Source organism: Allohahella marinimesophila (assembly GCF_039538005.1).
Classification (GTDB): Bacteria; Pseudomonadota; Gammaproteobacteria; order Pseudomonadales; family Oleiphilaceae; genus Allohahella; species Allohahella marinimesophila.
In genome coordinates this window covers 1-57,671 of record NZ_BAABBO010000022.1, presented here as the reverse complement: position 1 = coordinate 57,671, position 57,671 = coordinate 1, and the positions used below count along the sequence as shown (strand labels likewise).

52 protein-coding genes and 1 tRNA gene (1 of these 53 running past the window's edge) are annotated in these 57,671 nt (G+C 52.3%); 32 read left to right on the top strand and 21 right to left on the bottom strand.

The window, feature by feature from the left end; translation table 11 throughout:
* Nucleotides 1–1,259 carry the 5' portion of a 7TMR-DISM family protein gene (locus ABD735_RS19180; RefSeq protein ID WP_344809529.1) on the bottom strand. The gene continues 61 nt to the left of window position 1, outside the view, so 1,259 of the gene's 1,320 nt are visible here — the first part of the coding sequence; it begins with the start codon at nt 1,257–1,259; its stop codon lies off the left edge, out of view.
* 257 nt (nt 1,260–1,516) lie between these two features.
* Here ABD735_RS19180 and ABD735_RS19175 point away from each other — a divergent pair, with 257 nt between their 5' ends.
* From ABD735_RS19175 to prpD, 4 genes are read left to right on the top strand one after another with little or no spacing between them, the layout of a single operon-like run.
* Nucleotides 1,517–2,236 carry a GntR family transcriptional regulator gene (locus tag ABD735_RS19175; RefSeq protein WP_344809527.1) on the top strand — a complete coding sequence of 240 codons (720 nt, stop codon included), beginning with the start codon at nt 1,517–1,519 and terminating at the stop codon, nt 2,234–2,236.
* Nucleotides 2,233–3,129 (top strand): methylisocitrate lyase, encoded by an 897-nt coding sequence (prpB, locus tag ABD735_RS19170; protein WP_344809525.1) that lies wholly within the window; start codon nt 2,233–2,235, stop codon nt 3,127–3,129. The genes ABD735_RS19175 and prpB overlap by 4 nt, the downstream gene beginning before the upstream one ends.
* Before the next feature lie 2 nt (nt 3,130–3,131).
* Nucleotides 3,132–4,271: a bifunctional 2-methylcitrate synthase/citrate synthase gene (gene prpC / locus ABD735_RS19165; protein WP_344809523.1), complete on the top strand. Its 1,140-nt coding sequence runs from the start codon at nt 3,132–3,134 to the stop codon at nt 4,269–4,271.
* A 19-nt stretch (nt 4,272–4,290) separates the two neighbouring features.
* The gene (gene prpD, locus ABD735_RS19160) at nt 4,291–5,775 is read left to right on the top strand and encodes a 2-methylcitrate dehydratase (RefSeq protein ID WP_344809521.1); all 1,485 of its coding nucleotides are present in this window, start codon (nt 4,291–4,293) and stop codon (nt 5,773–5,775) included.
* A 62-nt stretch (nt 5,776–5,837) separates the two neighbouring features.
* Here prpD and tviB read toward each other — a convergent pair whose 3' ends face one another.
* Complete coding sequence (gene tviB / locus ABD735_RS19155; protein WP_344809519.1) at nt 5,838–7,109, bottom strand: Vi polysaccharide biosynthesis UDP-N-acetylglucosamine C-6 dehydrogenase TviB; 1,272 nt, start codon at nt 7,107–7,109, stop codon at nt 5,838–5,840.
* Between the two features lie 131 nt (nt 7,110–7,240).
* A complete protein-coding gene (xrt, locus tag ABD735_RS19150; RefSeq protein WP_344809517.1) occupies nt 7,241–8,857 on the bottom strand; it encodes an exosortase in 1,617 nt (538 codons plus the stop codon).
* Between the two features lie 245 nt (nt 8,858–9,102).
* Here xrt and ABD735_RS19145 point away from each other — a divergent pair, with 245 nt between their 5' ends.
* The 12 genes from ABD735_RS19145 to ABD735_RS19090 all read left to right on the top strand — a co-directional run bounded on the left by ABD735_RS19145 (nt 9,103) and on the right by ABD735_RS19090 (nt 22,691).
* Entirely contained in the window at nt 9,103–10,512 is a 1,410-nt protein-coding gene (locus tag ABD735_RS19145) for a TIGR03013 family XrtA/PEP-CTERM system glycosyltransferase (RefSeq protein WP_344809515.1), read from the top strand.
* 56 nt (nt 10,513–10,568) lie between these two features.
* Entirely contained in the window at nt 10,569–11,243 is a 675-nt protein-coding gene (locus ABD735_RS19140; RefSeq protein WP_344809513.1) for an XrtA/PEP-CTERM system exopolysaccharide export protein, read from the top strand.
* 87 nt (nt 11,244–11,330) lie between these two features.
* On the top strand, nt 11,331–12,833 hold the full coding sequence (locus ABD735_RS19135; RefSeq protein WP_344809511.1) for an XrtA system polysaccharide chain length determinant: 1,503 nt from the start codon (nt 11,331–11,333) through the stop codon (nt 12,831–12,833).
* Entirely contained in the window at nt 12,833–13,681 is an 849-nt protein-coding gene (locus ABD735_RS19130) for a P-loop NTPase family protein (RefSeq protein ID WP_344809509.1), read from the top strand. Before ABD735_RS19135 ends, ABD735_RS19130 begins: the two co-directional genes overlap by 1 nt.
* 8 nt (nt 13,682–13,689) lie before the next feature.
* Nucleotides 13,690–15,033, top strand: coding sequence for a porin family protein (locus ABD735_RS19125; RefSeq protein ID WP_344809507.1), 1,344 nt, complete (start codon nt 13,690–13,692; stop codon nt 15,031–15,033).
* 2 nt (nt 15,034–15,035) lie between these two features.
* Nucleotides 15,036–15,902 (top strand): XrtA system polysaccharide deacetylase, encoded by an 867-nt coding sequence (locus ABD735_RS19120; protein ID WP_344809505.1) that lies wholly within the window; start codon nt 15,036–15,038, stop codon nt 15,900–15,902.
* A gap of 5 nt (nt 15,903–15,907) precedes the next feature.
* On the top strand, nt 15,908–17,329 hold the full coding sequence (locus ABD735_RS19115; protein ID WP_344809503.1) for a FemAB family XrtA/PEP-CTERM system-associated protein: 1,422 nt from the start codon (nt 15,908–15,910) through the stop codon (nt 17,327–17,329).
* 17 nt (nt 17,330–17,346) lie between these two features.
* Nucleotides 17,347–18,429, top strand: coding sequence for a polysaccharide deacetylase family protein (locus ABD735_RS19110; RefSeq protein WP_344809501.1), 1,083 nt, complete (start codon nt 17,347–17,349; stop codon nt 18,427–18,429).
* A 4-nt stretch (nt 18,430–18,433) separates the two neighbouring features.
* Nucleotides 18,434–19,528 (top strand): glycosyltransferase, encoded by a 1,095-nt coding sequence (locus ABD735_RS19105; protein WP_344809499.1) that lies wholly within the window; start codon nt 18,434–18,436, stop codon nt 19,526–19,528.
* Nucleotides 19,529–19,894: 366 nt separating this feature from the next.
* Nucleotides 19,895–20,599, top strand: coding sequence for a PEP-CTERM sorting domain-containing protein (locus tag ABD735_RS19100; protein WP_344809497.1), 705 nt, complete (start codon nt 19,895–19,897; stop codon nt 20,597–20,599).
* 398 nt (nt 20,600–20,997) lie between these two features.
* Nucleotides 20,998–21,705 (top strand): PEP-CTERM sorting domain-containing protein, encoded by a 708-nt coding sequence (locus ABD735_RS19095; protein ID WP_344809495.1) that lies wholly within the window; start codon nt 20,998–21,000, stop codon nt 21,703–21,705.
* Between the two features lie 269 nt (nt 21,706–21,974).
* Nucleotides 21,975–22,691: a hypothetical protein gene (locus ABD735_RS19090; protein WP_344809493.1), complete on the top strand. Its 717-nt coding sequence runs from the start codon at nt 21,975–21,977 to the stop codon at nt 22,689–22,691.
* Between the two features lie 117 nt (nt 22,692–22,808).
* Here ABD735_RS19090 and ABD735_RS19085 read toward each other — a convergent pair whose 3' ends face one another.
* From ABD735_RS19085 to ABD735_RS19075, 3 genes are all read right to left on the bottom strand, one after another.
* Entirely contained in the window at nt 22,809–23,987 is a 1,179-nt protein-coding gene (locus ABD735_RS19085; protein ID WP_344809491.1) for an RICIN domain-containing protein, read from the bottom strand.
* 170 nt (nt 23,988–24,157) lie between these two features.
* Nucleotides 24,158–25,093, bottom strand: coding sequence for a hypothetical protein (locus ABD735_RS19080; protein WP_344809489.1), 936 nt, complete (start codon nt 25,091–25,093; stop codon nt 24,158–24,160).
* Nucleotides 25,094–25,274: 181 nt separating this feature from the next.
* On the bottom strand, nt 25,275–26,441 hold the full coding sequence (locus tag ABD735_RS19075; protein ID WP_344809487.1) for a carboxylate--amine ligase: 1,167 nt from the start codon (nt 26,439–26,441) through the stop codon (nt 25,275–25,277).
* Nucleotides 26,442–26,489: 48 nt separating this feature from the next.
* On the opposite strand from ABD735_RS19075, the gene ABD735_RS19070 reads away from it, so the two are divergent.
* The 6 genes from ABD735_RS19070 (at nt 26,490) to ABD735_RS19045 (ending at nt 34,075) form a co-directional block, all read left to right on the top strand.
* Nucleotides 26,490–27,947: an O-antigen ligase family protein gene (locus ABD735_RS19070; protein ID WP_344809485.1), complete on the top strand. Its 1,458-nt coding sequence runs from the start codon at nt 26,490–26,492 to the stop codon at nt 27,945–27,947.
* The gene (locus ABD735_RS19065; RefSeq protein ID WP_344809483.1) at nt 27,947–29,419 is read left to right on the top strand and encodes an arsenate reductase/protein-tyrosine-phosphatase family protein; all 1,473 of its coding nucleotides are present in this window, start codon (nt 27,947–27,949) and stop codon (nt 29,417–29,419) included. The genes ABD735_RS19070 and ABD735_RS19065 overlap by 1 nt, the downstream gene beginning before the upstream one ends.
* Before the next feature lie 4 nt (nt 29,420–29,423).
* Complete coding sequence (locus ABD735_RS19060; protein WP_344809481.1) at nt 29,424–30,584, top strand: glycosyltransferase; 1,161 nt, start codon at nt 29,424–29,426, stop codon at nt 30,582–30,584.
* 3 nt (nt 30,585–30,587) lie between these two features.
* Nucleotides 30,588–31,691, top strand: coding sequence for an acyltransferase family protein (locus ABD735_RS19055; protein ID WP_344809479.1), 1,104 nt, complete (start codon nt 30,588–30,590; stop codon nt 31,689–31,691).
* A gap of 29 nt (nt 31,692–31,720) precedes the next feature.
* Complete coding sequence (locus ABD735_RS19050) at nt 31,721–32,968, top strand: glycosyltransferase family 4 protein (protein ID WP_344809477.1); 1,248 nt, start codon at nt 31,721–31,723, stop codon at nt 32,966–32,968.
* Nucleotides 32,969–33,529: 561 nt separating this feature from the next.
* Nucleotides 33,530–34,075 carry an MYXO-CTERM sorting domain-containing protein gene (locus tag ABD735_RS19045; protein WP_344809475.1) on the top strand — a complete coding sequence of 182 codons (546 nt, stop codon included), beginning with the start codon at nt 33,530–33,532 and terminating at the stop codon, nt 34,073–34,075.
* Between the two features lie 67 nt (nt 34,076–34,142).
* Here the strand turns inward: ABD735_RS19045 and ABD735_RS19040 are convergent, their stop codons facing one another.
* Nucleotides 34,143–34,298: a hypothetical protein gene (locus ABD735_RS19040; protein ID WP_344809473.1), complete on the bottom strand. Its 156-nt coding sequence runs from the start codon at nt 34,296–34,298 to the stop codon at nt 34,143–34,145.
* A gap of 190 nt (nt 34,299–34,488) precedes the next feature.
* Between ABD735_RS19040 and ABD735_RS19035 the strand changes: the two genes are divergently transcribed.
* On the top strand, nt 34,489–35,421 hold the full coding sequence (locus tag ABD735_RS19035) for a hypothetical protein (RefSeq protein WP_344809471.1): 933 nt from the start codon (nt 34,489–34,491) through the stop codon (nt 35,419–35,421).
* Between the two features lie 104 nt (nt 35,422–35,525).
* On the opposite strand, the gene ABD735_RS19030 is transcribed toward ABD735_RS19035, so the two are convergent.
* The gene (locus ABD735_RS19030; protein ID WP_344809469.1) at nt 35,526–36,203 is read right to left on the bottom strand and encodes an FkbM family methyltransferase; all 678 of its coding nucleotides are present in this window, start codon (nt 36,201–36,203) and stop codon (nt 35,526–35,528) included.
* Nucleotides 36,204–36,640: 437 nt separating this feature from the next.
* Complete coding sequence (locus ABD735_RS19025; protein WP_344809467.1) at nt 36,641–37,315, bottom strand: GDSL-type esterase/lipase family protein; 675 nt, start codon at nt 37,313–37,315, stop codon at nt 36,641–36,643.
* A gap of 238 nt (nt 37,316–37,553) precedes the next feature.
* Between ABD735_RS19025 and ABD735_RS19020 the strand changes: the two genes are divergently transcribed.
* The 3 genes from ABD735_RS19020 to ABD735_RS19010 are packed head-to-tail and all read left to right on the top strand — an operon-like array spanning nt 37,554 to nt 41,529.
* Nucleotides 37,554–38,663, top strand: a complete 1,110-nt coding sequence (locus ABD735_RS19020) for an acyltransferase family protein (protein WP_344809465.1) — start codon at nt 37,554–37,556, stop codon at nt 38,661–38,663.
* Between the two features lie 16 nt (nt 38,664–38,679).
* Nucleotides 38,680–40,185, top strand: a complete 1,506-nt coding sequence (locus ABD735_RS19015) for a right-handed parallel beta-helix repeat-containing protein (protein ID WP_344809463.1) — start codon at nt 38,680–38,682, stop codon at nt 40,183–40,185.
* A 15-nt stretch (nt 40,186–40,200) separates the two neighbouring features.
* A complete protein-coding gene (locus tag ABD735_RS19010; protein WP_344809461.1) occupies nt 40,201–41,529 on the top strand; it encodes a glycosyltransferase in 1,329 nt (442 codons plus the stop codon).
* Here ABD735_RS19010 and ABD735_RS19005 read toward each other — a convergent pair.
* From ABD735_RS19005 to ABD735_RS18980, 6 genes are all read right to left on the bottom strand, one after another.
* Entirely contained in the window at nt 41,513–42,862 is a 1,350-nt protein-coding gene (locus tag ABD735_RS19005) for a phenylacetate--CoA ligase family protein (RefSeq protein ID WP_344809459.1), read from the bottom strand. The genes ABD735_RS19010 and ABD735_RS19005 overlap by 17 nt on opposite strands.
* 33 nt (nt 42,863–42,895) lie before the next feature.
* A complete protein-coding gene (locus ABD735_RS19000; RefSeq protein WP_344809457.1) occupies nt 42,896–43,723 on the bottom strand; it encodes a polysaccharide deacetylase family protein in 828 nt (275 codons plus the stop codon).
* Nucleotides 43,724–43,869: 146 nt separating this feature from the next.
* Nucleotides 43,870–45,330 (bottom strand): lipopolysaccharide biosynthesis protein, encoded by a 1,461-nt coding sequence (locus ABD735_RS18995; protein WP_344809455.1) that lies wholly within the window; start codon nt 45,328–45,330, stop codon nt 43,870–43,872.
* Between the two features lie 249 nt (nt 45,331–45,579).
* Entirely contained in the window at nt 45,580–46,770 is a 1,191-nt protein-coding gene (locus ABD735_RS18990) for a DegT/DnrJ/EryC1/StrS family aminotransferase (protein ID WP_344809453.1), read from the bottom strand.
* A 10-nt stretch (nt 46,771–46,780) separates the two neighbouring features.
* Nucleotides 46,781–47,935 carry a glycosyltransferase gene (locus ABD735_RS18985; RefSeq protein WP_344809451.1) on the bottom strand — a complete coding sequence of 385 codons (1,155 nt, stop codon included), beginning with the start codon at nt 47,933–47,935 and terminating at the stop codon, nt 46,781–46,783.
* A gap of 122 nt (nt 47,936–48,057) precedes the next feature.
* Nucleotides 48,058–48,525: an EF-hand domain-containing protein gene (locus ABD735_RS18980; protein ID WP_344809449.1), complete on the bottom strand. Its 468-nt coding sequence runs from the start codon at nt 48,523–48,525 to the stop codon at nt 48,058–48,060.
* 279 nt (nt 48,526–48,804) lie between these two features.
* Here ABD735_RS18980 and ABD735_RS18975 point away from each other — a divergent pair, with 279 nt between their 5' ends.
* On the top strand, nt 48,805–50,007 hold the full coding sequence (locus ABD735_RS18975; RefSeq protein WP_344809447.1) for a glycosyltransferase family 4 protein: 1,203 nt from the start codon (nt 48,805–48,807) through the stop codon (nt 50,005–50,007).
* Complete coding sequence (locus tag ABD735_RS18970; RefSeq protein WP_344809445.1) at nt 50,001–51,107, top strand: glycosyltransferase family 2 protein; 1,107 nt, start codon at nt 50,001–50,003, stop codon at nt 51,105–51,107. The genes ABD735_RS18975 and ABD735_RS18970 overlap by 7 nt, the downstream gene beginning before the upstream one ends.
* 68 nt (nt 51,108–51,175) lie before the next feature.
* Here ABD735_RS18970 and ABD735_RS18965 read toward each other — a convergent pair whose 3' ends face one another.
* Entirely contained in the window at nt 51,176–51,550 is a 375-nt protein-coding gene (locus ABD735_RS18965; protein WP_344809443.1) for a SirB2 family protein, read from the bottom strand.
* Nucleotides 51,551–51,643: 93 nt separating this feature from the next.
* On the opposite strand from ABD735_RS18965, the gene ABD735_RS18960 reads away from it, so the two are divergent.
* Together ABD735_RS18960 and ABD735_RS18955 are read left to right on the top strand one after the other, a co-directional pair.
* Entirely contained in the window at nt 51,644–52,783 is a 1,140-nt protein-coding gene (locus ABD735_RS18960; protein WP_344809441.1) for an NnrS family protein, read from the top strand.
* A 258-nt stretch (nt 52,784–53,041) separates the two neighbouring features.
* Nucleotides 53,042–53,752, top strand: coding sequence for a PEP-CTERM sorting domain-containing protein (locus ABD735_RS18955; RefSeq protein WP_344809439.1), 711 nt, complete (start codon nt 53,042–53,044; stop codon nt 53,750–53,752).
* A gap of 266 nt (nt 53,753–54,018) precedes the next feature.
* On the opposite strand, the gene ABD735_RS18950 is transcribed toward ABD735_RS18955, so the two are convergent.
* Together ABD735_RS18950 and ABD735_RS18945 are read right to left on the bottom strand one after the other, a co-directional pair.
* Nucleotides 54,019–54,094 (bottom strand) — tRNA-Arg (locus ABD735_RS18950).
* 35 nt (nt 54,095–54,129) lie between these two features.
* Nucleotides 54,130–54,699 (bottom strand): DNA-binding protein, encoded by a 570-nt coding sequence (locus ABD735_RS18945; RefSeq protein ID WP_344809437.1) that lies wholly within the window; start codon nt 54,697–54,699, stop codon nt 54,130–54,132.
* Nucleotides 54,700–54,986: 287 nt separating this feature from the next.
* Between ABD735_RS18945 and ABD735_RS18940 the strand changes: the two genes are divergently transcribed.
* The gene (locus ABD735_RS18940; protein WP_344809435.1) at nt 54,987–55,346 is read left to right on the top strand and encodes an HVO_A0114 family putative DNA-binding protein; all 360 of its coding nucleotides are present in this window, start codon (nt 54,987–54,989) and stop codon (nt 55,344–55,346) included.
* Nucleotides 55,347–55,353: 7 nt separating this feature from the next.
* Here ABD735_RS18940 and ABD735_RS18935 read toward each other — a convergent pair whose 3' ends face one another.
* Nucleotides 55,354–55,902 (bottom strand): hypothetical protein, encoded by a 549-nt coding sequence (locus ABD735_RS18935; protein WP_344809433.1) that lies wholly within the window; start codon nt 55,900–55,902, stop codon nt 55,354–55,356.
* A 29-nt stretch (nt 55,903–55,931) separates the two neighbouring features.
* Complete coding sequence (locus tag ABD735_RS18930; protein ID WP_344809431.1) at nt 55,932–56,348, bottom strand: MbcA/ParS/Xre antitoxin family protein; 417 nt, start codon at nt 56,346–56,348, stop codon at nt 55,932–55,934.
* An 868-nt stretch (nt 56,349–57,216) separates the two neighbouring features.
* Here ABD735_RS18930 and ABD735_RS18925 point away from each other — a divergent pair.
* The gene (locus tag ABD735_RS18925; protein WP_344809429.1) at nt 57,217–57,489 is read left to right on the top strand and encodes a type II toxin-antitoxin system antitoxin, RelB/DinJ family; all 273 of its coding nucleotides are present in this window, start codon (nt 57,217–57,219) and stop codon (nt 57,487–57,489) included.
* On the opposite strand, the gene ABD735_RS18920 is transcribed toward ABD735_RS18925, so the two are convergent.
* A partial coding sequence (locus tag ABD735_RS18920) for a hypothetical protein (protein WP_344809427.1) occupies nt 57,486–57,671 on the bottom strand: 186 nt, incomplete at its 5' end. The two genes, ABD735_RS18925 and ABD735_RS18920, sit on opposite strands and share 4 nt — an antisense overlap.

Below are 57,671 nucleotides of genomic sequence, written 5' to 3'. Positions count from 1 at the left end.
CCCGAGATCAGGGCGGACCAGCCCGCCACGTAGAACATGGCCTCAAAATAGCCCTTGCGCATCTGCACCACCGCTGCGACGAATAACATGGTTCCGCCGGGTGGAAGTATGATGCCCGCCAGTAACAGCGCAGAGCTGTAATCGCCGAACAGACAGTAAATTCCGAGCAGTACCCAGAGCCAGGCCAACACGCGTAACGCAACATCGAACCTTGGCAGATGCTCAGGTAGACGCAGGAAGGCGCGGGTAAACATGACGCTGATGCCGGCGCCAAGTATCAGCACGAGCACGAAAACACGCTGATTCCACTCGGGACTATCGGGCCAGATAAACTGGTAGGCATAGCCTTTGGCGATGAACAGGAACATGCCGGTGGAAAATACGAAGATGCTATAGTAGATGTAGGCCCGATCCTTGATAGCGCCAAAGACGGCAATACTGGTGACGATCATGATCGCCATCAGGCCGTAAAAGCTGCCCTGAATAAGGTTGGTGCTGGCAACGTCGGCAACATAGAGATTTTCTGAGCTTAGCCGCATCGGTATCCGCATGCTTTGACGGCTCTGCACCCGCATCACCAGCCAGTCGGTAGCGCCTTGTTCGGGCAGTAACACAAAGCTGAAGTTATTGTCCCTCACCATCCGCAAATCGAAAGGCAGGCTCGCACCCACGGTGTACTGACGTATCTGTAGTGCCTCGGGCTGCTGGAGCAGGGCGCTGGCCTGGGAGAGGTCCCATCGTAGTTGCGGTGCTGGCTCCGACTCGACCTTGGAGAAAGCGAAGCGGGTGGCGGTGCCGTGCGAACCGCTCAATATGGCTGCGGTCTGGTTGCCGCCATCAACGCTGTGCTGCGCGTTCACCGCTTCATCGTCGAGCCATTCCGAAGCAGGACCTTCGCCATTCTGATGAATTCGGAAGAGATCGATACGATCCAGCATGGGCGCCTGAATCTGCAGTAGCCAGCGCCTGACCGCAGCGCCTGCTGGCCAATCGAGCCCAAAGGCCAGCCAGACGTGATCAGTGGTGAGGCCCAGGTTCGGAATGTCTTCGATCGGCTGCCACTGCTGCAGAAGCTCCGGCGCCAGAACCTCCTCGAGCTGCAGACTTGCACTGGCGTCCCGAAGCATCATCAACCCTGGAATGAGATCAAGCTCATTGACGACTACGGACGGCTGAACATCGCTGTTGTCGGCTGACACCTGGGCACTCGCGAACGCCAGGCTGGTCAGGATGAGAAGCCACAGTGGCAGGCTGCACAAGTCCTTCCGGCAGCAGGAACGCAATGGGCCAAAGCCTTGGGACGCTATCAAAGGCAAGAGGGAATCTTCGGCATGGTCAGTGTCATGACATCAAGTCTAGACGAGGTCAGGCGTTTAGACCTGCCGAGGGAGAGAAAATCTGATATATAAAATGTCCCCGTGGCGCTACCATCACGACTTCGAATTGTATACAATCCATGTCCGTTTCGTGAAGAAGTCACCGATAAACGCCTTATTATAGCGTTTGTGGAGGAATCTTGTATTCAATTCAGCCATCAGAGCCGTTGCAGACGAGTGGTCAGTCTACCCTGGGCGAACAGGCTTTTGATCTTCTGCAGACCGCAATTATTCGTGGCGATATTGAAACAGGCGCCCGGGTGAGCGAGGCAGACCTCATGACTCGCTTCGCCCTCGGTCGCGCGCCGGTTCGAGAAGCCATGCAGCGTCTGCAGGCCAGAGGTCTGATCGTGCGTCGGCCACATGCCGGTGCCAGAATCATCTCACTCTCCGCCCAGCAGCTGGACGAGCTCTACCTGGTGCGTGAGGCGCTCGAAGGCATGGCCTGCCGTCTGGCGGCCATTGCAATGACCGATGAAGAGCTTCGCAGCCTGCGTGAACTGCTCGAACAACATGCTGATGACATCAGGCGCGAAGGTGGTCTGGAGTATTATCAGCGTGAAGGCGATTTCGATTTTCACTACCGCATTATTGCCGGCTGCAAGAACGAGCAGCTTGCGCGACAGCTGACAGGTGATCTGTACCATCTGCTGCGGCTCTACCGCTACCGGCTCAGCACCCTTCGCGGCCGGCCCGAGCGGGCGCTGAAGGAGCATATGCGGGTGCTGGACGCGCTGGACGAACGCGATCCAGATCTTGCCGAGTTGCTGATGCGCCGGCATATCTCCGCTGCCAGAAACAATCTGCTGACCAGGCTCAGCGCCACCACGCTGCTACAGAACAGGAGTTCAGATCGATGAACGAGAACACTCACAGAAATAGCCCGGGCCACCGCTTCAGCGAGGCCATCGCTTCCGAGTCACCATTGCAGGTCGTTGGCACCGTGAACGCTTACTGCGCCATGCTGGCCGAACGGGTCGGCCACAAGGCCATCTATCTGTCCGGGGCCGGTGTAGCCAATGCCTCCTATGGACTGCCCGACCTCGGCATGACCAGCCTCAACGACGTCACCGAAGATGTTCGTCGCATAACAGCAGCCTCGTCACTGCCGCTGCTGGTCGATATCGATACCGGCTGGGGCGGCGCTTTCAACATCGCCAGAAGCATTCGGGAGATGGAACGGGCTGGCGCTGCGGCTATCCACATCGAAGATCAGGTAGCGCAAAAGCGCTGTGGACATCGCCCCAACAAGGCCATCGTCACTACCGCAGAAATGTGCGACCGCATCAAGGCAGCCGTCGATGCGAGAATCGATCCGGATTTTTTCATCATGGCGCGAACGGATTCGTTCGCCAGCGAGGGCCTGCAGGCGGCCATCGACCGTTCCCACGCTTTTGTCGAAGCGGGCGCAGACGGTATCTTTGCCGAAGCCGTCAATGCACTTGACGATTACAGTGCATTTACCTCCGCACTCGATGTGCCGGTACTGGCCAACATTACCGAGTTTGGCCAGACGCCGCTGTTCAACAAGGCTGAACTGGCCGAAGTTGGGGTCGCCATCGTCCTGTACCCGCTCAGCGCGTTCAGGGCGATGAACAAGGCCGCTCTGAATGTCTATGAGCATCTGCTCGAGGACGGTGATCAGAAAGCCGTCGTGGACAGTATGCAGACACGAATGGAACTCTATGATTACCTGAATTATCACGCCTTCGAGCAGAAGCTCGATGCGCTGTTCAATAAAACCGGGGAATGAAGATGGCTGAAAAAAAGACCGAGAAGAAGCTGGGCGGCGCTGGCCTGCGTGGCCAGGTAGCAGGGCAGACAGCACTCTCCACAGTGGGCCAGGCTGGTCATGGGCTGACTTACAGGGGCTTCGATATCGAGACCCTGGCCGAAAAGGCCTGCTTTGAGGAGGTGGCATATCTGCTGTTGCGTGGTCACCTGCCGAACAGAACCCAGCTCAGTAGCTACCGAACCAGACTCAAGGGCATGCGCAAGCTTCCCGAAGCCCTCAAGACCGTGCTCGAGCAGATCCCGGCCGAATCGCATCCAATGGACGTCATGCGCACTGGTTGCTCGATGCTGGGTAATCTCGAGACCGAGCAAAGCTTCGACGAGCAGGACGAGCGAATCGATCGCATGCTGGCCTTGCTGCCGAGCATCATCTGCTACTGGTACCGCTTCAGCCATGACGGCATTCGTATCGATCCAGCCGCCAGTTCGGCAGATTCCATTGCTGGACACTTCCTCACGCTTCTGCATGACAAGGCGCCGTCGGCATTGTTCGAGCGCGTACTCGATGCCTCGCTGATTCTCTACGCGGAGCATGAATTCAATGCGTCGACCTTCACCGCGCGGGTGTGTGCATCGACCCTGTCGGATATCCATTCCTGTGTCACCGGTGCTATCGGCACACTGAGGGGCCCTCTTCACGGTGGTGCGAACGAAGCGGCCATGGAGCTCATCGAAAGCTTCCAGACGCCGGACCAGGCCGAAGAAGGCCTGATGCAGATGCTCGCCCGCAAGGACAAGATCATGGGCTTTGGCCATGCCGTCTACAGCGACTGCGATCCACGTAACGCCATTATCAAGCGCTGGTCTGAAAAGCTTGCGAAAGATGCTGGCGACGAACGGCTCTACGACATCTCGGTTCGCTGTGAAGAAGTCATGTGGCGCGAGAAAAAACTGTTCTGCAACGCCGACTTCTTCCACGCCAGCGCCTATCACTTCATGGGCATCCCGACCAAGCTGTTCACGCCAATCTTCGTCATGTCGCGAGTCAGCGGCTGGACTGCTCACGTGAAAGAGCAGCGTGCAAACAACCGCATCATCCGTCCATCGGCGGATTATACAGGCCCGGAATCTGCCGAATGGGTCGACCTGGACAACCGCTAATACCAACAGGAGCTATGTCATGAGTGCAAATGTCGATCTCAACGATCGCCCGGATTACGACGACGCCATACAGGCCATTGCCGACTATGTGCTGGATTTCGATATCACCTCCAGCGAAGCCTGGGATACTGCCCGCAACTGCCTGATCGATACCCTCGGGTGTGGCCTGCTGGCGTTGCGTTTCCCGGAGTGCACCAAGCACCTCGGGCCTATTGTCGAAGGTACCGTCGTGCCCCATGGTGCGCGAGTGCCGGGCACCCAGTTCCGCCTGGACCCGGTGAAGGCCGCCTGGGATATTGGCTGTATCATTCGCTGGCTGGATTACAACGATACCTGGCTGGCTGCCGAGTGGGGACATCCCTCCGATAACCTCGGCGGTATTCTCGCAGTAGCCGATCACCTGTCACAGAAGCGTATTGCCGATGGCAAGTCGCCACTGACGATGAAGTCAGTGCTCGAAGCGATGATCATGGCGCACGAAATCCAGGGCGTTCTCGCGCTGGATAACAGCTTCAACCGCGTCGGCCTCGACCATGTGCTGCTCGTCCGTGTGGCTTCTACGGCGGTCGTGGCCAAGCTCATGGGTGGCAACCGCGAGCGCATCATGGCAGCGGTGTCTCAGGCCTGGGTCGATGGCTCTGCGCTGCGGACCTATCGCCATGCGCCGAATGCCGGTTCGCGCAAGTCCTGGGCTGCCGGCGATGCCACCTCACGTGCCGTTCGCCTGGCCGATATCACCATGCGTGGCGAGATGGGCATACCAGGTGTGCTGACTGCCAAGCAGTGGGGCTTCTACGATGTATCGTTCAGCAAGACCAATGCTGATCAGAAACTGAAGGATGCCGACAAGCGCCAATTCAGCTTCCAGCGCGACTACGGCAGCTACGTCATGGAGCACGTGCTGTTCAAGATCAGTTTCCCTGCAGAGTTCCATGCGCAGACCGCTGCCGAAGCCGCTGTCACGCTGTATCCAGAAGTGAAGGAACGCCTGCACGAGATCGAGCGTATCGAGCTCACCACTCACGAGTCCGCCATCCGCATCATTTCAAAGGTTGGTGCACTGGCGAACGCCGCTGATCGTGACCACTGCCTGCAGTACATGACAGCGGTGCCACTGGCATTCGGCAACCTGGTAGCCGAGCACTACGAAGACAGCTTCCACAAGAACAACCCGATCATCGATGAGCTGAGGGAAAAGATGGTGGTTGTGGAAGACAAGCGGTATAGCGCTGAGTATCACGAGCCGGAAAAGCGTTCGATTGCTAACGCGATTCAGGTGTTCTTCAAGGATGGCACTTCAACCGAGAAGGTCGAAGTTGAATACCCAATCGGGCATCGTCGTCGGAGAGAGCAGGGCATTCCGCTGCTGGAAGACAAGTTCCGCAACAACCTGGCAACCCGTTTCCCGGCCTTCCGCTGCGAGCAGATCTTTGACTTGTGCAAGGATCAGAGCGCGCTGGAAAATACTCCGGTCAACGAGTTCATGGACCTCTTCGTAATCTGATACTGCTGTAGTCTGTTCTGGCCGTCGCCTGATTCGCATGCGGCGGCCAGTCACAAGTCAGCTTAGAGCCGGCCGTCCACTTCTGAACGCGGCAGCACATACTTCACATCAAACAGAACGTGATCTGACTTGCCGTAGGCGTGAATGCGCTCGCCGCCAAGCTCGACAAACTGTCTGTGCCCTACAGCCAGCACAATGGCATCATAATCACCAGCCTTTGGCTCGTGCACCAGCTGTATGCCATATTCGTGTTCGGCTTCCGCCGGGCTCGCCCATGGATCAAATACATCAACCGTTGCGTTGTAATCCTTGAACGATGAAATCAGGTCGATGACCTTGGTGTTGCGGATATCGGGGCAGTTTTCCTTGAAGGTCAGTCCCATGATCAACACTTTCGAGCCGCCGATATGAATGCGTTTTTGTGTCATCAGCCGTACCACGCGCTCGACCACACCACGACCCATACCGTCGTTGATGCGACGTCCGGAGAGAATCATCTCGGGATGATGGCCTACTGCCTGTGACTTGTAGGTCAGATAATACGGGTCAACGCCAATGCAGTGTCCACCGACGAGGCCTGGCCTGAAAGGCAGAAAGTTCCACTTCGTTCCGGCAGCCTCGAGCACTTCGAGCGTATCGATGCCAAGCTTCTCGAAAATCTGCGACAGTTCATTGATCAACGCGATATTGACGTCACGTTGCGTGTTCTCGATCACCTTGGCCGCTTCAGCGACCTTGATGCTGCTAGCCTTATGAGTGCCCGCCACGATGATCGACGCATAGAGTGCATCGACCTTATCCGCAATCTCAGGCGTACTGCCCGAAGTCACTTTCAGGATGTTGGTAACACGGTGTTCCTTGTCGCCAGGGTTGATCCGCTCAGGGCTATAACCGGCATAAAAATCCGTATTGAACACGAGACCGGAAACTTCTTCGAGAATCGGAATGCACACTTCTTCCGTTGCACCAGGGTAGACAGTGGACTCGTAAATGACGATGTCGCCCTGCTTCAGGACGCTGCCGATCATGCGGCTTGCGCTGCGCAGAGGGCTGAGATCGGGTGTCTTGAACGCGTCGATTGGCGTGGGCACGGTCACGATAAAGATGTTGCAACGCTTGAGGTCACTGATCTCGGCGCTGTAATCGAGCTTGTCGGCAGCTGCCAGCAGTTCTGGTTCAACTTCCAGGGTGTGATCTTCGCCAGCGCGAAGTTCCTGAATCCGGCGCTTATTGATGTCGAAGCCAAGTGTGGGGTACTTCTTGCCAAACTCTACCGCGAGAGGCAGGCCGACGTAACCCAGCCCCACGATGGCGATATGAACATTATCCTGCACTGTAGATCCTTCCTCCGAATGCTCGAGATGCGCTCGAGCTTATAAAAGTCAGCCAGTCCCTGCTGGAGTGTATCTGCGGACTGCCAAGTCTGAACTGAGTATAGCTTCCCCAGCAGCCTGTCAAAGTGAAATCAGTGCGAATCGCTATAGGCTTTGAAAATAGCTGACTCGATATCGCTCAGCTGGGTCTGCATCAGGCCAAGCAGCGTCTGCCTCGCAGCCGCGCAGTCCGCCTCGGCACAGGGTGCTGAGCTGTAGAGCAGGGCAGCATCGCTGCGTCCCTTGAGGAACAGACTCTCGAGCTGTCCGATCTTCGCCGACACGCCGCCGGTATAGAACGATCCACCTATCACGTAACTATACAGAACAGCCGATCGCTCTCCGGATCCCCTGTGCTCCAGTTCCAGCCATTGGAAACCTGGCAGCTCAGCAGCATACGTATCCAGTGGCCGCCAGAGACGACCGTCGAACAGTGAATTATTGTACTGAATCAACTCGGCCCTGTGCTCCTCGCGGGAGTACAGGTAGATATCGATCGTCATCTGCTGCTTTGATTCCAGGGCAACATAGCTGCCTTCGTACTTTTGCGTGAAACCTTTCATTTCGGCACGTGGCGCGTCGGGGAAGCGGAAGGCAATGCGGGTCCATGGCTCCCCGCCAGCATTGGTGCTCAGCTCACCCGGCATGACGATCGGCGCAAACTCATTCGCCTTGGCGGTCATCCCATGCATGAGCTGGGTGCCTGCAGGTATACACAAAATGACCGCGGCCACAGCTATCCAGAGCCAGCGCCTGACAGGCGTTTCTGTTTCGGTACTGACAGCATCTGGAGAAGCGGCAGCCCCAGTAGCGCTAGCCGGATCCGATTCGAGACGGCGTGCATACCAGAACCAGGGGATCATGGCGCCAGCATAGAGATACCAACCAAAATTATCGTGGTCCTGAATCAGCGGTGACTGCATGTCGGTGTAGTAGCCAATGGCAATAATGGCCGCCACCCGAACCCAGTTGGTGATGAGCGAGACGAGAATCGCTGAAAGAATCAGTTTGACGATCTGTTGGCGCTTATCGAGGTAGAGATGTGCGTACAGGATGCCCAGCAGCAAGCTGACCAGCAGGTATCGCAGACCCGAGCAGCCGCCAGCCACTTCAAAGGTGCCCTGCGGAATCTTGACGAAGAAGCCATAGATATCGGCTTCAATATTGATGGCCCACAATGCAAACTCGCTAGCCTTCGTCGTGAGCCATTGCAGGGGATAATTCAGGTAGTCCCACACCGGCATGGCAAAATACAGAATGCCCACAGGGACTGACATGCGGTAGAGTGCGCCGGCACCGAGAATAAGCACGAGTCCGCCATAGATGATCGCCGGTACTAGCAGTTGCTGGACGAACTCGACGCCGGTCAGCCAGGCCAGTGTCCACAGGGCAGCTGCCCCTGCAGTGGCAAAGGCCAGAGCCGGGGTCATCAGTGGCAGCGCCGCCAGACCACGGCCTGGTCCGACTGGTAAGGCGCGAATAATAAGCCAGAGCGTCAGGGCGAGCACCAGAAAGCCGTGACCGTAGGACTGGTCTAGCTCGACCCATTTGCCGAACAGCGACAGCCAGGTTGGCGCAAAAACGATGCCACAGAGGGCAAGCCAGATGGCCACGGGCCAAGCCTGCGCCGGCAAGGTTCTGTCCTGCAAGGGCGTTGAATCTACTACATGTGCCGACTCGGTATCGGGCGCGGGGTCGTGACTACTCATGCTGTCCTGTCTGCACCATAGAGGTCGTTTGGCCTGAAATCTGTCATGGAGCGGCGCAGATTGCCAGCTATACTCAGTTTTTACCAGTTTCAGATGCGTAATTGTCAACAATTGTAAAGGATGCGTTCGCCGGATAGAAAAGCAAGGGTCGCTCTGGTAGAGTATCGCCGTTTTTTCAGTCACTTGTATTGTGGTACCGCTGCGTGATTCGCACGTATGCGTAAGGATTCTTCAGGGGCGTTTCGTTGGCACGAGTCAGGATATTCCGGCATTACTTTTACATGCCGTACATGGTGCTAGGCCTACTCGATGCGGCCTTCATCTTCGCTGCCTGTTATCTGGCAATCTATTTCGAATTCTTCCAGATGACCGATTATTTCAACGCCTATGCGCTTGAAGTGGTCAGTGCGCCGATACTGTTTACAGTCGTCAACTTCACCGCAATCGCTGCGCTGGGGGTCTATCCGGCCAAGCTGACGGAAGGCATGACCGGGATGATGCTGAGAACCATCATCAGTATCCTGGCTGCGACCCTGTTCATCGGTTTTATCGTATATGTGTTCTCGCCGGTCTTCTGGGCGTTGGAGCGTGGCGTGCTCGAACTCGCCTCGCTGTTGTCCATCTTCATTCTCGGCCTGTGGCGGCTCATATTCTTCTTCTTCGTGCGTGAGCAGTACTTCAAGCGTCAGGTGCTGGTGCTTGGCGCTGGCAGGCGCGCAGCCGACCTCATTCGTGAACTGGCAGAACCCAGTAGCCGACAGGGCGTCAGTCTGATTGGCTTTGTGACCTCTAACGGTGACGAGGTTCACATCGGCGAGGAGAATCACATCTTCACGCCCGCCAGCCTTAGCGAATACTGCAAGACGCATCCGGTCGACGAGATCGTGATTGCCCTGGACGACCGTCGCAAGAAGCTGCCGCTCGAAGAGCTGCTCGAGTGCAAGATGTTTGGTGTCAATGTTATCGATGCAGCGAGTTTCATCGAACGTGAAGTTCGCAAGGTGGCGCTCGATCTCATTCAGCCAAGCTGGATGATCTACTCGGACGGCTTCGGTGGCGTATCCGCCACGCAGTTCGTGAAGCGAATCTTCGATATCGCCGCGAGTCTGGTGCTGCTGCTGGTGTCCTGGCCAATTATGCTGCTCACCGCGCTGGCTATCAAGATAGAAGATGGCATCAGGGCGCCGGTCTTCTATCTGCAGGAACGGGTAGGGCTGAATGGCAAGCCGTTCAACGTCATCAAGTTCCGCAGTATGGGGACCGACGCCGAGAAGAGTGGTGCGGTCTTTGCGCAGAAAAATGACGTACGTGTAACGAAAGTAGGGGCATTTGTTCGTAAAGTGCGAATTGACGAACTCCCCCAGATCGTTAATGTACTCAAGGGCGACATGGCCTTCGTCGGGCCACGTCCGGAGCGACCAGTATTCGTAAAACAACTCGCGAAGAACATCAGCTACTACAATGAAAGACACCGGGTGAAACCCGGCATTACAGGCTGGGCTCAGCTCTGTTTTGCATACGCAGACAATGAAGAAGACACGAAGGAAAAGCTTCGCTACGACCTGTACTACATCAAGAACCAGAGCTTGTTGCTGGATCTGATCGTGCTGGTGCAGACGGCCGAAGTCATTCTGTTCAAGAAAGGCTCACGTTAGCAGGACCCTCTTCGGGGCAGCTGTAATCATTTGATAGGCTATGAAAGGGAAACTTAATGTCGAAATTACCGGGTAAACTGCTGCGATCGATGCAGTGGCTACGTCGTGCTACAGCCTTAGTGTTAGTGGTCTCTGTCACGGCGGTTCTGGGGGCCTGCGAAACTGTCTCATACTCAGATTCCGATCTGATTGACGCGGCGCTCAAGGCCAAGCCGCAGTCGCTGGAAACCTACGTGCTGGGCCCGGGAGACGCAGTGAGTGTATCCGTATGGCGAAACCCCGATCTGTCCACAGAGACCACCATTCGGCCGGACGGCAAACTGTCCAGCCCTCTCGTTGGCGATCTGCTCGCTGCCGGCCTTTCACCAGAACAGCTGGCCACCGCCATTGAAGACAGGCTCTCGGTATATCTCAAGGAGCCGAAAGTCAGCGTCATCGTTCGCAACTCCAACAGCTATGAGTTCACAAATCGGGTCAGAATTACCGGTGCAGTCAACAATCCACAGTCCATTCCATACAAGGAAGGCGTTACAATACTCGACCTCGTGTTGTCCGCTGGTGGCATGACCGACTTTGCGAAAGGCGGTAGCGCTATCCTTTACAGGCAGTTCCAGCAACAGACAGTCGTGATTCCGGTAGATCTCGAAGCCATCATGAATGGCGGCGATATCAGGGCAAATTACCGCCTGCTACCAGGTGACGTCATCACAGTGCCAGAGAAAATTCTCTAGACAGGGACGCACTGCGGGCAGCCTCAAGCCCACGGCATAGTATTGAACACCCGGATTGAAAACCCGATTTGAAACCAGAGTAAGCTTATGGCAGTTGCAATCAGCGATCTTCCCAGTGAAGTCGTCAAGGTGCTCAGGGCGCGCAAATGGACTTGGTTCTTCCTTTTCCTGCTTGTTGCGTCCTTTGTACTTCTCGTTGGCGTCGTTTTTCCGAAGAAATATATCTCTCATGCGGTGATCAAGGTCGACGACCCCAACCTGATCAATCCGCTCATGAACGACAAGGCGCCAGCCGCCCATCAACGGCCGGACCGCGCAGCGGCCATTCTCGATGTGCTGAATAGCAGGGAAATCCTGCTTCAGTTGGCCGATATGGAAGAGATTTTCGGAGAAGTGAAGACGCCGGCCGATGAAGAGCGGGTGGTTCAGCAGATGCGGCTGAATATCTCTGTCGAAAAGCAGGGCAAGGAGTATATCAAGATTGGCTATTCCTCACCCGAGCCTGAACATTCCTTCGTGATTGCACAGAAACTGACCCAGCTTCTGATCGACATTACCAGCTCCAACAAGCGTGAAGATGTGCGGGCCGCTTACGAGTTCATCGACAAGCAGGTCAGGGCGTATCAGAGCCAGATCGAAGCCAGTGAAAGGCGCCTGAAGGAATTTCTGGCGTCCAAGTCAGTAGGTAGCGAAGCGCAGGTGTCGAACAAGGTCATAGACCTCGAGCGTCAGATCGAAGAGACCCGATTGGCCAAACAGGAAGCTGAAACCCAGGCCAGAGTGTTGCGGTCAAAAGTGGGCGGTGGTTCGGACAGTCAACAGGACCAGGGTCAGTATGCTCGTTACGAAGAGCGGATCATGGCGCTGCAGCAGCAGCTCGATACGCTCCGACTGTCCTATCAGGACAGCTATCCAGACATCGTCAGTCTCAAGCAGCAGATCACTGAGCTCGAACGCCTGCGCGATCAGTTGAGAGCCAGTAACCCAAGCGCCGTTACGCCTTCTGGTCCCGGTTTCCGCGATTTGCAGACCGAGCTGCTGGCCACCGAAACCCGAATTGAGACCCTCGGCACCCGCCTGAATTCTCTCGGTCAACTCCTCACCCTGGAGCAGGGCCGTATGGAGCGCGTGCAGGATACCCGCGCCAAGGTGTCAGAGCTGACACGCGACTATGAAGTGAACAAGGAAATCTACGATGATCTGCTGCAGCGTCGAGAGCGCGCTCGGGTCTCACTCCGGATCGATGTTGAGGGTTATGGTGTCAATTACGTGCTGCATGAAAGCGCGCGCCTGCCAAGAGAGCCTGCCGGTCTGGCTTTCTACCACTTCGCCTTCGCTGGACTGCCGCTTGGGCTACTGGCGCCTTTCGGTATCGCGATAGCCTTCTGCATGGTCGACCCACGGGTCCGTTCTGCTGCGCTGCTGCATGAGAACACCGGTGTGCCTGTACTCTCTCACATTCAGTATCTGGTGACCCCTTACGAAGAGCGCAAGAACAGATCCAAAACGCGCACCATCATCATACTTTCCATTTTCGCAGCCGTTGCCTATATCGTCGTTGCGTGGTTCATATATGCCGGAGGCGTGTAATGGCTGACGAATTCAAGAAGCCGAAGTCCCTTGATAATCAGGGTGGTGACAAGCGTGGCCAGCGTGGCGATGTCGTCACCAACGACAATGGCAGTGGTGCTGCCAAGGACTCCGTACTGGTGCCCAGTTCCTGGGAAGTCCAGGAAGGTGGTCTCGAGCGCTATGTCGTCAGCAAGCAGATCGTTCGCATGCGCGAGCCCGGGCTGCTATCGCCGGATGACCTCTGCGAAAAGCGCATCATCTTTCCCGAGAGCCCCTATCGAAAGTCTGTAGAGCGCTTCCGGGAGTTGCGTACCAAGTTACTGGAAATCAGTCGCGGCCATAACTTTGCCCTCGTCGTATCCAGCATCGTGCCTGGTGGCGGTGCGTCGTTCAACGCGATCAACCTGGCAGCGGCCTTCGCCTTCGACAGCAGCAAGACTGCGCTGCTGATCGATTGCAACCTGCGTTATCCGAAGCTGCACAGCGTGTTCGATCTGTTGCCGGATCGAGGCGTGACTGACTTCCTCGAAGATCCCGACATGGATATTTCCACCATTATCTATCCAACGGGCATTCGTCGACTACGTCTTGTGCCAGCCGGTAGTCAGAAAGAGTCTGCCAGCGAGTACTTCACCTCGTTCAGGATGCATCAGTTCCTGCAGACTCTTCGTCGCCGGTATCCGGATCGATTCATCATTCTGGACACACCGCCGATTCTCGAGTCGCCCGATGCGCGCATACTGTCTGAAGTCTGCGATTACACGCTGTTAATCGCCCCACATGGAAGAGTCACCGAAAGCCAGGTCGTTGAAGCGGCGTCTGCCATTCCAGAGGCAAAGCTTGCCGGTGTCGTCGTTAACGGATGAGAGAACACATGCAGAAAGCCGTCAAAATATCAGCTTGTACCACGGCCGTTCTGGTCGGGTCGCTGGCCACATCGATCGTGAGCGCCGAACCCGCCGAAATTTCGGTAACCAACGAAACCCTGTACTCCACCAACGCAGCCCTGCGTGAGGACAAGGAGGCCGATACACGTAACCGGACAACACTGGATTTCTACAAGGTATTGAGTAGAACCAGACTGTCAGGGGACATCGGCTTCAATCTTGGCTACGAATATTACTTCAATGATGTCTTTGCCAACGACAGTGATGTCGTGGCGACCATGGACGTCAACAGCGCCTATGAATTCAGCCCCAATTTCAAGTGGGAGCTCCGTGACACGCTCAACCAGGTGCGGGAGGACTCCACCCAGGTGGGTACCCCGGACAACCGGCAGCTGATCAACGTATTCGAAACCGGTCCGCAGTGGTTGATACCGCTTTCCGGGCGTACTGGTCTTCGCCTCGGTTCGGAGTATGAGAATCTCTGGTTCGAAGACAGCGATGAGCAGAGCAACCGTATTACCGGATCTGCTGCGCTGGTAACAGAATTGGCCACCGGTCATCAGCTCGAAGGCGGTGTCGAAGCTGACAAGGCCTGGATCGAGCGCCTGCCTACCGATATCAATCAGACCGGCGTTATAGAAACCGAAAGCGAAAGCGCCACACTGTTTGGACAGGTCTCCCAGCAGTATGAGAATGCGAGATGGTCGGTACGGGGTGGTTATACCTTCGTCCAGACCGATTCGCCCTCGCAGGAAACAGAGTTCGACGGCCCGACCGCAGAGCTCAGCTATGTCTACGGTGGCATAACGACGCAGGGCCTTATCGATGCCCGACTGTCACACTCCCTCAGTGACACCTTTTCCGATCAGAACGTGAAGACCTTCGATGCACTCGATACGCGAGATCGCTTCGATACGATCGAGACCACCCAGTTCCGCCTGCTCGGCAGCTACCCGCTGACCGCCGTCGATGAATTCAGCGCCATTGGTTCAGTGTCGATCGAGCGCTATCAAACGCAGGACATCGAGGATGAGCGCTACACTGCAGAACTGTTGTATCGCCGAACCTTCACACCTCAGGTGCTGGGCGATCTCAGCTTCCGCCGTGACCAGGAAGAATTCAGCAACAGCTTCCGTGAAGTCGTGACCTATTATCTCGAAGCGAGTGTGGAGCATCGTCCCCTGAAGAATATCCGGCTTGAATACGCCATCGGTTATACCGAGCGTGAGGACGAGATTATCGTCACCGACGCCCAGGGCACACCAAGTTTCGGACTGAACGGCATCGAAGAGGTCTATTTCAGCTTCGGCGTGACCTGGTTCAGGCTCTAGGCATGATAGTCAATGCCATGACGATTGACGTGGAAGACTACTTCCACGTCGCCGCGCTTGCCGAGTCTATCAAGGTCGACGAGTGGGATGCGCACGAATGCCGCGTAGAAGCCAATACCGACGCGCTGCTCGCCCTGTTCGACGAGAAAAGGATCAAGAGTACCTTTTTCGTGCTGGGCTGGGTGGCTGAGCGCTATCCTGATCTCGTGAAGCGCATTGCCACGGCAGGCCACGAAGTCGCCTCTCATGGTTTCAGCCATCAGCTCGTCTACAACCAGACCCCTGAAATCTTTCGTGACGAGACCAAGCGCTCGAAAGATCTTCTCGAACAGCTGATTCAGGCCCCTGTCGATGGCTATCGCGCAGCGTCCTACAGCATTACTGCACAGAGTCGCTGGGCGCTCGATATTCTGGTAGAGCTCGGCTTCGTCTGGGACTCGAGTATTTTCCCCGTCAATCATGACCGCTACGGCATGCCAGGTACGCCCGAGCTGCCTTATCGTCTCAAGACCGACAACGGTGGAGAGATCGTCGAGTTTCCGCTGTCTACCGCCAAATTGCTCGGGCGCACCATACCTATCGCGGGTGGTGGGTACTTCAGGTTGTTCCCCTACTGGTTTTCGCGCTGGGGCCTTGGGTCCATCAACCGCCAGAAGGAGCCCTTCATCTTTTACCTGCATCCGTGGGAGATAGACACTGATCAGCCCAGGGTAAAGGCGAGTGCATTTTCAACCTTCCGTCACTACAACAATCTGGACAAGTGCATGGACCGTCTTCGACGACTCACTGACGACTTCCAGTTTGCCACTGTTGGCGATGTACTCAGACACAAGCAGTTACTGCCAGTCGAGACCAGGAGCGGCAGATAAAGCCTGTGACAGATCTTACCGAACAGATTCAGGCGCTCACCGACGAGTCGAAAAAACTTAGCCGCCTGATAGGGGAGGCGAAGAAGAAGGGCCTTGATACAGCTGATGAGCTCATAGCCCAGAAAAAAGCGGTTCAGGCGTCGATCGCCGAGCTAGAGGCCAGGGCTACTCCAGAGTCTTCAGACTCGGAACAGCCCGATTCAGCCGGGAACGCTGCAGCGACAGGCAAGGGTGGCCCAGGCACAGGCACCGTCGCTGCCGAGTCGCCTGCCAAAGCGAAGCGAGAGCCCTCTGACGCAGAGCGCCTGCAAGCGCTGATCCCACCTGTCTATACAGCCGCTTCAGAGTCTGCTGAATCAGCACAGCCGGCTGCCGCTTACGCATGTGAAGTCAGCGAAGTTTCCCCGCCAGGCTGGGACGATTTCGTGCGACAGCATCCGAGAGCGACCCTCTACCACGAGTCGATGTGGCTGAGAACCGTCGCAGAGACCATGGGGCATCAGGTCGCTTATGTCAGCTGCTACTTCGAAGCTGATGCTGACAGGCAGTTGCAGTCTGCATTACCCATGATTCGTCAAAAGAGCCGTTTGTTCGGCGATATATGGACCTCGATTCCGCTGGTGAACTATGGCGGCGCGCTGTCCGTGGACAAGCATGCTGAAAAACATGTGCTGAAGGCCGCTGCCGATTTTGCCCGCGCCAGTGGCGCGAGCCACCTCGAGGTGCGCGGTTACCATAAGCAACCTACTGGTTGGCCGGAGCGGACCGACAAGGTCAACATGTGGCTGCCGCTGCCTGCAGATAGCAAAACCCTTTGGAAAGGCTTCAGTTCGAAGGTGCGCTCACAGATCCGCAAAGGACAGCAGAACGACTATCAGTCGCGCATCGGCGGCGCGGAACTGCTCGATGACTTCTACCGGGTGTTCAGCGAAAACATGCGCGATCTCGGCACACCTGTGTATGGCAAGGCTTTCTTCGCAGGCATACTGAAGAACTTTGGTAGCAGTGCAAAGCTCATTGTCATCTACAGCAAGGGGCAGCCAGCCTCTTGTGGTTTCCTGGTCGAGCAGTCCACCGGTGCCGTGAAGCTGTTGGAAATCCCCTGGGCTTCTACCCGCCAGGCCTTCAATTCACAGAACATGAACATGGTGATGTACTGGGAAATACTGAGTCACGCAGCTGACACCGGTTTCGACCTGTTTGATTTCGGGCGCTCGAGCAAGGATGCTGGCACCTATCGCTTCAAGAAACAGTGGGGCGCCATGCCAGTTCAGCTCTATTGGCATTACGCGTTGTTCCAGGCAGATGAGCTGCCAGCGGTGAACAACAATAACCCGAAGTTCAAATTGCTCGTGGCGATGTGGCAGCGCCTCCCATTGTGGCTCGCAAATCGTCTGGGTCCGGCTATCGTTAAATACATTCCTTGAGTGGTAGTGACTGATTCATGAAGGCTTTACTGAAGAACATCCGGGACACCTATCAGGCCAAGGCAGCTCGCCGCCTGTTGACCCGGATGGGTGGGGAAACGAAAGGCGATGCAAACACTCAGCCTCTGCTGATTCTGATGTATCACCGTGTTCTGCCCGAGCAGGATGAACGTCTGGCCTTCGAAGAGCCCGGTATGTACGTCACGCCAGAAACGCTCAGTATGCAGTTGAAAACCCTGCAGCCGCTGGTTCGCTTTGTAGACCTGGGGCAGTGGGTGAAGGCAAGGCGTGAAGGGCGTGTGCTTGAGGGTGGGGAGACTGGCGATAATCGCTTGTGCTGCGCCATTACCTTCGATGACGGCTGGCTGGATAATTATGAATTCGCAATGCCCGTTCTCCGCGAGCATGGCGCCACGGCGACCATATTCCTGGCGACCGGGTTCATTGGTACTGGCCGAACGTTCTGGCCCGAGCAGCTGAACAGGCTGTTGAAACTGGCTGCAGCGCTTGGACCAGACAGCCGTGCAAAAATCGGACTCGAAGAGTTCATTGCCTCAACCGGCGTCAAACCCGATAGTACCCGGTACGCCAACAAGGAATACGCAGCCGAGGTGATCGCTGCCAGCAAACAGTTTACCGATGCGCAGATCTACAGGTTTCTCGATGAATCGTTCGAGCACCTGACACAGGACAGTGAGCTGACCCTGGAGCAGGGCGCAGAGATGCTGGATTGGCACCAGGTAAAAACCATGGCACCTACCTTCGACGTGGGCGCCCATACCGTGAACCATCTCAGGCTCAACGAAGCAGCTGATCCCGCCGCTGTCGATGCGGAACTGGATGGCTGCATCGACGCCATCCAGTCTCATCTCGGCGCCGTGCCATCGCTATTCTGTTATCCAAACGGTGACGTGAGCAAGCATGCCAGAGAGGCGGTTGAGCAGCGTTTCGCGGCTGCTGTCACGACAGGAAATGGCATTAATCAGGCGGGCGACTCGCTGTTCGCGCTCAAGCGCATTGGGCTGCATGAAGATGCGAGCAATACGCCCGAATCGTTTCTGGCGAAACTCTATCGAGGCGCAAGCGCTTCGGGAGCATGATCAAATGAACATACTTCATGCTATCGAAACCTCGGGGCCGGGTGGGGCAGAGAACTTCATGTTGCGCCTGGTCCAGAGCCAGAAGGCCGAAGGTCACCAATGTCGGGTGCTGGTCATCAAGCCCGGCTGGCTGACCAAGCAACTCGAACGCCTCGGTATCGACTATGACCTGATCCCGCTGCCCAGGAGCCTGAGCCCGCAGTGGATGCTGCAGGTTCGGCAGCTGCTACGTCTGCACAATATACAAGTTGTTCATTCCAACGAATTTGCCATGAACATGCACCTCGCGCTCGTGGCGAAGTCCCTCGGTATTCCGCATATTGCCACCGTACATGGCAAAAACTACTACACGGAAAAGACAGTCAGGCGCTTCTTCATGCGCCTGACCGCAAGGCTCAGCACGCTGGTGGCCGTGTCCCACGACATCAAGAGCTTTCTCGCCACAGATGCCGGTATCCCTGAATCTCGTGTCGTAGTGATCGAAAACGGCATAGAAGTCCTAAGCTATACACCGGACCCTGCAGTGCGCGAGCGCTATCGCAGCGAACTGGGCGTCGCCGACGATGAGTGCATGATTCTCGCTGTCGGAAACCTTTATCCAGTGAAAGGGCACACTCATCTGATCGACGCCGCAGTGCGCCTCAGCCGTGGTGGTGCCAAGATCAAGGTATTCATTGCTGGACGGGGGAAGGAAGAACAGAGTTTGCAGTCGAAGATCGATTCGCTCGGCCTGACCGGGCAATGTTCCCTGCTTGGGTTCAGGGATGATGCCAGAGAGTTGCTGTGGGCTTGCGATATCTTCGCCATGCCGTCACTGAGTGAAGGGCTACCCTTATCTATTCTGGAAAGTCTGGCGGCACAGCGACCCGTGGTGGCGTCGGCGGTAGGCGGTATTCCGCAAGTTCTGAGCGACGGCGAGACGGGTTTGCTCGTGCCCGCTGGCGATCCGCGAGCACTGGCGGGCGCTTTGGAAAAACTGATAGTTGACGCCTCTCTTCGCCAGGCCCTTGCGAAACATGGGCTTGCGCTTCTTGCCGAGCGATACGACGCTACAGTCATGGCTCGCCGCTACGCTGAACTCTACCGCAGGCAAGTGTAAAGTAAGCCGACTTATGGAAAAGCCCTAGGCCATTGGCCCTGCCAGAATCATTTTCAGACCGCCTCCTTCTCCTGCCAAGTCCATGATATTTCTACCCTTCAAGAAATGACAAACTGCGCTGTACCGTTGTCCTGCTGAACGAAGGCAGACGATTTGTATCTTTTTGATACGGAATCGGCGCTTCTGTAACCGTGTGTCAATCTTCTATACAGGTCGCTAGGCGAAGTCGAGCGACTCCTTCCAATAACTGCTTTAAAATCATGCGCATACAATATTGGCACGACAAGTGCTTACATTATGGTAACGAACAGTAATTTAGATTACTTAGCGTTACAGACGATCTAAAAGAATTCATCAGGAGTCATTATGTTCTCTTCAGCAGTTAAAGGTTTTTCTCTGTCAGCAATCGCACTGGCGGTTTCTCTTCCAGCATCAGCAGCCGTTATCCAGGGCTTCGACGTATCAAATGCTGCAAACGTTTCTTGTGGCGGCGGCGCTCAGTACGGTCTTTGGACCAACAGCCTGACCCCAAGCAAGTGCTCTAAGTACTTCGCTATCGAAGCTGGCACTACTTTCCTTCGTTCAGACGACGGCACTGCCACTTTCACTGGTTCAGCTTCTAACCCACTGGGCACTTCAGCCATCTTCGACCTGACCTTCACTGGCTTTCAGGAAGACTACTCAGTAGTGAAGACTGGCGGCACTGCAAAGCAGGCTGACTGGAACTTCTACACTGGTCTGACTGCAGACAGCAAAATCACTGTCGGCGGCGTTGATTACTTCGCACAGCTGGTTGGTGCACCAACCAACGTTGGTTCAATGCCTGTATTCCAGTACGGCACTGGCGCAAACGACAAGACTGGCGACTTCGGTGGCTCAGTCTGGATGGACATGTACGCTGCTGACGGCACTGCGCTGTTCACTGCTGGCAACCACTGGGATATCAACTTCGACCTGACCGAGAACCCAGATCTGGTTCCTGATGTAGATGTTGACGTTCCTGCGCCTGCTACACTTGGCCTGCTGGCACTTGGTGTTGCTGCTCTGCGTCTGTCACGTCGCAGCAAGTAAGCTCTTTTCTCTAACGTTGACCGGTCGTTTCGATTGCCTTAAACGTTAGCAGAGTGAAAAAGCCCTTCTTCGGAAGGGCTTTTTTTTGATCTTTTTTTCATCTTTTCAAACGCGCCTCACGTACCCATCCCGCTGTGTTACCAAAGAGATAATCCATTCGGCCAGCCATTGTAACTTTGGCGTCGCCCACTGTAGCCTTTTGTAAAAGCTACCCCCTGAAAGTGTGCGTAAAATTACGTAGGATGGCCAAAAATATTTAATGAAACAAAGGCTTACAAAGTTGGCACATTTCCTGTATCTTAACTGACTGCAATACACGGAATGTTTTTGTGAAACGTTGTACCTGTAACATCAGGATGACAACTCACGGACCAACTACAACCTTACAGGGGTTTCTCATGCTTAAATCAAAATTTGCGCAATCGTTCGCGTTCTCAGCACTGGCTCTCGCAGTAGCCGTTCCTGCTTCAGCAGCTGTCATCGAAGGCTTTGACGTCAGCGATGCAGCCGTCAGCGCTGAAGGCAACAGCTTTGGTCTGTGGACCAACTCTCTGAATGCCACTGGTGAGTATCACTACTCAATCCAGACTGGTACAACTTTCCTTCGATCAGACGATGGCACAGCGACCTTCACTGGTTCTGCTACCAACCCAAATGGCGTTGGCGCTATCTTCGACCTGACCTTCACTGGCTTTACTGACAGCTACTCACCAGTCAAGACTGGTGGATCAGAAGATACTTCAGACTGGAACTTCTACACTGGCCTGACAGCAGACAGCAAGATCACTGTTGACGGCGTAGATTACTTCGCACAGCTGGTCGGCGCTCCTGACAACATTGGCACCATGCCTGTGTTCCAGTACGGCACTGGTGCAAACGACAAGACTGAAGATTTCGGTGGTTCTGTATGGCTCGACATGTACAGCGCTGAAGGTGAAGCACTGTTTGGCGATGCTCACTGGGATATCAACTTCGACCTGGCAAGCAACCCTGACCTCATCCCTGATGAGCCAGGCCCAGGTGTTGACGTACCAGCGCCTGCGACCCTCGGTCTGCTGGCACTTGGCGTTGCGGCACTGAGACTGTCACGTCGCAAGCAGGCGTAAGCCTCAAAGCGGTTCTGCAAAAGCCTCCTTCGGGAGGCTTTTTGTTGTGTGTCCTAAATTCCCAGGCTGCCCTCTGAGTCTGTCCAGAAAGCATACAGGTGGCATGCCGAAACATGCTCGTCACTTACCGCATATCAATGATTAATCTATATAAAACATATACCTACGAAATATGGCCCGACTCGTGCTAAGCAGTAGTATTAACTATTGTTACCAAACGAAACGTTGCACAAAATTCCCCAGAACGTCTGCTTATAGGGTTGTAGTTCATGAAAGCTGTAGTCTCCCCACGTTTCGCCTTATCTGTCCTGGCAATGACGCTGTCGACCATGTCGGTGTCAGCCACCGTGATCAGTGGCTATGACGTCAGCGATACCGCCAGCAAGAATTGCGGTGGTGTGAGCCATGGCTTGTCTACCAATTCGCTGAAGCTGGGTGCCAAAAACTGTATGGCACGGTCTTACAGCCTCGAAGAAGGCGCAGTCTTTTTACAGTCGGACGATGGTACTGCAAGATTGCTAGGCACAGCAGTCAATCCTTATGGGGTGAGCGCTGCATTCGACCTGCTGTTTACCGGCTTTACTGACAGCTATTCAGTGGTGAAGAAAGGCGGGTCCTCCAATACCTCCGACTGGAATTTCTACACAGGGCTGTCTGCCGATAGCCGAATCAATGTCGACGGTACTGATTATTATGCTCAGCTCGTCGCGGCTCCGGGTAAGTCCGGCAAGGCGCCAGTGTTTCAGTTCGGTACTGGTGCAAACGATAAGACCAATGCCTTTGGTGGGTCGGTCTGGATGGATATCTATGCGGCGAATGGACAGCCAGTCTATACCGGCAGCAAGCACTGGGATTTGAACTTCGATCTCAGCTACAACTCAGACCTTGTGCCTGATGTGAACGTCCCTACGCCTGCGACGCTCGGTCTGTTGGTGCTTGGCGTGGCGGTACTGTGCTTGTCTCGTCGGAAGAAAGCTCAGGCCTGAGTGTTCAAATCTGATTGAGACGCCTGTCTCAGGAAGACTGACCTTCAGCACGAGATTAAAAAAGGGCCCGTCCGTGAGGAGGGGCCCTTTTTGCTGTCAGGCTAAACTAGCCGTCGTTTATACGCCTTCCAGACCGAAGCGCTGGTTGTCGCCGCCGTTAGCGCTGTACTGTTGAACAGCTGCGCGGTTGTCGCGTGACTGGCCACGGATATCCAGGTTCTTGCTGCTGGCCTTGTTCGATACACGGAAGTGGCTGCCGTCTGCAGTCAGTTTCCACTCTTGCTTCGAGCCACCGTTGCAGTTTTCCTGGATGGCACGTGCACGATCGCCAGTGCCATCAACCGCAAGGCACTTACCTGAGTGCTTGGCCTTCAGCGTGAAATAGCCGCCAGAAGTCGCTGATGCTGTCCACGCCTGGTTTGAACCACCGTGGCATGACCACTGTGCGATCGTCGCGCCTGAATAGCTGGCGTTACCGCTCACATCTATGCACTTGCCACTGTTCTTCGCACGCAGACGGTAGGTCTTGCCGCTGGTGATTGATGAAGATGACGACGAAGAGCCTGAGCTTGTGGTGGTAGTAGGCTTCGGTGCAGTAGTGGTTGTAGTTGACGAGCTACTCTTGCTGGCGCGGTAGTTGGACAGCTCGTTACGGACGTTCTGCAGTGCACGTGCCGCATCAGCTTCATTCCACTTGCCAGCAGGGACGCCACAAGGCTTGCCGTTGCAGGACACGTTCGGGTTGGAGAACTTGCCGATTCGGCTGGAGCCGTACAGGTGTGCATAGGACATGATGGTAGCGAAGGAGTAATCCACACCATAGCCGAGTGCATATGAATAACGTGAGCCAGAAGTCTTGCCCTGCTTGCGTGAGTGATCCAGACCCATGTTGTGGCCGAGTTCGTGTGCCATGGTCATTGGACCGCACTTTGGACCAACGACGCTGTAAGCGTACTGGCTGGACATAGTGACGTAGCCGATACCGCAGTTGGCCTTGCTGCTCATCATAACGACGAAGTCAGCGCCAAGGCTGTCACGCTTGCTGCGAATTGAAGAGTCTTTCTGCAGGTTGGTGATCAGGTCAGTCACGCTGTTGCCGCTTTCGTAGTGGTACTGAGTACCGACCAGGTTGAGCTTGATATCAATCTTGGAATTAGTGTAGTAGCCGTTGATCTGGTTGACCCAGCTACGGGCTACTGTCGAAGGCTCGCCGCCGAGTTGTGATTTCGCGCCGCTATCGTATACCACAAGCACATCCATTGTTGCTGCCTGCGCTGCAGCTGCTGATGCGAGCATGCCAGTACCAAGAATTGCTGTGAGAAGGGGGCTCGCTGACCGTCGGTGGCTCTTTTGGCTCGTGATGTTCGGGTTGTTCAAGGTAGTTCTCCTATCATCCGTAGTGTTCAGAGGCTGCCCCTTGGGACAGCAGCAAAGTCTTTAAAAATTTAGGTTCCCGATATTCGTAATCAGGAGTTCTTCTGTTCTGGCGGGTAGATGCGATCGTCTTCGTCTACCGGGTTGAACAGCGTGCCGGTTGGAACTATCCAGCCTGCAGCCGCTCGGGATTCGATCATGTATTCGCCGTTGGGCGTGGTAATGCCACCGATGGTGACCGTCGTACCTTGTGTGATCGCTACCTGATTTTCTTCTTCGTAGTCCTTGATGCGGCCAAACCAGGTCACTTCACCGGTGTCGCTGACCTCAACGTTGTCCACTACCATTTCCATGCTGCCGCTTTCGAACGACACAGGCAGTTCCAGCGTATCGCCAGGTACCAGGGTCTCTATCTTCATCTGATCGACCTTGACGAACTCGCGGCCGTCATAAAGCTGCTCCGGAGTCAGGTCCAGCTGATCGCTGACCTCGGCGCTTTCCTGCCAGGGATGCTCTTGTGCCAGGGCGCGCAGGACGGTTTCAGGGTCGAAGACCTTGCCACTGCGACGGGCCTGCATTTCAAGCATTCTGGTTTCGAGGCTGGGGTAATCAGAATTGGTATTGAGGGCTTGGTACTGGGATTCTTGAGCGGGGGTAACCGTAAAGCCGAAGTTGCCTGATTCGTCTGACAGATGCTCCGATTCAAAGTCTGTCGGCGCATCGTTCATCGTCTGGGCCATGGCCCCGTCGATGGTCTGCGTGGTTTTTGCGGTCTGCGGCGCTGCAGCTGGCTGGAACTCACTCTGGGTGACTACCGGCTCAGCTGTTGCCATCACTGCGACTGCAGACTCTACACCGGGCAGGGCTACTACCTGGTCGCCCTTGGGCACGGAGTCCACCAGTATTGTAAGGGCTACAACAAAAGCGCCTATCGAACCGGTGGTCGAGACCCAGAACAGTGGCTTGCTGAGAATTCTATCTGAAGCATCACCTCGAGCTATGCCCAGGTTTTTTTTCTGTTGCTTCATGCTGTTGCCTCCCGACTAATCTCTTATCCGTACAAGTTCGTAATGTGCGGCAAGATTAGCAGGTGGTAGACAGCGAAAAATCGGCCATCTGGCCTAAACTTGGTAAATCCTACAAAAGTGTGTAAACCTTTACATTCATAGGGTATTTGCATCATTTACGATACAAATATTCACGTGTTCGTCAGCCCCTCAAGGCCTTCCAGTACAGCTTGAGCTCGCGCCAGAAGGGCTGCATATCCCCGCCACGGTTGACCTCGTAACGGGTTCCGGCCTGGAGAAGCTTCATGAATTGCACGATTTCAGAGAATTTATTTCCGGCAGAATTTCTGTTTCGGAGTACCAGATAGAGTCTATCAAAGTCGCCCATGAGCCATCGAAGACGATTGCCGGTGCGATATTTTTCTGGTCCACGCGTTTTTCGGCCCATGGTGGCTTCATGGAGCAGGAAAGGAAAATCGACACCGGAGTCGATGGCCAGCTGTAGCGATCCCCAGAAGCGCGTATTGACCTCCATGATGTAGGCCGTGCCGTCGGGGCCTACCTTGTACTCCACCATAGCCACGCCATGCCACTTCACCGCATCGAGAATGCGCTGGCTCTGGGCGAGTAGGGCGGGGTCGGTGGGGACGCTTTCTGAGAGCACCGATACACCGCCGCTTGGCGGGCGCTCGCGCACACGGCGGTGGGTGAAGTGGGCGATGCATTCGCCGTGGTCATAGAGTAGGAAGACGCCTGCGCCATGCCCCTCGATGCACTGCTGAATCATGAAGGGGTGCTGCTGCAAGGCGGGCTCGGATTTCAGTAGAGCCAGCGCTTCCTCTGGGTCGGCAGCCTGACGAACGGTGGCATTGACCCACTGGCCATCGATCTGGATGCGGGAGAGGGCGGGCTTGATAATGAGCGGATACGCGAATCCCCTGACATCGTCGATTGCCTCAGCGGCGCTGAAATACTGTACACTCTGCGGCGCTGCGACGCCCAGACCGTTACAAAGCGCTACCAATTCAGCCTTGTTTGCCAGCTGCTCGATAGTCGAAAATGGCGCTAGCGGAAGTCTGGTGTCGGCGAGTTCGTCGCGCCTGGCCAGCAGCGTATAGAGAGAAATCTCCGTAACCGGATACAGCACGTCGATCGAATGCTTCTTGATGAGCGCATTGATCGATGCGATGAAGGCCTCGGGCTCCGAAGGCGAAGCATACACTTCGCTGCCGGCGCTGAATCTTGAAGCACCGGCCAGGGACTCGGGAACGGTATCTGCAGTGATGACGCGGATGCCCCGGCTACCGAGAGAGCGGGTGACAGCCAGCGCGCTGCGCTGCTGTGCATCGAGAACGAGAACGGTTTCCACTACATTTTCCTTGTTGAGTGCGTTGAGACGTACCGGATTCTAACTGCTATGCGACAGAATACGACAGCAAACAGATTTAAATCGAAGGTCGCGGTGGCACAGGGCGATTCCGAGCAGGGCAGTGTTGAGTCGCTGGCGAACCTGAGTCCGAAGACGATCTGGCAGGCGGTAAAGAAAGAGCACCTCGCTTTTTGGGCGATTTGCGGGTGGTTGTTCTTTGAGTATATAAAGCCGCAGTCGATCTATCCGTGGCTGGATTTTTTGCCGTGGTCGCAGATCTGTATTCTAGGTGCCTTTGTCTTGTCTCTAGCCAAGGGGGACAAGATTGCTGCATCAAAGGGGTTGTCCGGACTACACGCCACCTTTCTCATGTTCGGTGCTCTCGTCTTGGCGTCGAGCATCTTGGCCTTTGACAGCGCCTATAGTTTCAGCAAGCTTGAGGTCATGGGTCAGTGGTTTGTAATCTACTATCTGGTCTTGAAGATTATCAACACAGAGCAGCGGTTTTTTATCTTTTTTCTGCTCTACATGCTCTGTAATTTCAAGATGTCTCAACATGGGTTTGTATCGTGGGTTTCCAGAGGTTTTTCATTTGCGGACTTTGGTGTAACGGGATCGCCGGGCTGGTTTCAAAATTCTGGCGAATTCGCAATGCAGATGCTTATTTTTCTTCCACTTTCGGTCGCCTTTATCACTGCGTTTAAGCACCGCTGGTCTAAGCTTCTTTATTATTTCATGCTACTTTTTCCGATCAGCGCCTTCAGTTGCGTTCTGGCTAGTAGCTCTCGGGGTGGAGTGCTCGGGCTAGTAGGGATAGGTTTACTGCTCCTTTTCCAGAAGAAGAAGATGTTTAAGAGACTAATGGTTGTCATGTTGTTCAGTTTTGTCGCCTTCCTGCTTCTACCAGCAGAGTTCAAAGCTAGATTTGAAACTGCGGGGGATGATGGTACCTCAAATCTGCGGCTTTTCTATTGGGGCATAGCCAGCGATATGGCTGCAGATAATCCAGTGCTTGGTGTCGGTTACTACAATTGGATCCCTTACTATAAAGCTTATCACTTTGATCCTTCGATCAAGTACAAGGCGGAAGAAATCCATAGTACCTATTTTCAGGCAATGGCCGAGCTCGGGTACAGTGGGCTGGTGCTCTTGCTGGCTTTTGCATTTGCGACTTGGAGACTGAATCGCGCGACGGCACTGGCGATGTTGCCTTATCAAGGGGAGGAAATGGCAAAGTTTTATCGTAATACTGCTAAAGCACTCAACATCGGCTCATTCAGTCTATTCATCACATGTGCCTTTATATCAGCACTCTATTATCCCTTCTTTTGGATGCAGGGTATTTTTGCGGGTTTGCTTTACGGGGTTTCGCGAATCCGTTACTCGCCGGCAAGAGCAGGAAAATTGCCGGCGTCGGGAACTGTTAACACCCAAAGGCTTCGTGTCGGTAAGCAAGTTGGGGTGGTTCAGCCACCACCTGTTCCCAGCTTCCAGAGTAAGAAATAATGGGTTCGCTCTGTGCCGTTTTTCGTTTGGATGAATTTGAGGATGCTGGGGCGGCTTACGAGAATGTCGAAAGCATGGCAAATGCCGGCTTTCACTTTGTAAACCCCGTAACTTTTTTTCGAGCACGAGACTCTAGCGAATTTGATGCAGAATACGCAGCCCTTCTCGTGGTGCATGCTTATAGCTATGATTACTTTCTCCATTGGTGCAATCGTCTCAAATCACTCGACGTACCATTTCTACTCGTCGGCAACAGCGCAACTTTTAGTCGAGACTCTCGCAACTGGTCTGTTGTAGTAAGAGAAATCTTCGCTAAAGCGCCCGATGGTGACTATGAAGTCAGCTTCGGTCCGGGCCTGGTAAAGTACCGGCTGGAGAAGTCAACTCGGGACGGTGCCGTAAGAGATGTGATTCGACGACTGGCGCTTGTTGGCCCCCGCGAGCGAGATAGCCTAATTCATGCGTTCGAGAAGCGTCTGAACTCTGAGGACAACTTGGGGCCATTAAAAGCATCGCAGTCAGCAACTGCTGTCCTTGAAATTGCAACCGACTTACTGCCCGCGTGTGTGGCTATCCCAGAGCCCGCTGTCTCAAGACTTGTTTCAGAAGATCTCTTTCAAAGAGGGCTTGCAACAGCAAGAAAAAGGTTGGGAGCATTGGGTGGCGAATGCCGCACTGGAATGCACGCATTACCGTTTCACCACGATTATTGGGAGTCTAGATGCGGCGCAGCACAAGAAGAGGTGTGTTTCGCCTATAGCTATACTCAGTCACTCTGTTCAGGCAAGAACATTAAGGAGGGCGCTATTCCACAGTTGAAGCTTCCGATAGCTGATTCCGACATATCCCGACTCAAAACAAGGATTCGACGTTCGCAGCAGTTCATCCCTCTCTCCAGGCTCTCCTACGCACACTACTATGGTGGAAAGAATGCGCTTCTAAAGTCCGTTTCAGCAAGCCTGATGAGCTGGATAGGAAGTTACCGCGATTACCGGAAGGTTAATTTTGAACAAATCCAACGAGTGGTCTTCTTTTGTAAGGGAAACATCAACCGAAGTGCTTACGCTGCCTGCTCATTCCGCTCGAAAATAAAATTAGAGGCAGTCTCGTTCGGTTTATGTGCGAATGATCATGATGCTGCAAGTACTCCTGCTTTGGAAAGAGCATTACGCGAGGGACTTGATCTGACTGAACATGTCACTACATCAATGGCATCGTTTTTACCACGCGATGGTGACCTATATGTTGCGTTTGAGCCCGAACATATTCGCATCTGTCAGTCAGACGGGAAATTCAATTCAAAGGTTGCCCAGTTCACTCTTGCCGGGATTTGGTCGATCCCATGTTCGCCCTACATTCAGGATCCAATTGTCCGGTCAGAAGTTTATTATGAGCGCTGTTTCGATCTAATTTCCTCCAGCGTTGAGCAGCTGGTCAATTGCCTGAACACTTCGTCTCGTTCGGAGACTTAAAGTTATGGATCAGGCAGTAGTTCATTTTGTGTCAGGAGATCTATGGGGTGGAGCTGAAAACCAGGTATGGCAACTTGTCGATCAACAGTTAGGACGTCCTAGACTAAAAGTATGTGTTGTAATTTTAAATCCTGGACAACTTTTTGATAAGTTGACAGCTAGTGGAGCTAATGTTTGCCTCTGTGACGAGAGCCAAGAGTCCTTCGTACATATACTCAGAAAAAGTCACGATTTCGTTCGACAGATCAAGCAGAGTAGTCCGCTGGTAGTGCTGCACTCGCATCGGCGAAAAGAAAATCTGCTGGCACTCCTAATTGCTGTCTGGGAGCAACTTCCGGCAGTGAGAACCTTGCATGGCGCCGATGAACACTCGGCGTCAGCCAGTCTGATGACCCGAGCTTCAAAAAAGCTAGAACAGTTACTATACAGGCGTGCTTTCAAAGCTCACGTCGTAGTTGCGAAACATCTTGCTTTAGACTTGGAGAAAATCGGCGTCCGCTCTGAGAGCATAAAGACTATTTCGAACGGAATTGATTTTGCTGCTCTTCATTTTGCAGCATCTCAGGATCGTAAACATAGCCATACCACGAAGATTGTTGGGCCGGCCGCTGAAGTTCAAATTCGAGTTGGGATTGTGGGGCGATTGGTTCCAGTTAAACGTCATGATTTGTTCATCCAGCTGGCAGCTCGAATTGTCGAGGGAGGAGGGCTCTATGTACATTTTTTCATTATAGGGGAGGGCCCTCTTCTTGAAGTTACCAAGGCTGCTGCTCGCAATTCTGCAGCACGGAATAATATACATTTCTTTGGCTTCGTAGAGGATGTCCACGAAGTTATTGCCGAAATGGATGCAGTCGTTATTCTCTCGGACCATGAAGGTCTGCCTTTGAATCTGCTTGAAAGCGTAGGATTAGGTGTGATGGTGCTGGGACACGACGTAGGGGGCGTAGGAGAGATCCTCCAGTCCTATCCTGCGCTCTTGCTTCAAACGCCTTTGTTGGAGTGCGCAGAGAAGGCACTCTGGCATCTAATTGACGATGATTCTTCTTTAAAAGACCAGTTCCAGCAGTGTCGTGCTGAAGTGGTTAAACGCTTCAGCATTGAGCGCTGTGAGCAGGAATACTATAGACTCTACTTTCCCCCTAATATTGATAATGAAACCTAAATCATGGGCTCATCACAATCTTCGAAAATGCTGTTCAGGACCAATAATTTCGATCTGTTGAGGTTATTTGCAGCGAGCCAGGTCGCCATTCTTCATTCACTTCACATAATGGATGTATCTGTCACTTCCTTTGTGCAAAGCGCATTGGGCTTGCTATATATGTTTCCCGGCGTACCAATTTTCTTTTTTGTCAGTGGCTTTCTCATAAGCAAGTCATTCGAAAGTAATTCCCAGCTTGAAGATTATGCTTCAAATCGTATCCTTCGCTTGTTCCCGGCATTGATTCTTGCGGTGACTCTGTCATTCATCCTGATTTTCGCAAGCGGCTATGCCTTCGAAACTGATGCGGGGTTTGTCGACTGGGCGATGTTATATATTGCAAAGATCAGCGTGATTCAGTTTTACAATCCTGAGTTCATGAGAGCTTATGGTGACGGCGTCCTTAACGGCAGCTTGTGGACAATCACCGTGGAACTTCAATTCTATGTTTTGGTGCCGGTAATTTATGCTGCATTTCGGTTGAGAGACGATAACAATTGGCGGTTGATACTGCTTATCTTGATTTTCTTTGGGATCAACAGAGCCGTCAGTGCGGTACCGTATGAGTTACAAAGTGAGATTGCTTACAAATTAGTCAAGGTATCATTTCTTCCGTGGTTTTATATGTTTCTCGTTGGCGTATTTTTTCAACGGAATTTTGACCGTTTTCATAAGATTCTTGCTGGGCGTTTTATCTATCTTCTTCCCTGTTATTTGATCGTAGGTTTGATTGCTGTTCAACAGAACGCGAACTTTGGTAATAACGTTAATCCGTTATTCTTTGCATTGCTGGCGCCTCTCATTTTTTCTTTTGCATATTCGTTTCCCACTCTCGCCCAGCGTACTACTCGCGGTAACGACTTTTCTTACGGTATTTATATCTATCACATGCCAGTGATTAACTGCATGGTCTATTTAGGCCTGACCGGCAGTTTCGCTTTCGCACTGACGGCGATGTTTCTGACATTAGCTATCGCAATAACCTCGTGGTTTGTGGTGGAACGAAACTGCCTCAAACTCAAAAATCACCCGTTCAATCCGATATATAAGAAAGCGAAAGCGTGGTAAGCGACAGCATAATACGGAGGCCTTAGATTTTGCAGACGAACGAGAAAACTCAACCAAAAGTGTTGTGGCTATCCCACTTCGCCCCCTTTCCTCCTAAAGGTGGGGCAGAACAGCGTAGCTATAACATGCTTGTCGAGATAGGGAAGGGTGTAGACCTTACTTTCATTGGGCTCGCCCATAAAAGCAGAGTCGAAGCATATTTCCAGGACTATGAAGTGGGCCTGACAAAAATACAGACCGATTTCGAAACATTCTGCACTCGGGTGGAGCTGGTACGACATGGCCAGTTTAATAGGAAGCTCAACAGGTATGTGACAGCATTCAAATCAATCCTGCTGATGCAACCCTACGACTACGTATATCTTTCTTCGAAGATCTACCAGCAACGGGTTAACCAAGCTCTTGCGCTAGAAGATTTCGATGTCATTCATGTGGACTCCATCGGACTGTGGCAGTTCATCGCTGATAAATCGTTGAGCGCGAAGTTAATTCTCAATCACCATAATATTGAATCAGTAATGCTCGCGCGGCGAGCAGAGCAAGCTGCGTCTGGCTTGTCGGCCTACCTGGCGTGGCAGTCAAGGAAACTGATAGCCATCGAAAGGGAGGCTTGCAAGCAAGTCGAATTGAATATGGTTTGCTCCGACCTCGATGCGGTGCGGCTGAGAGATCTCCATCAGGTTGACAACGTAAAGGTAGTGCCGAACGGGGTGGATCTTCATTATTTTACAAGATCTACTCCGTATGATCCGTCGGGTGCTCATTTATTATTCGTTGGTGGGCTGGACTGGTACCCGAATAGAGATGCCGCTATTTTTATTGCTCGCTCAGTTTGGCCGTTGGTTAAAAAGGCTCTGCCCAACGCAACTTGCTCGGTAGTCGGTCGAGGTTCCGTCGAGATGCTTGATGAGCTGGCTCAAGCAGATAGTGGCTTTACTGCGCCAGGATTTGTGGATGATATCCGGCCTGTTTTTGAAGCCGCGACTGTTTTTATCTGTCCAATTCGGGACGGAGGGGGTACAAAGTTGAAAGTTCTGGATGCGATGGCGATGGGTGTACCGTTGGTAGCTCATCCTGTGGCCTGCGAGGGGATCGCCGTTGAGGAGGGGCGTACAGTGCGTTTTGCCGAGACAGCCGAAGATTTTTGCGATGCGCTCATCGACCTTTTTACCAACCGTCACAAACTGGAAGAGATGGCTGGTCGAGAGCGTGAGCTCATTGAGCGCAGTTTCTCTTACGAATCAATTGGTGCTGATTTGAGAGAGGTCTACAAATAAACAAGCGGTGAAATTAGTTTCCCTACTTCAGCCATAGGGAAATGCTGAATAATTAGCTGCCTTCCAGATTTTATTCATCAGAACCAAAGCTGGAAGAGAGTTCGCCTTGATGGAGCATTTTTGTCGTTTCAGCGGGTAGCTTCTCCGCCTCTGCCTTTTTTGGGAAGCGCTATGTTTGGTTCTGGTGTATGAGGAGAGGATAGCGGTGCATCTTGTCGATTTATCTTGATGGATAGCAACCAACAGAGGGTGCGCCCTAACGACACTAAAGATGGCCTTCAAGCTTATGGAGACGACACAGATTCGCTGGAAAATACTGCGAGGATACTGGTTACTGGCTGAAGTTATTATCGGCCTACAGTTCAAGGATGGTCTTAAGCTGTGTTAAGCAGAAGCTTCGGAACAGCAAGCCGTTTGACTCTCCGTACACCACATTTGACTATTGCTCCAACTACCGGTAGAAAGAGCGTAGCTCTATTTCGGATGGCGTGAACCGATTTTCAGTAGCACAGCCCTTCACGCCTACCCACCCACAATCAAAGAATTGCGGCAGGACAGAACATGAACAGCTTCAAAGTGCTTCTTATAGCGGGGCTACTTATCGGCTCGATTTCGGCTAACGCGGCGCCGATAACTCTCCCAGGGACAGCGGTCTTCGATATCAACGCAGACCCCTACACTTTTACGCTGGACTGGACTGGCGGACCGAACATTACCAATCCGAACGTCTGGGTGCCGAATATTAACTACACGGTAGAGAACGACATCTATTATGGCTATCGAGATGGTGGGGGCTGGGGCGATGGCGTTATTGATTGGGGCCTGCGCGCCATCTTTAACGGCGAGGGTGACGCTCTTAATCCCTCTAAGGAGAGAATACTTGGCCCGCTTTTGGGCGAGACCTATGCCTATACAGTCGATTTCAGCTACTACTTTTCCTTCGACGATTGTGGTGATGGTGTTGGCTGCTATGAATACGGCGGATCGGTTTACGAGACAACGATGATCTCTTTCTTCGATAGCGCTGCTGCAGTCCCTGTCGGTCCAACTGCCCCGCTTCTGGCCGCTGGGTTGGCTGGCCTTTTGTTGCGGCGTAAAAGGGCATAGTCCTTATGCCCCAGCTTCAGCTGAGGCTAAATTACACATTAGTAGCTTAATTCTTGGCAGGGCTGGGCTACTTCTCTGCCTTAAGTGCGTCAGCTTTCAGCGACAGCGCAAGCGCTTCGACTGACAGAGACTCTCCCGCGTAATCGATGCACTGTGAAAACTCGGCCATCGCACTGTAGAGAGCCTCTCGCGGAAGACCCTCAACAGCGGGCAGATCGTCCAAGTGCTGAAGCTTTCCGGGCAGCTTGACTGGAGGCTCCAGCGGCCTTGATCTTGACGCCAGTAGCTATTAGCTCTCTTAATCGGCGACAGCTTTTATACAATGCTTCAAAAGAAAACACGATGTCACAGCCCTGTATATAGAAATGCTCTAGACTTGTCGTAGTGTCCTGTTTCTTGAGTGAGTCCTACTTATGCAGAAGTTTTCTAGCCTACTCTTAATGCCGCTGGCTCTATTCGTATCGGGCTGTGCGACAGCCGAGACCACACCGGAAACCCATATTCTGGACCCAGATTGGACGTTCCAAGACGATTTTGAAGCCGCGCCAGATAAGAGCTTTTGGCAACCTGCTCGTCAGGTTTTCTTCAACAGTTCTTGTGCTGGTGGTACCAGGAGTGGCTCTGGAACACTTCGATATGATTACCTGCCCAATTATGGAACTGCAAATGATCCAGGTGTTTCAGAAGTGGGAGATTCATGGGCTGAAACCAAATTCATACTTCCAATCAAGGCAACGCAGATCCAAATAAGCTACGACCTCTACATTCCTCCAGACTATGTGGCAGCGAAACGGAATCATAAAGGGCTTATGCTTTGGTCCGGAAAATATGGTGTGATTAACTCGAATATTACTGTTCACCATAGCCTGTGGGGAACAACTGCAAGCGCTAAAGGGGGCGCAACCCCTGGCTTCAATATCGGCATGGATGGCAAGAACTTCGGCCACGCCATGCGAAGTGACAAAGCGTTGCTATGGGAAAACCATTCAGGTAAATGGCAGCGGATGCATCACTATGTTGAACTTGCAGAAAGGCCAGGGGACTTTGGACGAGCGGACATCTGGAGGAATGGTGAGCTAATTCATAGTACCCATAGCGCAGAAATTCGTCCTGCCTACACTGGAGCACCGGCACCGTCAGAGTCTATTCGCTATGCCAGCCGCGGCAATTATATTGATAAAGGTTACTTATTAGGTTGGGCGAATGATCTTAACAATACGGAACTGATGTCATTCTGCATAGAAAATTTCACGATAAAAGCTAATAAAATTGTGGGAGCGACTACGACCTCTGTTCCCTCGGCCATCGTTCAACCTCGACCACCTGCTAGCGTCAGGATTGATTAAACGGCGACTATGCTACAGCAGAAGATGAAGCTGGTTTCAAAGATCCACGTAATGTGGCGACATCGGTTCTCAAAAAAGAGCCGATGTCACTTTTTCGAATTGAACTAAAGCATAGCTTGGGGTCTGAATAAGACGTTCGGAGAGCCTGGCAGCCTTTCAGCTTCGTACTTTAACGAAGTAAGTGAATTTATAACTTCTTCAGAACCTGTCTCCACTATCAAAGTTGGACGCCTAGTCCTGATTAGCTTGTTCATTCCAGCCAAGACAAAAGCCTCATGTCCTTCAGCGTCTATCTTTATGAGTGCAATTGGCCGGTCTAAAAATAAAGCATCAATAGGAACGGTTAAGACGGTTAATTGCGCATCCTGAGAAGATGTGAGATTGGCCTCGTAGTAATTTGTAAGTCCACTGGCGAACTTGGGCAGGGACATGCCAACAACATCAACACGATCAGAAACTGCCGTATTGAAAAGTGTTACGTTCGGAAATTTGAACTTCCTAACGTTCGCCGCCAACAGTGCCATCGTCTCGGGTACTGGTTCAAAAGCGACAACTCTCCCCCCCGTCCCAACTAGTTCTGAAAAACGTTTGGTATAGTGTCCTACGTTCGCCCCAACGTCCAGAACCCAATCACCAGGCTTAATCAAAGAATCCAAAATACCATATTCAGGCTCGTCAGTATTAAAAGTTCCATTTTTCAGTTGCCTGGAGAAGTGCAACCTTTTCAACTCCGCCTGCCAACTTTCAGGCAGTTTAGCTGCGACTCTTTTCAGGATTGTCATATTTATCGTTCCTTTCAATTGTAGACACTCTTCAATCTGAGGAGTGAGTGATCCATCTTGAAACCTTCGCTGGGTAAATCTTCCATCCGTTAGTTGTCAATGTAGTTGCACGGTCTAGCTACACAAGCCTTTGAGGTTTCTCAGGCATCGTCGGCGTCACCTCTTTGATCGGCTTCTAGAGATGAGGCACGTGCGTTGAAGAGAAAATGGACGTTCTCAAGCGTCTTTCTTCCAGCTGAGCATAGCTCACTCGAGAGAAACTATGCTGACACCGTGGGAGGGCTTGCCGGGAACCATGCCCGCCAGTGATTCATATCCTCGCAGCAGGCGCCAGCGACTCTGAGCTGACTCCGTCGTCGAACTTGAGCAAGAATCCCCATCGTTATTCCGGGGATGCTGATTCGGCTTCGCAGATTATGAGCAAGATTAGAGTTGGTTTACCGGGAGGGCTTAAACCCGACGCAGGTCTTACGAAGGCTTGAAAACATATACTCATAGCCCGCCGTTGACAAGTGAAGGCCGTCTGGAAGGTACAAACCAGCGGTTGGGGGATATGCAGCAGTCTGCATCCTGTGCGGGAGGTAAACTACACTAGCTTGGGTGCTTGCATATTGTTCTAGTCGACGATTGAAGATTTTGAAGTTTTCTGTAAATTCCGCGCGCGCTGGGGACCATTTTACCGGTAGTAGATAGAGTGTCTGCGGCTTCATCCGATGCTCGATGGTCTGAATGAGTCGTGCTGCGGATTTTAATGCGTAAAGCGGGGAGGCTCCGAAAGCAATGTCGTTGTCTCCAACATAAAGCAGAACGCTTTCCACCTTTCGCCCGGGCGCATCTTGGACATAGTTTAAGACGTCATTAATGGTTGCTCCACCAATTCCGCGGTTTAACCAAGGGCCGCAGGGCACGTGTTGTGACGGCCAGTACTTGATGGTGGAGCTGCCTAAAGCTATTTTTTCAGGCTTGCTTGTGAGCAAAACCGAGTCCATAAAGCGATATTGCAGAATCTGCCGCTGCGTGCTTGAGCGGGTTTCGAGCCAAAAAAAGATAACTATACTCATAGTCGCTATCGATAGTACGCCAGTTGCAATTCTTCCCTTTTTCGAATTCACCGCTCGCTATCCTTTAAAACAGCCTTTAAACCTATAAATGTCCGGTAAAATAGCCGATTGTAGAAATTTCATGTTATGTGCTTTGCGAACTTGCTGTATTATCTTCCGGACTTTCGAGGGGTTGTGGTCGAAACAAGAGGTATAGCTCGCTCCCGTTCGGTTCTAGCGCACCCCGAGTCACAATGTCATAGCCCGTTCACTGACGCTCATTTGTTTTAGAAATTCGACAGGACTGCATTTGAATACTCGCTTGTTCTATCTCGACGCCATGCGGGGCAGTCTGATGATGCTTGGCGTTGTACTGCATTCGGCTCAAGTTTATAGCCCAACTCAGCAGTGGCTTATCTACAGCTCTGACACTAGTCCAGTAGCGCTTTTTCTGGTTGAGGTTGTTCATACGTTCCGGATGCCTGCATTCTTTGTAGTATCAGGCTATTTTTGTCTCCTGACACTGAGAAAATACGGAGTTCCTCTGTTTCTGCGCTTGAGACTCAAGCGGATAGTCATCCCGCTACTTGTCACGGGGCTGACTATAAATAGCGCCCAAGCCTTGCTTCTCGACGGAACGGGTTGGGCTAACTTGTCCCTTCAAAGCTACTTTCTGAACGGAGGCTGGGTTTCACATTTATGGTTCCTTAACTACCTCATCGTGTTTTTTTTGTGTGCTTGTGCGCTGTTCAGCCTGGCCGACAAGACAGCGTCTTTTCGAATGCGCCTGAAAACTCGCTATCCGCACCTCGAGCCCAGGAATTTCCCCTTTCCGATTCTGCTAATGACACTACCTCTTTATACTATTGCGCTCAAGATTGTGGGGAAGCTTGGCCTCCCCTTGTATTGGGATTTGGCAGGCATCATTCAAGGCTTCAATTTACTTTTCTATTTGCAGTTTTTTTTATTTGGTATGTGGATGAACCGGTATCCGAAGGTTTTGCAGCATTGTATTTCTACTAGCGCTTTGAAACTTATCACCATTCTGATCGCTGCATACGTCGCTAGCGCTGTATGCAGTGGAGACGGAAATCTCGCTGAGATAGTTATAGAGGAATATTTGAAGATGCTTGTGGTTTGGGTCAGCGTGATTCTCTGCTTCAATTTTTTTTACGCTGTAGGCTCAAAACCAACCCTGTATTTCCGCCGCCTTTCAGATGCTTCCTACACTGTTTACCTTTTTCACCACATTCTCGTGATACTCGGCGCACTGATCCTGCGCAGGGTTGACTGGCCACCTCTGCTGGAGTTGACACTACTCATGTCAATCGCACTCATCGTCTCGATTCTCGTTCACACTATGCTGATACAGAAATTTGATTCTCTCAGTTACGCTTTTAATGGTAAAGCGATTCGCTAACATTTGGTAATTAGTCATGTCCTTGCGATTATTTGGAAATTATAGCTATGAATGGAGATCAGCTGTGACAGTAAAATCAGTTCTAGGTGGCGCACTCCTCATCATTGCAATGGAAGCTGGAGCCCAAGACTTGTGGGTATCGAAGGTTGGCAGCGATAAAAATTCGTGCAGCGAACCCGCTTCCAAGGCCTGCCTTACCATCCAGAAAGCAGTTAGCGTGGCCAAGCCGGGAGATGTCATAAATATCACCGCCGGCAGATACGTTGAAAACAGTGCGCTGTCGAAGTTTACTAAGCGATGCGCATGGCTTGATGACCTGACTGCGAGCCTGTGCATTGAAAAGGGTGGAAGTGCAGATAAGCCGCTAATAATTCGCGCTGCGCCTGGTGAAGAAGGTCACGTTGTTATCGATAGTGAAAGCAAACGAGTCGGAATTCATACCCAGAACGCTGATTTCATAACTATATCGGGGCTAAAAATTATCAATAGCCGCGTTGTCGGAATCGCATCGTGGGGGCAGGCGACAGTGGAAATTCCCGACTACGAGAGGCTAGGGGTTGGTCTCGTTATCGAAAATAATAGTATTGTAAATACAACTGGTCCGCACGGTGTAAATACCTCGGCAATTGGCATGTGGGGCTCCAAGGATTGGATTGTGCGGAATAATCTTATCACTGGCGTTTCTGTAGAAGGTGCATCACTCGGATCAGGAATAAAAGCGTACGGCGTCATAAATGCTTTGATAGAGCATAATGAAATTTACAATACCGATCTTGGTATATACTGGAAAGATCATCATGTTGCTGATAAACGCAGAACGCTTTTTGATGAATCAATCATCCAGTACAATAAGATAAATGCGTCTACCAATGGGGTTTATATTAGCGCAAGGCCCGGAGGGACAGCTGCTGGCAATAATATAATTACAAAAAATATTATTTATGGGTATGAGGGTAGCGGTATCAGAGGAAATACCGCCGCTGCAGATTTCTTATCTGGTGATCTTGTTGTTACAAATAATCTATTCGATGGTGAAAATAACAGGAGTAGTGAGGCCATCACTGTTGATTCTCAGCGTTCAGTGGAAATTTATGGAAATATTATTGTCCGTAACAAAATAGATATTGCCACCGATCACTATTCGCCGACGAAGTTTGGCCATTTGACAAGAGTTGACTACAATATTTACGACAACGACGTACAGTTTCTCGTAGACCGGTACAGCAAGAGCAGAAAGGGCTTCAATCAACTTGGCGCGTGGAAGAATTCATCAAGCGACAAGTTGTTCTCTGTTAAGACCGCGGACCCAGATGCCAACAGCGTCAATAGCGATTTGAAAGATATATTCACATCGATCCAAGATAAAAACTACCATCTACCTAAAGATTCCATCGCTCGAAAGTTTCTTCCTGATGGGTCCAATGCTGGACCATACCAGCATGGTGACGAAGAAATTGGCATCCAAAAAAGGGTAGTCGGGAAGGTTTTTGGCGATAGTCGGGATCTTAGTCTGTCACAATAATTACGGAGAAAGTTCGTGGGTTTTGCAAATAGTAAGACTGGGGTCAACGATCTGGTACATCTGTACTTTAAGGACCTGGCTGGCTTGTTTCTGTATGGATGTAGTCGTGGCTTTCTGTTTCTTGGACAGTATCAGAGGGGGGTGAAGCTTCTGCTTTCATCTATACGACTAAGCTACAATGGCCATGCCATTCGCTTTCTATCCCACAGATACCCCAAGCTAATTCCCTACATCGAAAGCTTCACGACGACCAATGTTACCGAGAAGGAAGCATGTGTGCGCACAATTGCTCTGAGCTTACCCAAAATTGTAGAGGGCCAGGTTAAGAAAGGTGTCCTTGTAATCAAGTTCACCCGGACCACCGGTTTTTACATTCATGAAAGATCATTCCAGCTTTTAGACAAGTTATTTATTTTTATTGTTGAGCCTAGCTGGGCTGGTTACGCCGATGCAGATTTACTGACGTTTCTTCATAAAGCAGAGCATTGTCTAATTCAGGCGACAGAGGTCCACGATCGTGCGCTGATCAATGATCTGATGCAAACCTGCGTGACTCTCTCTTTCGGGGCAGGAAATTGGGTTGATGACCGCCTCTTTACTGTAGCTATGGAAGTGAAGACATTAGATGTAATCTATGTAGCCAATATGAACCCAGGAAAGAGGGTGTACCGCTATATAGATGCAGTAGCAAAGGTGGCGAAGGATTATCCGGAGTATAAAGCCAAGTTGATCTGTGCGAGTTGGGGCTCCAGTAGCCTGGCGGATATCCAGCAATACATCGATCTGAACAAGCTTGAGGATACGCTTGAGTTGAGTGCTGCAGTTAGTCAGGAGGACTTGAGAAAAGAAGTATCCCGCAGTAAATGCTGTGTTCTCCTTTCCTTCAAGGAGGGGAGTAGCAGAATTCTTTTTGAGTCAATGTTTCTTGATGTCCCTGTTATTTGCCTTTGCGAAAATATAGGTGTAAACAAAGCTTACATAAACGAGTATACGGGACTCTTGGTGCACGACGCACAATTTGAAGCGGCACTCATCCAGATGATGAGTCGTTGGACACAATTCGCCCCGAGAGCTTGGGCAGAGAGCCACGTGTCGCCAGCGGTGACTACTCGGAACATGGAGATGGTTCTCGATTTACGCTTCCCAGCCCTTTACACAAAACCATTGGTGGTGAAGGTTAATCAGCCTGAAATGCGTTATCAGAATAAGAGCGATATCCTTGTAGAAAGTTTCGCAACAGTTTTAAGTATTCTCCGGGAGTCTGAAAGTGACGTTCATCTAGCGGTGCAGCGTCTACAGGACCTTTCATGCGAAACGGACTCTTTAGCTACAGGTTCGCTCTAGAAGCAATTTCGGATTTTATTAGCCGAATTTTGCCGGATGGTTCGCGTTCAATGTTTTGGACGTATAGAAACTCCATTGTCACTGGCATCTCCAGAACTTCTTGAACTTTTGCAAGTATTGTCGTCTCCGCCGCTCTCGAGTAGCCTGCACCTGCTACTATGCTGATGGTGAAGAGTTCGAAATCGTTCTGGACGACTTGGAACTGGTCTATGCCTAGGTTCTGTTTTTTAAATGACTCAAAGACGTACATCAGAATCTCTGGATGATACTTCCGACCACTGCGAGTTAATATCATGTCGTAGGCTCGTCCGTGAATCTCCTTCAATACTGGGAGAGTAGCTCCGCATTCGCAGGACTTGTTGTCCAGAGTTCCGAAATCTTTAAGCCTGTATCTAATCAGAGGAGTAGCATAGTTATATAGATCAGTAACTACTAGTTCCCCCTCGTTCGCAGGTTGGCCGACCTCGTCCAGAACCTCGACTATTAAATTGTCTGCCATTAGATGCAACGACCCATACGCGCACTCATGCGCAATCGATCCAACTTCGCCGCAGCCATATTCGTTGAACACCTGAAGACCACTGAATTGCCGAATATTTTCTCTCAAAGTAGGCGTCAGCACTTCGGAAGTAGAAATAATGCTTTTGATGGACTTTGGCAGTTCACACCCCTCGTTATACAGAAACCTTACAAACTCTTCTATGGCGGAAGCATAGCCGTATAGGTAGTGAGGCTGGAAAGTTTGCAGGGTTTCCAGGTAGTTCTTCATCGCTGCTGACGTTAGGTTGAACGCTGAAATTCTTTTACGATTGGCGATGAGATCAACGACCTTATAGTACAAGCGATTTTCAACCTCGAGTGGGATTCCCCAGAGCCTCGCTTGCGGAGCCCCTATCTTAACTCCTGCCCACTCATAGCCTCGAGCAGTAACTGCGCGTTCCTTTGCTAGGGCATAAGAATTCTTCCTTAGTGTGACTGCCTGGCCCGTAGATCCACCGGTGGTTTTTGTTGTAACCAATCGAAACTTCTTACTGCTGCATATGTCAGTAAAGTTTTCAATCAGTTGCTTTTTATCAAGTAGTGGTATTGCTTTGAGTTCGGCCAAAGAGTTAAGTGGGCCGCTGCTCTTTATACCTAGAGTTGAGTTGTAGTACGCCGTCGTCTCGTAGGCATGTTTTAGAAGTTTATTCAGCTGCCTAAGCTGATGGCGTTCAATTTCTTCAGAAGACTTGAACTGGAACTCCCTCGCTTCCCTTAAATAGCTAGCAACTCTTTCACCCTTTAGCAGGGTGGCGGGATAGAAGAAAAGGTATTTCGATATCAAGTTATTCATTCAGTTTATTCCTGCTAAATCTAGCCTTAGGGTTTAGCGTGACTGTTGCTTAGATGAGAGGGTTGCGGCTTCACGTACAACATCCATGATCAGTTGCTCGGGCCGGTTCTGCCATTCTGAAATAGCTACACGATTAAGAGAAAATGGGTCGCTGTTTGGTGCTACTATTCCGCCATGACAAGAGAGGCAGCAGCTGTAGCCCGCACGCTTAACGAGTTCCCTGGCCTCTTCATTGAAGTTCGTTTTACCGCCATACGGATAAGCAAATAAGTCGACTGGCATGTTTAGCTGGTGCTCCAGGGTTTTTTTCGAGTCAACAATTTCTCTCCAGGCCTCCAGAGCGGTCGTCGTACCTAAATTTGCGTGGTGCATCGTATGTGACCCAATCGAGAAACCGGCTTTACGAAGTAGCAGAACTTCTTCCCATTCCATCCAGGATGGAGCCGGCTTAGCCCCTTGGTCCCACCAGGCGGTATTGTTGTTGCCGATGAAGCCAGACGTGATGAAGAAGGTTGCCGGCAGATTTTGACTTTTGAGAATGGGCGCGGCGTACTGAAAATTGTCTCTGTAGCCGTCGTCAAAGGTAATGACTAGTTTCCCAGCGACAGAATTTCCGGATGTGACGTTCTCCACAAGATCAGAAAGACTCACCACATCGAAGTGTCGTTTAAAAAAGCGGCAAAATCTCAAAAATTTTGTTCTCGAACAGGTCAGGGTGTCTTCAAGGTCATCGTTGACTCGATGAAATGCAACTATCAGAGCATGCTGCTTCTGAAATGCGGAGAAGTCCCCACTTCGCAACAGGTAGGACCCATACAGTGATCTAAACGAGCCTTTGAGGGCTGCATATCCAGCTGGCATAAAATCGATATCTTATTGGCGGTAATGAATGAAGTCGCGGTAACTGTGGGAGATTGCCGTGCACTCCCTTGTTCAAGCACCCCATAGTCCATAAGGCTCTTAACATGACGGTGACGCAGTGACGCCATGAGATAGATTAGTCAGATTCAGACACTCCTACCAGAAAGCCTTCTGAAAATCGCGCAGATTAATGCGATAGCCTCTGCTTTGTCCGATGATTGTAGAACAATGCGCCAGGTATAGACGGCGAAGCAGAATATCAGAGCCGCTTTTATCGCAACGTTTTGGAGTGATAGCTCATGGAAAAAGCTGAAAACATACACCATCGTCCCTGCAATTACCGCCAGAGGCAGTGTTTCGCCCCAATTTCCTTTTACAGTAAATAGCTTCTGTGCGGTAAAATAGACCAAAATAAATTTTATTACATACCCAAGGAACGTCGAGGCAACTGCACCAGCTAACCCGTAGGATGGTATAAGCAGCGCATATAGGCTTGTAATAATAACTGCACTAATAATTTCGCAGTACGCTAGCAACTTTGTCTTCTCGTGCAAAAAGATGCCGAAGTTGAAGTACATTGTCCAAGCATAAAACACGAAGCTGAAGACGATGAAAGGCGCATAGTAGGCAGCGTCCCAAAATTCTGGTGCAGCCATCAGCTGAATGACTTCTGGGATAAAAGCACAAAATCCTAGTGCGATGAACAGTACGTAGGCATTAATTCGTCTAAACATATTTCCAAAGTGTAGGTCTCGTCCGTCTTCATCCTTGTAAACCTCATAACGCCGCCCTTCCCAGAACTTGAAGAAAGGATCCCAAGCAAGGGCTACGAAAAGAAATCCAAATTTATAGGCTAACGAGTATATGCCGACATCCTCAAGGTTTCCGTATTGTCTTAGAAAGAAGCGGTCACCAAAGGTAGTTACGAATGAAGCAGACGCCACGAAGACCATCGGAAGACTGAACTTGAAAATCTTCCAAGCAACAGCTGGCATAAATCTCACACCAGTATTCTTCAGCAGATAAATAGATAGTATCGTTCCAACAATAAGGTTGGAGAGAAATGCTGAGTAAATAACGCCTTCCACATGAAGCTCTTTATACACCACAAAATACAGACTAAAGCTTAACTGAAGAGATAATTTGATAACGCTAACGACCAAATAAGCTTGCGCTTTGTTTCGTAGCCGCATATATATAATCGGAATGGTCGTCAGCGCCTCGAAAATAAGCACTGCTGCGAACAGGATGAACAGCGATTGGAAGTCTGGCTGATCACTCACGAAGTCCGAAAGCCAGGGCGACCCCAGAATTAGAATCATGAATCCTAGTGCATTAATGCCTACGCCTAGGAAAAACGCGGTGCTCATGATTTGTTTCTTTTCGCCGCTCGTCTCCGCGAGCGAGTAATAGCGAAATATCGCTTCACCGATCCGGTTGCAGACTATGATCCCAGTAAAATCCAGCGCCATCGTCATCAGCTCCACCGTGCCGTAGTCACTTGGCGTCAGGTAGCGGGTATAGATGGGCAGCATGATCAGGCTGCTGATATGCCTGAGGATGTTCGCTATGGTGTACAGCGAGGTTTGCGATACGGCGCTAGCCATGTAGTCCTCTTGAAGTGTTGAGTCGGGCGCATGATTGTCGGGATAGTCGCCCGCCAAATTAATGGGCGCTAATCATACGGCCTATGGGCTGCTTTTGGCAGCTTACTTTTCCATTGAACAGGTACTGAGCCAGGTTGAGCTTCCGCACCAGGAAATGGTGAATACCCAGGGCGATCAGAAAGGCGCCTGTGCTGGTAAGTTATAGCAGTAAAAGCGGGGGTGTGCTGATATGCAGCAGGATGCGCTCGCTCAAGCCAGTACGTCTTCGATGGCTTTGAAGGTGTCTTCGTCGACATCACTGTGACAGGGCAGGGTGAACAAGCGGTCGGCAAAGCTGCGGGCATTGCTGAAATCGCCTTTGCGAACAGCATCATCCAGCGGCACGTCGTCCATGTCGGGGAGCGCTTTGACGTACATGGCACTGGTACCGATACCGGCTTTATGAAAGCGCCTGAGCAGGTCATCACGGTGTACCTTGCTCTGCGCCAGAACGGGGAAACGCAGCATGCGTTTGGCGTCATAGAGTGCGTGCTGGCTTGAGCCGATGAGCGATAACTTGAAATTGAGCGATACCACTCGAACCAGTCGCTCGACGTGGGCCTTCAGCCGGAAATCGTTCTCGAGCCGATACGCGTTTGCAGGCAGCCAGGATAAACGGGCCTGGTCGAGCGGCACGATTGGCAAGGGTGGCTTGTAACTGGTGGCACCAATATTCAGGCCTGGCACCTTGAGTAACTGGCCGTAAGCTGCTGGTTTGATAACAAGGTTATAAGCGGCAATTTTAGCCTGAATTTTCAGTCGCTCAAATGTCGAGACCGCCCGCGGATTATAGTGTTCGAAGTCGCAGAGGTGATGATAGCGCCGCTCGATCAGCAACATGCCCCCCCCAAGCAGACTGACCGGCTTGCCTTTGCCAAAGCTGGCGATGACGGTATTGCCGAAAAATGACTGTTCTTCGGAGGCGAAGGGAAACGCCTGGGCGCGGTCTTCGATAATGTGGCGGCCGCCGAGTGTCCTGAGCTCCTGCCATTGAGCCTTTTCCAGTTCAGGTGACTTGCCGAGGAAGTTGACGGCCATGATAGCCACTGTTTTTGGCGTTATGGCAGCGGCCATCTGCTTGAAGCCAGGGAAGGGCGATCTGGGGTCGCAACTGTCCACTACTACAGGTCGAACGTTCGCTCCTATACAGGCCGTAATGAGATCCGGGCAACCGTAGGCTGGCACGATCACTTCGGCCTCACCCGCGGCATTGAACGAGGTGTTGTTTTCATCGTCGGTCGCGCACCGCAGCGCGATCTCGATGGCCAATTGCAGGGCTGCGGTCCCTGAGTTCACGTAGCAGGGCGAGTAGTCCGCGTAGATCGTGGACGAGGCGGCCGTTTTCCGGTCGCCGCGTTCAGTGAAGATAGGATGACCGACCGGCCTGACGTACTTGCTCATGGGTGTGAAGTTACCTTTTCGAGGGTTGCCATGTAGTCATACGCGTGCCTTTGACGAACTGGACGGCGGCGTCGGCCAGCGCAAGATTGACCTGGCAGAAGAAGTACAGGATTTTCAGGCCGCCCTTGCGCAGTTCGGGCCTATTGTGGGCAGCCAGTGCCGCGCCATAAAAAGCCAGCTGCAGAATAAAGGTCAGCACGTAGAAAGGCTTGTTCAACAGGAACAGGTTGGCGACGAAGGTCAGCAACATGAACCAGGGTACAGCCCAGCGCATCAGCTTATGGCTGAAGACCTGGAATGAAAATAGGCCAAATTTCCCGGGGTTAAGAACTTCAGGATGTCGTGCGAGCGCTGTCATACCACGGATGGCTGTTCTGAGCTTGCGCTTGTATTCCTTGGTTTCGTCCTTGATGTTCGGGTAGTAGCCGAGAACGTCGGGACAACTGATCGCCTTCAGACCTGATCGCGCTGAGTTCAATGCCGTGTTGAAATCGCTGGGAGACTGAATGTCCCACTGGTCACAGATACTGCGCCTGGCAGCAAAGAAGGAGCCACTGAGGCCGACCAGGCCGGCCACCCGCGATTCCAGGCTACGCAGCCACATCTCGTATTTGACGTAGGCGCCCTCGCCAGCCACTTCACCCGAGCTCGAGATGAATCGGTCTTCACTCGAGATGGCGCCGACTTCTGCGTCGACGAAATAGGGCAGCAGTTTCTGCAGGGACTCAGGCGGCAATTCAGTGGCGACGTCGCTGAACACGATGATCTCGCCAAGCGAGGCCTTGATGGCACAGAGCTGCGCATATTCCTTGCCGAGATGCTGATCGGCCCGCACCAGGCGCACGCCTCGATCGCTATAGCTCTCGACAATGGCGTCGGTGCCGTCGGTAGAAAAATCCGAAGCGACGATGAGCTCGAAATCGATGCCGGTCCTATCCAGTGCCAGCGAGTTCTCGATCTTCTGGCCAATCTTGCTCTCTTCGTTATGGGCAGTGATGACCATGCTCACAGACGGTAGGGATTCACCCGAGTGAGCCATGGCAGAGCGAACTGACTGTGAGCCGCCGGGCTGGCCAGCACGGGCACTGAGCATCATGAGAATGGGGGGGTACAGAAAATAGCTATAGAGGGTGCCTAGAACGCCCAGCCAGAACAGTAATAGCATCGGAAAATCCCTTGAACTGAAGGCGTCGAAGTATAGCAGAATATGGACCAAAAAAAGCCGCTACATCACTGCAGCGGCTTGTCTTTCAGTGGCTTCCGTGCCACCTGAAAATTCATCCCAGTCTAGGGCTGATAGGTTTCGTCGAGTGTCTGACCTTCATTGGTCGGCTCTACACCCATGGAGTCTGTTCTGTCTTCCTGGCCTGAAGCAGTAGCTTCGGGTTTGATGATGCTATATTCCTGCTCACTGATCTGGCCATCACGATCGACGTCGATGACGTCGAAGTTACGGTAGACGACTTGTGAACTATCGCCGGCATCCTGAACGTCGCTTTCTTCAATAAAGCCATCGCCGTTCTGGTCGAGTTGGTTAAACTCTGGCAGATCTGCTGCAGCTGACTGGCCGCTGGTGTTTGCGCCAGACGGAGATTGAGTGGTATCCATGGAATCGGAGCCGGTAGTCTGACCGGTGGTGCCAGTGGTGCCCTGAGTTGCGGCAGGCTGCTGTGTGGTGTCGGCAGCTACGGGACCTGAAATGCCCAGTGCGAACACTGCGGCAGAAAGAATCGATGCACTAGTGACCTTGTTCATAATTATACTCTCCATAAAATCGGTGCACGTCTGTTGGACGTGCCGGTATTCGTCTTATCCGAATGTCCGGAGGTGATCTAGCAGGAAACGGGCCAGCTTTTCCTGAAACGCCGAATAAAAAGTGGTTTCAGGGTTCAAGCCCTTGTTTCAACTGATAAGCCAGCTTGCATTGCTGCACGCGGCCTTGTGCGCCAGGCGAGCAACGATGCTGCAGTCAGGCTATACTTCCGCCCAGACCTACCATCCGCTCTGTAATATTTGCATCTCCAGGAACCCTGCATGCCGAAAGAGTCTAACGACCAGCGTAAAGTCATCCTCGTGGCGCTACACACGCCCGTGAATACCGGCTATGCCATCGAGCCACTGGAACGGCTCTTTTTCGAAACTGCGCTTGAGCTGGTGGCCGAGCCGCGCGACGTGCTGCTCAGCTATGCCGACCTCAGCACTGGCCGCCCCCGCTGGCTCGATGATTATCCTGATGCACGCTTTCCCGATCTTGATACGGACCAGATACGAGTTCTGGAAGCCCCGTATCGCGATGGGAGTGAGGCCTTTCATGAGCGCTTCGCCGGTGAGCTACGCGAAGCGGGCGTCAACTGCGTCATTGGATTCGATCTTCAGGTCAATCTTCCAGTCATTCGCGCCATGCGCAAGGGCGGAGCTAAACGCATCGCCACTTACTGGGGCGCGCCAATGAGTTCGCTCAACAGTGGCCTGAAGCTGATGATGAAGCGTATTGAAGTCGCTTTTCGTCGCTACCAGCCAGATCACTATCTGTTCGAGTCGATCGGCATGCAGGACACCGCAGTGCTGGGGCGCGGTATTCCCCGCAAGCGCACGGGCATCGTGAGGCTGGGTGTCGACCCCGACAAGTTCACCACGCGCACGACCGAGGGCTATCTGGAGAGCGAGTTCAATATCCCGGATGAACGCAAGACTTTCTTCTACGCCGGCCATATGGAGGCCCGTAAGGGCGTGGATATTATCGTTCAGGCGCTGGCTCATGTCGTGAATGAGTTGGGCCGCGAAGACATTCACGTGCTCATCTGCGGGAACAAGGGCAACGAAGCGGAAACCTTCGATAAGTACTACAAAGGCACGAAGGCGGTGGATTATCTGACCTTTGGTGGCTATCGTTCAGATATCGCGACCATCCTGCCAAATTGCTACGCTAGCATCATTGCCTCGACCGGTTGGGACTCATTTCCACGTTCTTCGCTGGAAATGGCGGTGAGTGGATTGCCCTTGCTCGTGTCCAATCTGCCAGGCCTGAACGAGACGGTAGACCCGGGAGAAACCGGTTTCCTGTTCGAGACGGGCAATTACAAGGCCTTGGCCCAACGTATGGTCCAGCTGGCTGATGACCCGGCACTGCGGCAGCAGATGAGCCGGGCTTCGGTGTCCAGGGTGCATGCCAGCTTCACTGTTTCCCATCAGCGGGAGAATTTCAGAATCGCAATGCAAAGGATCTTTAAATGGTAGATGTTTCAGTCATCATTCCGGTCTACAACCGTCAGGACGAACTGGTTGAAGCGCTAGATAGTCTGTTCTGGCAGCGGTCCTTCGAAGCATCGACCGATGTTCGGCGCAGCGATACTGCTAACGAGCCGAATAATGTCAGCCGAGAGCGCCGGGTCATTGACGTAGAGGCCATCGTTGTCGACGATGGTTCATTCGACCCAGTCGTGTTGCCCGAGCCGTTCTGCCGCATGGACAACGTGAGACTGATCCGCAAGACCAACGGCGGCGCCTCGTCTGCGCGCAATGCCGGCATGGCGGCTGCGCGTGGTCGTTTCATCGCCTTCCTGGATTCGGACGATCTGTTTGCAGCGGACAAATTGCATCGCGTAGTGGCGATCATGGACAAAAATCCCTCTGCTGGCTTCCTATTCAGTGATCTGAGGCGCTTCGAGCGCATTCGTAAAAGTGAGCCGAGCGCGCCAGGCGAACTCAAGCCACGGCTGACCTTTATGGAAAAGACCAATTCGGACTTTTATCCATCTGTGCGTAAGCTCTGCGATGACCTGACCAGTGTCGGCGAGCAGACCTACCTGGTACCAGGCAAAATGCTGTTCCATACCTTGGCTGCGGGCTACCCGGTGTTCCCAAGTACGTTGGTGGTACGACGCAATGTAGCGAACTCGATTGATCCCTGGCTCGAGGGAAGGGCACTGTCGGAGGATTTCCTGTTTGCGCTCAGGCTTTGCCGGGTGACCAACGGCCTGTACGTCGATGATCCGCTGGCTTACCTGGGCCGTGGAGAAGACAATGTGTCGGGCGATGTGCTCAAGAGCGCCGAGGCGGATATCGAAGTGCTCGAGATGATGGATTCAGCACGGAGCAGCAGTGCGCAGGTCAATGTCGACAGACGACGCTCACAGATCCTGCCGGGCGCGCTGCAGTTCCGCTATATGCGTCTGGGCTTCAGTTATTACGGTGTGGGACGATTTCATGAATCCGCACGAGCCTATATAAAAGCATTTCGCTATGGACTGCGCAGTGAAGATGACGGCGCGGGATACAGAAACCTGAAAATTCTGCTCAAGGCCGCCTATAGCGAGATGCGTTCCTGGCTGGACTGAGAAGACTGAATAAGCTGAGCCGGATACGCAGGTATCCGGCTTTTTTATTGGTCAGATTTTTTTTTCGGTCAGAACGTCGGCTTGTGCAGGGCGAGCGCGAAGATGAGTACCAGCTGGCCAAGAGCTGCCGCCGCCGCCAACACTCGAACCTTGCGCGAGTACTTCGGTTTGAGCGCAATCAGTCCTGCCACGATATAGCCAATCAGCAACAGCACCTTCAGCGTCAACCAATGATGCACGAAAGGCATCCATGGCGTGACGATAACGAGGCCAATCGCAGCGGCGAGCAGAATCGTGTCGTTGATATGGGGCAGGAAGCGCAAGGGCGTCGTGCGCCAGCCCGGCTTGCCAGCAGCGTCAAGGCCCACCCTGGTGACGAACAGGAGTGCTGTCAGTGCTGCCGTCAGCATGTGAATCATCTTCAGTCCGGAATACCATTCCATAGTTCAATCTCTATTGGTGTATACTAAATACATCTTAGGTGGCTAATGTTAAGCTAGCCATTTTGTGGGTCTTCCCGTCTGGAGTGCAAGCGCGTGCAGCTTTTCGCTTACCCTTTCCGCATTTTTTTCCTGTCGCTTGGCGTCCTTGCACTGCTGGTTGTGCCACTGTGGGCCTTCATGGCCTCAGGACAGCTGGTTATGCCGACTGCATTGCCAGGCGTATTTTGGCACCAGCATGAAATGCTCTTCGGCTTCCTGTCGGCGGCTATAGCAGGTTTCCTGCTGACCGCAGTCTGCGTCTGGACCAATACCGAACGCCTGCATGGGCGGATCTTGCTGTGGCTTTGGCTGGTCTGGTTGGCTGGCCGGCTGCTCCTGGCGCTTGGCGAGACCATGCCGTTCTGGCTGGTGCAGGGCATCAACCTGGCTTTTCTGCCGCTGATCATGATCGATGCTGGCTGGCGCATCTGGAAGGCGAAGCAGCCGAAACAGTGGTTGATTCTGCTCGTACTGGGCATTCTTTGGGCCATGCAGATAGCTTTTGTTGTTACGCTGGACCATCACTATATCGAAGCTGGACTGATCGCGGCGCTCGCCCTCTCGAGTATCATTGGCGGCCGCATCACGCCGGCCTTCACTGCAGGCTGGCTGAAACAGCGCGGTGGCGATGCACAGGCTGTTCGGGTGCTGCCGCGCCTCGACTTTGCCGTGTTGATCAACATGATCTGCCTGGTGCTCCTCATGGTGGCGGACTGGTCTGTCGGGGTGGCGGTGCTCGCGCTGTCGGCCGCCGTGCTCATGCTGATCAGGCTCTATGGTTGGCACGGTTGGCTGACCAGCCGCGAGCCCCTGCTGTGGATACTGCATATCTCACTCCTGTGGGTGCCGCTCTCCTTGCTGCTGTTGGTCGGCCACGCCGTGTTCGGCTGGAGTGACAGTGCCTGGATTCATGCGGCCGGTATTGGTGTGGTTGGTAGCCTGGTGCTCGGCGTGATTGCCAGGGTCTCGCTGGGCCACACCGGCCGCACCATGGTCCTGCCAACGGGAATGGTGACGGCGTTCTTTGCGATTCAGCTCGCCACCCTTGTACGGGTCGCCACCGCGCTGGAACTGGTCCCCTGGGCAGGTGGCATCATGCTGACCGGTTTGCTGTGGGAGGTCGCCTTCCTCATATTCCTGCTGCGATATGCGGTGGTGCTCGGCGCGCCCCGTATCGATGGACGACCTGGCTGAGTGTGTGAAATGAGCACACTTCAACCGGCTTTCAAGCATGGGGGCAGTAACTCTCTGATACTGAATCGCGACTTCATGTAACAACGTGTCAACTTTCTATACGAAAGACGTTTCACTGAATGTCTCGCCTTGGAAAAAAGGTTATGAATTCAGCGGTATGGAAACTTGGCACGACAAGTGCTCTCAGTATTGCAACGAACAGTTAATCCAGCCTGCTCAGCGTTACAAACGATCAACGTGTTTCACCAGGAGTTATGTATGTTCTCTTCAGCAGTAAAAGGTTTCTCTCTCACAGCCATCGCACTCGCCGTTTCTCTGCCAGCATCAGCCGCCGTTATCCAGGGCTTCGATGTCGTAAATGCTGAATCAGTGTCTTCATGCGGCGGCGCTGAGTACGGTCTGTGGACCAACAACCTGACTGCAGCGAAATGCTCCAAGTACTTCGCCATCGAAGCAGGCACCACCTTCCTCCGTTCAGACGATGGCACTGCAACCTTCACGGGTTCAGCGTCAAACCCACTCGGTACCTCAGCGATTTTCGACCTGACCTTCACTGGTTTCCAGGATAACTACTCAGTAGTCAAGACCGGTGGCACTGCACAGCAGGCTGACTGGAACTTCTACACTGGTCTGACTGCAGACAGCAAGATCACAATTGGCGGCATAGACTACTTCGCTCAGCTGGTAGGCGCGCCTTTCAACATTGGTAGCATGCCCGTACTCCAATATGGTACTGGCGCAAACGACAAGACAGGTGCCTTCGGGGGTTCGGTCTGGATGGATATGTACTCTATCCATAACAACCAGCTTTCACTGTTCACAGGTAGCAACCACTGGGACATCAACTTCGACTTGATCGAGAACCCGGACCTGGTTCCTGACGTCGACGTAGACGTACCTGCGCCGGCTACCCTCGGCCTGTTGGCACTTGGTGTTGCGGCTCTGCGTCTTTCACGTCGCAGCAAGTAAGTATTATTCGAGGCTACCAACATGCCCCTTGAGCTTGTTGGTATCTGAATGCAAAAAGCCCGCGGAAGCGGGCTTTTTGCATTGAAATTGGTGTCCAAGGCAGGATTCGAACCTGCGACCTACCGCTTAGGAGGCGGTTGACCTATCTCGTAACTCATTGTTTTACATCGATCAGAAAGTGCGATTGGTCAAAATAAGGTCAGATTTGCGCGAGTCGAGCATTTGAGCATGGCCGCAAAAATGGCCGGCAGCTGTGCGAAGCATGGTGGTGCCCTGGGCAGGAATCGAACCTGCGACCTAGATCTTAGGAGGATCCCGCTCTATCCACTGAGCTACCAGGGCAAGCACGTGAGACTATACGATGAACGCCAAAATGGCTACTTTTTCCGAGCAGATGCAGCCGGAGAAATTCGCTCTTTTAGCATCTCAGCCAGAGAACTTTCCCTTTGCTCTGCTTTAGCCAAGCTCTCACGCAAAACCCTCTCAGAAGACTCCAGCCCGCTAACGCGAGATATCAGGGCGGTCCGTTCCTGATCGACCTGGTCATACTTGGCGCGCAGCGCTGCAATCTCTTTAGATTGTTCTTCCACTTTTTTCTCTGCCGCTTCGAGGAGTATGTCCAGGTCATCAATACGGCCCGCAAGGCTTGCTGTTTCTTCGTCAAATCCTGCGCAAATATCTTCGAGCTCAGTTCGAGCATGGTCTTTCGCTGCTCGCCAAATTGCGGCCTTCAAATTGTCTACGCGTTCGGAAATTGAAGAGGGGCAGCCGACCTCTCCGAGTACTTGGTCTTCGTTTTTCTTCTTGAGCCATGCTTGTAGCACGAGCTTGATAGTCGAGTTGCTACCGGCTCCAAGATGTTCTCGGACAGCTCGATATGTGGGCTGAACTCTGTTGGAATCGAGAAATTCAATTGAATCGAGTATCTGCTTTTCGCTGATCGACATACGTGCTCCAGTCGCCGTAACACGCTACAAAAGTGTAACGTGCTACAACTTTAGCGAGTGGAATTTATCTGCCCACTTTTTCTTCTCAAGCTGGAATTGATGCAGTGAGAGTCAGAGTACGCACGAGTACGCAGGTTATGCGTACGTACGCATAAAACGCTGTTTTTTGCGTACTTCTGGCTAGTTAATCAACTATTCCGTTTCAAGCTGGACACGAGCGAAGATAGGCTTAGAATTAAGTCAGAACCTCTAACTGGATTTTGTTAATAGACTGCGGTAGCGACAGCATGACTAAACAACACCTCACAATTAGCGCAGGAGATACTGAGAGCGGGTTCGATGGCTTCGTCCATGCCTGGGAGGTGGCCGAGCGGGGCGAGCGGAAAAGCACAAAGATACATCTCGGCTTCGAAGACTTGCCAATGCTTCTCGCTGTAATCAACCCGAGGCGGCTGTATGTACTGAAGACGATTAAACAAAGGGGGGCTCTAAGCGCTCGCACCCTGGCTGCTACTCTGCATCGCAACTACAGAAGTGTGCTAACAGATACCAGAGCACTCGAGCGGGCAGGGCTCATTACCAGGTCCGGATCTGGCGACCTGCAGGTCTTGTTTGATGTCATCGATGCTCGCCTGGACTTGATCTAAAAGGAAACTACTCAAACGGCCCTCGCAGCGATCCAGGATTGTAAGGCATGCCATTTGCCGAGGTATCTTCGAGATACCCATTCTTCCACAGCTTCACTTCTTCGGTGTCTCGATAAAATATGACCTTGAAGTTGACAACCTCGCCTGGATCCCAGCTCCCATCATTTAACCTTCCTGACACTCTCCATTTTTCGGAGTAGAAGAAGGTGAACATCTTGACCTTCCTGCCACCACCGGGCTCGCTCTCCTGGTCGTCAAACCGCCTACATACTTCCTCCGCGAAATTTTGGGTCGGCGGAATCATGCCTACAGCTGGAAACTTATTTATGGCTCGCTTGAGATTATCGACAGATCCGGATTCCATCTGTATTTCTAGTCGAGTTGAAGCTACACGAATGTAACCTGTGCTTGTCTCTGACTCACAAACCAACTCTTTTTGATCGCGCAGTTGCAATTCAAGCTCTTCCTGCAACAGCTGAAAGTCTTCCCGGATGACCTGCAGTTTTTCACGCAAATGGGTGAAAATCCTAAACAGTTCTGTTGTTCTAGTCATCATTTAATTCCTCTCTTGAAAATGAAAGTTGGCTACGCGAGCTGAGAGTGCTGAATGTTAAGGAGCTCGTTTACTACATAATCAGAGTGCCCCCCTTCCTTCAAAAAATCAGTGGGAGATTTGCCACCGAAGACGGGTGTAGGAGTATCAAACCATCGCCCCGCTTTTTCTGCGCTTCTCAATGCGATGATAGCTTTCTTCATCAAGTCATCTGAAATAACTGATTCGCTGCCTATCGTCTCTGAAATAGCATCTATGCTGCTTGGTATTTCATCATCGATAGCTCTCACTAGCCTACCAATGATGTTCCTGCGGGCTGACTTTTCATCGGTATTTAGATCTAACAAATCCAGGCAGTCGTTCCACAGCTCTACTTGTTTCGCTGCTTGTTGCAATAACCGCAGTCTTTCTTCCACATCTTTCTCTCTGCTACTCGCTTTCTTGGCCATTTGCTGCTCTCTCGCGAAAAGTAAGGGTCTACACAACATCAAGTCACCAAATATTTAGCACAGAGCGAATGAAACGGCAACTAATTGATTTATATAATATTTAGTTAAATAAATGATGCGAAAACGGTGCTTTTCCCGGGAAAAGGAAAAATCGGAAGTCTATTTACATAATCGAAATTAATGCGTAGAGATTAGGATTTATGCAAAGGTAAAATATTGCGAGAAACAGAGATATTTTGGAAGAATGTGCTTGTATAAAAAGTGAGCGAATGGTGCTATATATTTGTGAGCTTAGTTTAATTTCCTACTTGGCTTGCAGGGGAGTTGTTACCCCGGTCGTATAAAGTTTCGGGCCCCCTTGCGGGGGCTTTTTACGTTCTGGGGTTTGGCTAAGTACATGAATACCAGAGGATTGTACAATCTGCTAGCGCCCTTTGGTTGACCCCAACCCCACATACTTTGACAGCAAATAACACCTCTGCCCATCATGCCATTTGCATCAAATTTAGATATAATATCCACGCAATCAAATTGCGCAAAATCTTGATTAATTGGTTTATAATTGCTATCATATATTTAGAGATTAAATATCTCTCGGTGCTTCATCACCATCGTGATAATATCCCGCCTCACTATTATTGTTTGTTGTTATTGGCCCCTGTTCTCAGGGGCTTTCTCGTTTCTGTTGTTTCGTTGACCTCAACCACCTTTTTTGCATCCAAACCACCGCTCCAGGACATCAAGGATGATGCTATCAGCTGGGATCTGGTGCTTATCTTTTGACGCCAAAGTGTTTGAGGGCAAATGGGGTTGTGGTCAAAGAAAGGGAATTGGAATAGAGTCACTAAATACAACAAGAGGATTCATCATGGCCCACACTTCAGTGCTGCATATTGATGTAGATGACAGACTTAAGTCTGATGAGGCTGAAAAGCTCGCAAGCTTCGGTCTGAATGCTGATCCAGAGGCACATGACGCCTGGTTCCGCGATAAAGTTAAAGAAGCCATGGCTGACGATAGAGCTACTGTGCCTCAACGACAGCTCATGGACGAGGCGCAAGCATTGATCGACAGGAAGCCGCCGTGGGTAGGTGAGGGCAGCAGAGCCCAGGCCATTGTGGCCCGGGCGGCGCGAGCTTAGAAGGCGAGTTCGCTATCTGCGCTTTTTACGTAGTCGTCGACGGATGCGACGATGCACTCGATCGGACCAATACTGTTTTCGTCGATAACCCTTTCAACATCAGTGTAATCATCGCGGAGGTGCAGTGCGAGTCCAGTCGCCAGGTCTGCTGACTGCTTACAAACCATCGGTCGAGGTCCGCC

What these genes read in the sequence shown, in the direction of transcription:
- prpB (WP_344809525.1), top strand. Translation starts at nt 2,233, where the DNA reads ATGAACGAGAACACTCACAGAAATAGCCCGGGCCACCGCTTCAGCGAG.
- prpC (WP_344809523.1), top strand. Translation starts at nt 3,132, where the DNA reads ATGGCTGAAAAAAAGACCGAGAAGAAGCTGGGCGGCGCTGGCCTGCGT.
- prpD (WP_344809521.1), top strand. Translation starts at nt 4,291, where the DNA reads ATGAGTGCAAATGTCGATCTCAACGATCGCCCGGATTACGACGACGCC.
- xrt (WP_344809517.1), bottom strand. Translation starts at nt 8,857, where the DNA reads ATGAGTAGTCACGACCCCGCGCCCGATACCGAGTCGGCACATGTAGTA.
- ABD735_RS19140 (WP_344809513.1), top strand. Translation starts at nt 10,569, where the DNA reads ATGTCGAAATTACCGGGTAAACTGCTGCGATCGATGCAGTGGCTACGT.
- ABD735_RS19135 (WP_344809511.1), top strand. Translation starts at nt 11,331, where the DNA reads ATGGCAGTTGCAATCAGCGATCTTCCCAGTGAAGTCGTCAAGGTGCTC.
- ABD735_RS19130 (WP_344809509.1), top strand. Translation starts at nt 12,833, where the DNA reads ATGGCTGACGAATTCAAGAAGCCGAAGTCCCTTGATAATCAGGGTGGT.
- ABD735_RS19125 (WP_344809507.1), top strand. Translation starts at nt 13,690, where the DNA reads ATGCAGAAAGCCGTCAAAATATCAGCTTGTACCACGGCCGTTCTGGTC.
- ABD735_RS19120 (WP_344809505.1), top strand. Translation starts at nt 15,036, where the DNA reads ATGATAGTCAATGCCATGACGATTGACGTGGAAGACTACTTCCACGTC.
- ABD735_RS19110 (WP_344809501.1), top strand. Translation starts at nt 17,347, where the DNA reads ATGAAGGCTTTACTGAAGAACATCCGGGACACCTATCAGGCCAAGGCA.
- ABD735_RS19105 (WP_344809499.1), top strand. Translation starts at nt 18,434, where the DNA reads ATGAACATACTTCATGCTATCGAAACCTCGGGGCCGGGTGGGGCAGAG.
- ABD735_RS19100 (WP_344809497.1), top strand. Translation starts at nt 19,895, where the DNA reads ATGTTCTCTTCAGCAGTTAAAGGTTTTTCTCTGTCAGCAATCGCACTG.
- ABD735_RS19095 (WP_344809495.1), top strand. Translation starts at nt 20,998, where the DNA reads ATGCTTAAATCAAAATTTGCGCAATCGTTCGCGTTCTCAGCACTGGCT.
- ABD735_RS19090 (WP_344809493.1), top strand. Translation starts at nt 21,975, where the DNA reads ATGAAAGCTGTAGTCTCCCCACGTTTCGCCTTATCTGTCCTGGCAATG.
- ABD735_RS19085 (WP_344809491.1), bottom strand. Translation starts at nt 23,987, where the DNA reads ATGCTCGCATCAGCAGCTGCAGCGCAGGCAGCAACAATGGATGTGCTT.
- ABD735_RS19080 (WP_344809489.1), bottom strand. Translation starts at nt 25,093, where the DNA reads ATGAAGCAACAGAAAAAAAACCTGGGCATAGCTCGAGGTGATGCTTCA.
- ABD735_RS19070 (WP_344809485.1), top strand. Translation starts at nt 26,490, where the DNA reads ATGCGACAGAATACGACAGCAAACAGATTTAAATCGAAGGTCGCGGTG.
- ABD735_RS19065 (WP_344809483.1), top strand. Translation starts at nt 27,947, where the DNA reads ATGGGTTCGCTCTGTGCCGTTTTTCGTTTGGATGAATTTGAGGATGCT.
- ABD735_RS19060 (WP_344809481.1), top strand. Translation starts at nt 29,424, where the DNA reads ATGGATCAGGCAGTAGTTCATTTTGTGTCAGGAGATCTATGGGGTGGA.
- ABD735_RS19055 (WP_344809479.1), top strand. Translation starts at nt 30,588, where the DNA reads ATGGGCTCATCACAATCTTCGAAAATGCTGTTCAGGACCAATAATTTC.
- ABD735_RS19045 (WP_344809475.1), top strand. Translation starts at nt 33,530, where the DNA reads ATGAACAGCTTCAAAGTGCTTCTTATAGCGGGGCTACTTATCGGCTCG.
- ABD735_RS19035 (WP_344809471.1), top strand. Translation starts at nt 34,489, where the DNA reads ATGCAGAAGTTTTCTAGCCTACTCTTAATGCCGCTGGCTCTATTCGTA.
- ABD735_RS19030 (WP_344809469.1), bottom strand. Translation starts at nt 36,203, where the DNA reads ATGACAATCCTGAAAAGAGTCGCAGCTAAACTGCCTGAAAGTTGGCAG.
- ABD735_RS19015 (WP_344809463.1), top strand. Translation starts at nt 38,680, where the DNA reads ATGTCCTTGCGATTATTTGGAAATTATAGCTATGAATGGAGATCAGCT.
- ABD735_RS19005 (WP_344809459.1), bottom strand. Translation starts at nt 42,862, where the DNA reads ATGAATAACTTGATATCGAAATACCTTTTCTTCTATCCCGCCACCCTG.
- ABD735_RS19000 (WP_344809457.1), bottom strand. Translation starts at nt 43,723, where the DNA reads ATGCCAGCTGGATATGCAGCCCTCAAAGGCTCGTTTAGATCACTGTAT.
- ABD735_RS18995 (WP_344809455.1), bottom strand. Translation starts at nt 45,330, where the DNA reads ATGGCTAGCGCCGTATCGCAAACCTCGCTGTACACCATAGCGAACATC.
- ABD735_RS18990 (WP_344809453.1), bottom strand. Translation starts at nt 46,770, where the DNA reads ATGAGCAAGTACGTCAGGCCGGTCGGTCATCCTATCTTCACTGAACGC.
- ABD735_RS18985 (WP_344809451.1), bottom strand. Translation starts at nt 47,935, where the DNA reads ATGCTATTACTGTTCTGGCTGGGCGTTCTAGGCACCCTCTATAGCTAT.
- ABD735_RS18980 (WP_344809449.1), bottom strand. Translation starts at nt 48,525, where the DNA reads ATGAACAAGGTCACTAGTGCATCGATTCTTTCTGCCGCAGTGTTCGCA.
- ABD735_RS18975 (WP_344809447.1), top strand. Translation starts at nt 48,805, where the DNA reads ATGCCGAAAGAGTCTAACGACCAGCGTAAAGTCATCCTCGTGGCGCTA.
- ABD735_RS18970 (WP_344809445.1), top strand. Translation starts at nt 50,001, where the DNA reads ATGGTAGATGTTTCAGTCATCATTCCGGTCTACAACCGTCAGGACGAA.
- ABD735_RS18965 (WP_344809443.1), bottom strand. Translation starts at nt 51,550, where the DNA reads ATGGAATGGTATTCCGGACTGAAGATGATTCACATGCTGACGGCAGCA.
- ABD735_RS18955 (WP_344809439.1), top strand. Translation starts at nt 53,042, where the DNA reads ATGTTCTCTTCAGCAGTAAAAGGTTTCTCTCTCACAGCCATCGCACTC.
- ABD735_RS18945 (WP_344809437.1), bottom strand. Translation starts at nt 54,699, where the DNA reads ATGTCGATCAGCGAAAAGCAGATACTCGATTCAATTGAATTTCTCGAT.
- ABD735_RS18940 (WP_344809435.1), top strand. Translation starts at nt 54,987, where the DNA reads ATGACTAAACAACACCTCACAATTAGCGCAGGAGATACTGAGAGCGGG.
- ABD735_RS18935 (WP_344809433.1), bottom strand. Translation starts at nt 55,902, where the DNA reads ATGATGACTAGAACAACAGAACTGTTTAGGATTTTCACCCATTTGCGT.
- ABD735_RS18930 (WP_344809431.1), bottom strand. Translation starts at nt 56,348, where the DNA reads ATGGCCAAGAAAGCGAGTAGCAGAGAGAAAGATGTGGAAGAAAGACTG.
- ABD735_RS18925 (WP_344809429.1), top strand. Translation starts at nt 57,217, where the DNA reads ATGGCCCACACTTCAGTGCTGCATATTGATGTAGATGACAGACTTAAG.